The following is a 56783-nucleotide window of genomic DNA, read 5'->3' as shown; positions in this document are numbered from 1 at the left end:
CTTCGGCCATCTGGCTGCCTTGTCCGAGATAGGCACTGATCTCGATTGCCTTGCCGCTCGCTTTCGCGTGAGCGCGCGCGAGAATCCAGCCGCATAGACGCGCGTAGCCTTCGAGTACATCGACATCGAACAATTCGATGTTCGCCGACAGCTTCATGTCACGCAGCTGACGAAAATAGAAGTGACGTCCGGAGGGTCCCGTACCCCAGCCGAGGAAGATATCGCTGGCGGCCTGCGTCACGCGTTGGCCGCGCACCACTCGTTCGCCGGCGTGTTCCAGCGTCTCGGCTTCAAAATGCTGTTCGATGACCGAGCGGCGTGCTTCCTTGATCTGCAGGAACATCGGCTTGCCGAGTTCGTCCATCATCAGCAGCACGAGGCAACGGGTTCCGACACTGCCCACGCCTACTACCTTGAACGCCAGGTCCTGCGCGGTGAAGTGACGCAGCAAGGCGCGGCGATCGTGTGTGAGCGTCTTCAGGTATTGCGGAAACATGCCCTTGATCACCGCTTGCCAGCTGCCGAGTGCGACCCAGTCGTCGTCTGCATCGAACAAGGTGTTCGTGCCGTGGATATGGAACATGCCCGGCGGCATGTCGCGCAGCGTCCAGTTGTCGCCGTCGGATTGCGCGACTTTCTCGAGCATGCTGTCGTGCGTGCGGCTAGCAGCTTTTTCCATGCCCTTGCGCAAGAGGCGCCTGCGTTCCGGGCTGACGGCCGTCTCCAGCATCCGGTCGAACGTGATGCGCTCGTACCAGAGCTCGAGCGCGCTGAAATCCGCGTATTCACGCATTCGGGTCTGATATTGCGAGACCACCGTTTCCACCAGTTTCTCGGCGGTCAGGCGGCTCAGGCGCATGTGGCGTGCCGCGACCATGAAGCTCGCGGCGAGGCGCTTCAGGTCCCATTCCCATGGGCCGAGGGCGACTTCATCGAAATCGTTCAGATCGAAGATGAGCTGGCGCTCGGGCGTGGCGAAACCGCCGAAGTTCATCAGATGCGCGTCGCCGCAAATGGGCATGACCAGGCCCGTGTTGGCGGTCTGGGCAAGGTCGTTTGCCTGCAGGATCGCGCTGCCCCTGAAGAACGAAAATGGCGACGCCATCATGCGGCCGTATCGAAGTGGAACAAGACGGTTCACGCGGCCTTCGCTGCTTCGTTCAAGCAATTCGACAGGGTCGCGATCGATCTTGCCGAGCTTCGCATGCGCGGAGCGGGCCATGTTTTCCCGATACGCCTTGCCCTCGGCAACGCGCGACGCCGTCTTGCTTTCACCCGCCATGGAAGCCCCTCTATTAACGCCCGCTGGCCGTTTATTTGATTGGAGCACCGTCACGTGTCACGAGTACGGCAGTCGCTTCGACAAATTCCGCGCGCACGCTGTCGCCCGTCTTGATGTCTTTCAGCGATACATCGGGACCCACGTGCAGCGTGTCCGTTTTGTACGGACCGCGAATGGTAATGGTCCGGTGCTTCTGATCGACCTTCTGGACCGTGGCGATCACCTGCACGCGCCGGGCCGTTGCGGTCGATCCGTTGGCTTCGGGAACGGCGGCGGTTTCATCGATTCGTTCGCGAATGCCGTTTGATTTCACCTTCGTTGCGCGCACGAGCAACGCGTTTTCGTAGCGAATGTTGACCGTGTCGCCGAGCTTTAGCTTGCCGACATCGGCGACATCCGGATTGACCGCGACGTTCACGATCTTGCCGCTTTCGCCTTGCAGCGCGACGCTGTTCGACGCGGTATCGATACCCACGACCTGCGCTTTTGTCTCCGCGGTTGCCGCCGCGCCGACGCCGTCCGGCCCCACGCTCGATGCCGCCGTTTGCGCCATGACAGGCGCCGCGACCAGCGCCGATATAACGATGACAGTTCGTACAACATGCATGCTGAGTTTCGATGAAGCGCGGTGACGGGTCATGTGCAATTCCTATGCAGAGTGGAAAGGGTTGTGTTGCTTACCGGCGGGACTTCGACAACAGGTGACCGAGGCCGAGATTGGTGGCGATTTGCCAGACATAGACGCGCGAATAACGCACGCCGAACTGCGTTTCGATGATCGAGCGCAGCCGCGCGTTGGTCCACGCGTCGCTGTCGAAACCGTGCGTCCGGGCCGAACCCTGCAACGCCGCCGATATCCATTCGAGCGCGCGCTGATCGAGCACCGAGGTTCGGCCGCCCACGCCCAGTTGCCGCAATGCGTCTAGGCCGCCTGCGTCGACGAGCGCCTTGTAGCGCCTGACCGTCGCGAGCGACAGGTGCAGCTCTTCGGCCACCTGGTCAACCGAGGCGCCGTCGAGCAGCATTTGCCCCGCTGTCATCCGGCGCATGACGCTAGGCAGGTTTTCGGGCTGAGAAAGCATCTGTGCACTTGTCCTTGTCTTCAGGAATGCACGGCAGTCCGTCGCCGCTCGTTTGCCGTCCCGGTTTGCCGCAGCGTCCGGATCTCGTACCGAAACAGTCCAGCCATTCGTTTCGATTTAAAACAAAATCAACGCGAGGGACGCCTCTTGATTTAATAATTCAGAAAATAATTAATAAGCTTTTCCTCAACCATTGAATACGATCCAATGGAAGTCACTGTTTGAACCAATATCCGTTTTTTGCCGATTTGGGGTGATCTCGCTGAATTTTTTTTGCTTGATCTATGGTCGGAAATTGTCTATCGCGCGATACAGGTAAAGGTTGTCTCAGATGTTTGCTAACGTTTATGAAACGCATTGATCGTTTGAATTTGACCTTTGAATCGTTACAAAATAAGTTTGGCAAACCAGAAAACGTTTGCTAGCATCCGCTACAAATGTAAGGCACATAACGCGCCGCTTAAGGCCCGAAACCGCTGGACACATTCACGTCTGTCTTGGCTCTGAGAGGATTCACCATGGCCACTGCCCGCATCAGGCGCATCGCCTGAAATCAACGTGCCGCCCATTGCCGGGCGGCAAAGATTTATCGAAACATTTCTATCCCTCTTTAGAGCCGGAGGGGCTTATTCGTGCGGCAACATCGCAAGCGTTCTCCAATAACGCTACGGCAGAACTGCGCGTTTGAAAAACCGAAACACCGAGAAAATCCATGCGAATTCTTGCGACGCAATTTGTCCGATTATTCTGTGCCAGCTTAATCATTGCGATATTTTCGCGACAAGCACTTGCACAGAGCGCGGCAGATGAGGCCAATAAAAGCAATAACCCGCTGAATTTGGCTGCGTCATTAAATATTCAAAATTACTACACGCCGAGCGTATTTGGCGGGAGTGCGCATACAAACGATTTCCTTCTGCGGCCGACTATTCCCATTGGGCCCAACGGTTTGATCGGCGTGCCGCAGATATTCCGCGCGACACTGCCCATCAGTACCCGGCCGGATCCCACGGGCGGCTACAACACCGGCCTGGGCGATATCAATCTTTTCGACATTTTTCTGCTCTCGCAGGAAGGTATCCAGGTGGGTATTGGACCGTTGCTCACCATGCCGACCGCGACGGACCCGAGCCTTGGCAGCGGCAAATGGCAGGCCGGTCTTGCTGCGGTCGCGGTCAGTGCGACCAAGGCGCGTTTGCTCGGCGCGCTCGTGCAGTGGCAGCACTCTTTTGCGGGGCAGGACAGCCGGCCGACGGTGCAATCGCTGACCGCCCAGCCCTTCGGCATCTTCAACTTGCCGGGCGGATGGTACGTGCGCTCGACCGGCACCTGGACGTTCGACCTTCAGCACGGCACGTATTACATCCCGGTGGGCCTGGGCGGCGGCAAGGCGTGGAAGTCGGGTACGACGATCTATAACGCGTTTATCGAACCGCAATATTCGGTCGCGCACTCGGGGCGCGGCGTTCCGCAATTCACCCTCTTTGCCGGGCTGAACATGACATTTGGAAAGTAGGAATCCGAAACATTGTGATGCTCGTTGCGTCTGGGAAGGCTTGGAGCTTCATTTGCACTCGTCGATTTTTTGAGGTTGTCATGAAAGCATCTTATCTAGCAGCAGTTGCCGCGCTTGCCGTGGCCAGTCATACGGCGCTCGCCCAGAAACCGGCCGTCTATCCGGCGCACGGGCAAAGCGCCACCAAGCAGTCGCAGGACGACGGCGCGTGCTACGCGTGGGCAAAGCAGAACACCGGTATCGATCCAGCCGTGGTCGCGGGAGCGCCGCCACCGCCGCAAGGACCGACCGGGGAACGCGCACGCGGCGCTGCGCGAGGCGCGGCGGCTGGCGCGCTTGTAGGCGACGTGAATCACAACGATGCCGGCCACGGCGCCGCAGTCGGCGCGACCGCAGGCGCGGTGGCAGGAGGCGTACGCAGCCGCCGTCAGCATGCGGCGCAAGCGCAGAACGCACAGGCCAATGAGCAAGCGGAAATGAACACTTACTGGCGTGCCTATTCGGCATGCATGCAGGGGCGTGGCTACACGGTTCAGTAGTCCCGGGAGATGCAGACAGATGCAGGGAGATGCAATCAGGCGAGCACGACAACCCATCATCGAGGAGGCGGTATGGAGACGTCGATCAGGCAGGCACGCGAACGCAGCAGCCTGCGCAAGGACATTACTGCAGTCGTGTGCGCAACCATAAGCTTATGTATTCCCGTGGCAGGCAGGGCGACCGAAGGAGGCATCGGCCGGCCGCTCACTGCTTTGCAGGTCATGCCTTATGCGGGCATTGTGCCGCCCACCTCGGACTGGATCTTTTCCATTACGTCGATTTATTACGAGGGTTCGCTCGGCAAAAGCAGGACCATCCCGGTTGCCGGAACCGTGACCGCAGGCCTGAACTATCACGTCTCGTACAACATGATCAATGCGGTGAAGACGTGGGGAGTGACGCTTGGCGGATGGAACTTCGCCACGCAGTTCGGCGTGCCGTTCCAGTGGACGTCGGCGTCGTCGTTCAATGGCCGCTTGCCCAACGACAAAGCCACGCAATTCGCCGACATCCTGTTCACGCCGGTCGTGGCGGGCTATCACCTGACGAAGACCGACCATGTTGCGTTGAGCGTCCAGATGTACGCGCCCACCGGAGCCTATAGCACCAGCCGGCTCGCCAACGCCGGACAGAACACCTGGACGTTCATTCCAACCGTGGCTTATACGAAGCTTTTGCCGGAGCACAACATCGAGCTCTCGGCGAATTACGGCGTCAACTTCTACACGCCCAACGACAAGACCCACTACCACAACGCGCCGCTCAGCGTGCTCGACCTGCTTGCGCTCAAGCGCTTTACAAGCGGTTGGGGCGTGGGCGTGGTCGGCGGATGGATCCAGCAGATTGGCAGCGACAACGGCGGTGCCGCCGATCTCACCGCCGGCGGGAACGGACATGCGATTGGCATCGGCCCGATTGTCACGTATGCGGGAAAAGTGAGCGGCACGCCGGTATCGGCTTCGCTCAGATGGGTCAATGAATTCGAAGTGCTCAACCGGCCGAAGGGAAACGCCGTCGAGCTCTCCGTCAGCGCTACTTTCCAGTAAGGAGGACGATGTGCCAAGCCGCAAGTTTCACCCCGCGCGCGTTGCGCTTGCCGTTGCGTGCATTACGTGCGGCATGAGCGTGACAAACGCGATCGCGCAATCCAGTCCGGAGCCGGCCAGCGGCACGGCAACGACCGTGCAGCCCGAGCGTCAGCCAAAAGCGCTCGATGCATTGGGCGCGATGTCGCAATATCTGCGCTCGCTGAGCCGCTTCGAAGTTTCGGCATCGACCGCAACCGATGCCGTGCTCGACAGCGGCCAGACCGTCGCATTTCTTCATGAAACCGACGTCAAGGTGCAGCGCCCGAACCGCATGAGGGCGGACATCACGGGAAGCCGAGGAACGAAAGGCCTTGTCTACGACGGCCGCCATTTCACGATCTTCGATACCTCCAATGGCTATTACTCGACCAACCCCGCGCCTCCATCGAACGATGAACTCGTGCGCGAACTGGCGTCGACCTACAACATCGATACCCCGCTCGCCGACTTGTTCTACTGGGGCGACGGCAAGGTCGATGACGCCACGCTGAACTCGGCGTTGTTCATCGGGCTGGAACGGGTCGATACACGCTGGTGCAATCACTACGCGTACCAGCAAAGCGGCGCCGACTGGGAGATCTGGATTCAGAGCGGCTCGCGGCCGTTGCCGTGCCGCATGGCGATCGTCGATACATCGCAGAGTGCGCATCCCCGGCACGTCGTGACTTATCACTGGAAGATCAACCCGGAATTCCCGGCATCGACCTTTACTTTCCGGCCGGCGGCAAACGCGAAGGCTATTGAACTCAAGCCTGCTGTACGCACGCCGTTTGAGGGGAGTGAATGATGTTTCGCACCAGACAAATTGCGGTTGCCGGCATTGCCGGCGTTTTCCTCGCGACATCGATGAGCGTTCACGCCTTCGGCTTCCGTGGCGGCGCGCGCACGAGCATTCATGCGCCGCCGGGCGGTTTCAATGGCGGCGGCGGGTTTCATGGCGGCGGCGCGCCACGGGGCGGGATGCCACAAGGCGGCATGTCCCAGGGCGGACATCCGGGCGGCGCGGGACATGGCCTGGGTGACAGCCACAGCGGCGGTGGTGGCGGTAGCCATAACAACGGCGGTGGCAACAGTGGTGGCGGCGGCCACAACAACGGCGGCGGAGGTGACCACAATAACGGTGGCGGTCACAACAATGGCGGCAACGACGGCCACCACGACGACGGCCACCATGACGACGACCATCATCACGACGACGATCATCACGACGACCATCATCACGACGACGATCACCACGACGACGATCACCACGACGATGACCACCACCATCACGATGATGATCATTACCACGACGGCTGGTATGTCGACCCGGTCGCCGTCGGCGTGGCGGTGGGCGTGACAACGGCGGTCGTCGTCGGCGCAACGGTGGCCACGCTGCCGCCGAGCTGCTCCAGCGTGATCGTCAACGGGCTCGCGTATCAGCATTGCGGACCGAACTGGTATCAGCCGCAGTACTACGGGACGCAAGTCCAGTACGTCGTGGTCACGGCTCCCCGATAACCCGTTTTATCGCACGGCTGGTTTTTGCTTTTTGAAGCCAGCCGGATTTTCCTGCGTCACGCTGCGTCATGTACGCGTGACGATGAACATCGATCAACCGGAGATGGGTATGGACTCGAATCCGCTGGCTCTTGTCATCCGGGCTCTAGAAAGGGCCGCGTTGCAAAGTACGGTATTGCCGTACAAGCGCTTTCATGTGCTGTTTCCACGCACGGTTCCCTTGACGCGTCGCTATGAAGTACTCGATGCCGCCTTGCGTTCTCTCAACGACGCGCCGGACGTCGACTATGGCGTCCTGCTCGCGTGCGATAACGGCTTGCCGGGCCCGGAGTTTTTCCGCCGATACCAAAAGCACAGATGGGACACCTATGTTGCAACCATGGGCGACCCGCGCTTCAAGAGCGCAACGCTCAAGGGCAAGCGCGAGCTGGTGGCGGCAGAACGGCAGCGCGTGCATCAGCATGCGCTGCGGGCGCGTGAGCGTGAGCATGAACGTGAACGTGAGCAGCAGTGCGCGTGAACGCGCTGCCTCGAGGGGCTGCCTGCGTGGGTCGCCCCTTAACTACCGCTTCCCACGAACCATCGATAATACGGATTGTCCGCATCGTCGTGCATGACGCTGCGAATATTCGCTTGCCAGGCGTCGCGATTCCCTCGATACGCGTCAAGCCCTGCATCGTAGAAAGTGTGCAGCGTGCGGTACTGCGCTTGCACTTCATTCGCGATGGCATCATCCGCGCCCTTCAACGGCGGGTCGGCGCGCAGCGCGAGCAAGTGCGTCAGCGTATTGGGAAAATCCGCCGAACGCACCCACGCCGCATATTCGATGGCAGGACGGTCATCGGTAACGGGCGCGACATCGGCGGCGTAGTACTCGAGGCCCGCGCGATCCGTGATCCATGTGGCAAGCAATGCCGCCGGCGAAGCAATGCCGACTTCACGCAATGCGGCTGCAACTGTCGGTTGCTCGAAGCGTAACGTGATGCGCGGGACATCGAGCTCGATAGGTTGCATAGAACCGATCAGCATCATCTCGTGCAGCTCGGTGGTCCAAAGCGTTGCGTACGGAAATACATCCACGAAGCTCTTGATCAGCGCGCGCGTGTCCTCTTCGTTTTGCGTCGGCAACGGCAGCCATTGCGCAACGAGACCGCCATCCTGCAAACGCGATGCCGCGAGCTTATAAAAATCGGACGAGTACAAATTGACCACGCCGGCCGCGGAGGGCGGCGGCGGTTCCAGCGTAATTACGTCGTAGCGCTGCGTGTTGCGCAGGAGTTCGCGGCGGCCATCGTGAAGACGGATATCGATGCGCGGATCCGTGCTCATGCCGTAGTTGCCCTTGAATTGCGGCGCGGCTTTCACAACCGCCGGCAACAGTTCGGCCACGACACGTTGTTCGAGTCTCGGGTAGGGGAGCAATGCACCGCCCGTGATGCCCGTACCTAATCCGATCACCAGCGCCGAACGCGGTTCGCCTCGATGAATGAGCAGCGGCAGCATCGCCTGTAGGCGCATGTAGCGCAGCGACGTCATGGCGTCGCCGGAATTCGATACACCTTGTATGTAGAGGCGTTTGAAGCGGTTATCGGCGGACTTCTGCGTGACGACCGCAACCGTTCCGCCCTTGCTTTCTGCATAGAACGTGAGATCGCCGCCACGCGCTTTGGCGAGCATGGACGCGAGACGGTCGGACGGCGTGAAGAGCGCGGCGCCCAGCGCGGCGACGGCGAGCGCGAGCACGCCCCAGCGGATTTTCGAGCGCGCGCCCGATCCGCATGCCACAGCGATCACCCCGACCACGCTCGCGGCAATGGCGAGCGCGGCGAGCGCGTGAACCAGGCCGACCAAAGGCACGAGCACGAAACCCGCAAGCAAGGTCCCTGCAATGCCACCCGCCGTGTTCATCGCGATGATCATGCCGACGCCGCGACCGACCTTGCGGCTATCGACGGAAAGACGCAACGCGAACGGAAACGCGGCGCCGAGCAGCAACGTTGGGACGAACACGATACAAAAGCCCGCAAGCGCGAAGCGCGCACACATTGCCGCGAGCATGCTGCCGGTCGCACCAAATACGATGCTCGATACACGCGCCTGGCCCTGCAAAAGCCATTCGCCGAGGAACGCGATTTCGAGCATCGCGACAAGGCCTGCCGCGACGATCAACAACGCGAACACGCTCCACGGATCGCGCGCCCGATCGGCATGACGCGACACGATCGCGCTGCCGGCCACAAGTCCGCAAAGATAGGTTGCGAGCACGATGGAAAACGCGAAGCTTCGGGTGCTGATGAACTGGACGATGGCCTGCGACCAGATCACTTCGTAGCCGAGCGCAATGCCGCCGGCGATGGCGTACAAGACGAGCGCGAGCTGGGCGCGGTTTCGATCTTCGCCGGTTTCCGCTATTTTCGCAGGCGTCGAAGCGGGTACGCGCCGGCTAAGCGCCAACGAAAATAACGATGCCACGGCGTTCAGTACAGCAGCAGCAATGGCGCTGCGTTGCACGCCAAGCGCCGGAATAAGGATGAACGGCGCCGCAAGCGTTCCTGCAATGGCGCCCGCAGTGTTTGCGGCATACAAACGTCCGCCTGCACGTCCGACGTTATCGGCCAATGGCGCGACGGCGCGCATCAGTACGGGCAGCGTGCCGCCCATCAAGATCGCAGGAACGCCGACCAACGCGAACGGAAGCGCCCACGCAAGCACGCCGATGTGAGCTTGCATCGTGGCGAACGGGCGCGCGGAATGTGCCAGCGCGAACGTCGCGCCGACAGCCAGAACCATGGCCGATAACTCGATCCACGCGTACAGGCGCAACGGTTTTTCCAGACGATCGGCGAGGCGTCCGAACATCCATCCGCCTAACGCGAGACCCGCGAAAAATGCACTGACGCCCGTTGTCACCGCCTGCACTTCGGCGCCGACAACGAGCGTCAACTGCTTGATCCATAGCACCTGATAAACCAGCGACGCCGCGCCCGATGCAAACAACAACAACGCCGGCCACGCGATATTCAGCGTAGAGCCGGCTGGCCTGATCGCCTCAACGGAGGTTTTTTGACGACGTGGCGTACGCTCGGGTTTATCGCGATGTTGCGCCTTGGCACGCGTGGCAAGCGTCTGTGTCATGAGTGTTCAGCAAATGAGCCGCGTCCACCGGTTTTAAAAAACCGGTGGACGCGGCGGGTTGTGTTGCTCAACGCGTTGCCTGAAGGTTTATTCCAGGCCGCGCTTCTTGAACGACTCGTCGATCTTCTTGTCGACCTGTCTGCGAACGCCGTCGACGCTGAAGCTTGCCGGCCGCTGGCTAGGCGGATAAGCCACGAACGTCTGCAGGAACGTGGACGCCTTCAAAGTTGCAATGCCGGTCAGATAGGCGTTTTTCACGACCCAGTCGTTGTACTGATCCGACGTAACATCCGCGCGCTCGTACGGGTCCATTCGCAGGTTGAAAATCTTCGGCAAACGCAGGCAGACGAGTGGATCCTGCCAGATGTTCAGATTGCCCTTCGCCCGCTGCTCGCAGAACACAGCCTTCCACGCCATGCCCTCCGAGTCCCAGCGCATTGCCACAAGCTGCCCGTCGTCATCGAAGTAATAGAACTCGGTGCGCGCGCCTTTAGGCGACTTTCCAGTGATATAGGGCAACTGGTTGTAGCCATCGAGGTGGTTCTTGAAACTGGCGCCGCCGGACTTCGGAGACCATCCCTTCAGGAGCCGGTCCTTCACACCGCCGTCGCCTGCTGCAGCGAGCAAGGTCGGAAACCAGTCGAGCCCGGAGAACATGTCGTTTGCCACTTCTCCCGGCTTGATGACGCCCGGCCATCGAACCATTGCCGGAACACGGAACGCACCTTCCCAGTTGGAATCTTTCTCGCTACGGAACGGCGTGGTCGCCGCGTCCGGCCAGGAGAACTGGTTCGGCCCGTTGTCCGTTGTATAGATCACGATGGTGTTCTTCGCGATCTTGAGATCGTCCAGCAGCTTGAGCAGTTTGCCGACGTCCTGATCATGCTCCCACATGCCGTCCGCGTACTCGTTTCCGCGCATGCCGCTCTTGCCCTTGAATTCCGGGCGCACATGGGTGAACACGTGCATGCGCGTGAAGTTCATCCACACGAAGAACGGCGTGCCGGCTTTGGCTTGTTTCGTGATGAAGTCGGCAGCTTTCTGGCCGGTTTCATCGTCGATGGTTTCCATCCGCTTTTCGTTGAGCGGACCGGTATCTTCGACCTTTCCGTCAGCCGTGCTGTGAATCACCCCACGGGGAGAAAAGTTTTTTACGTAGGGATCGTTCTTGTCCGTTGGCCAGTAGTCGCGGTCCGGTTCTTCCTCGGCGTTCAAGTGATAAAGATTGCCGTAGAACTCGTCGAAGCCGTGGTTGGTCGGCAAGTATTCGTTCTTGTCGCCAAGATGGTTCTTGCCGAACTGGCCTGTCGCGTAACCCAGCGGCTTGAGCGCCTGCGCGATCGTCATGTCGCCTTTTTGCAGGCCGACGGGCGCGCCCGGTGCGCCGACTTTCGATAAGCCCGTGCGCAATGGACTCTGTCCGGTAATGAACGATGAACGCCCGGCAGTACAACTGTTCTCGGCGTAGTAATCCGTGAACATCATGCCTTCGGCCGCAATCCGGTCAATGTTCGGCGTCTTGTATCCAACCACACCATGCGAGTAAGCGCTGATGTTCGTTTGGCCGACGTCGTCGCCGAAGATCACGAGAATATTTGGTTTGGACGATGAACCCTGGTTAGCCGGTTTGGCTGTGCTCGTTGCAGCGGGCGCGGCGGGCTTGACGGCCCCTTGCGTCTGCGCGGTGAGTTTGGTGGGCGGTACCACCAGCGCGACAATTGCAGCAAGGGCGACAAACGACACCCCCAAGGCATAGCGCCCTTTTCGAAAGAACGGTCTCATCGTGTTGCTCCATGACGTCATTATTGCTATTGCTATGTCTATTGCTTGGTGCCGGGATAAATCGTCTGCCAGTCGTCTTTCATGCTCACCACCGTCCAGCCGTCGGTGACGGCTTCGTCCCAGGCTTTATCGAGCTTGCCTATTTTCGATTGACGGTCGTATGCGAACTCGCGTGTGGCGTCGTCGTGATGCACCAGCAGCGCGAGATGCGGACCGGTGCCTGCCGCCGTGTACTGCAGCATCTGAAGATCGCCGTCCGAATTGCCGAACGCGAGAATCGGCTTGCGCCCGATGTTCCGATAAATCCCGACCGGCTTGCCCGGACCGTCATCCACAAAATCAAGCTTCGGCATGCGCACGAGCGTGGGCTTGCCGTTGAGCAATTCGTACTTCACGACCTGACTCGATCCAATCACCTGTTCCGGCGGAATGCCATAAACCTTCTCGGCCCAGGGACGCATGAACTCGATCGTCCCGCCCGACACAATGAAGGTCTTGAATCCGTTCGCGCGCAGGTAAGCCAGTAGTTCCAGTTGCGGCTGATACACGAGCTCCGTATAGGGGCGCTTGAATTTCGGATGCTGCGCGGTTGCGAGCCAGTCTCGGATGGTCTTGTCGTAGTCATCCACGCTCATGCCGCTGTTCGCAACCGCGATCAGTTGCATCAGCTCTTTTTGTTGACTCGCGAGCGCACCGTAGTCCTTCGCGACCAGCGCCTTGAGCGCAGGATTGTTCTTCCATTCGGGATGACTCGGCGCCGCTGCCTTGACGCGGTCCAGCATGAACACGAACTGGAAGTACAACGGCTGCTCGCTCCACAAGGTGCCGTCGTTATCGAATACAGCGATCCGTTCGTCAGGCGGAACGAAACTCGGCGAACCCTCCTGCGTGACGTCCGCTACGAACTTGCGGATGGTCTGCTTGGCCGCGCCATCTCTCCACGAAGGCAATGAGTCGGTCGTACTCGCAGCCGCTGCGGCGCCCGGCGCAGCGGCGGTGCTCGATGCGCTCGGCCCCGCGCAGCCGGCAAAGCAAAGGGAGACAAGTACTGCGCCGGCGCTTGTCGATAAACGGGTCAGCCATTTGCGTCGGGTGTGAAGCTGCATCAGGTTGTCCATCCGAAATAACACGATTAATTGACCGGGACGTCCGCGCGCGCCAACTGTTGGCGCTTGTGCAGATCGGCCCATGTGCTCTCATCCATGACCAGCCGGAAGCCGAGGTGCGACATGCTGTTGTAGGGGTCGGTGCCACGCCGCGCGCTTGGCCGGTAACTCAGGCAATAGTCTTCGTTGCAGAGGAACGATCCACCGCGCGTCACGCGCTTGGGCGCTTCAACGGGAACGCCTGCATCGGCGGGATCCCAGGAATTCGACGGACCCACGGGGTTCTCGATAACGCTCGCGGTTGTCGCCTCGCGCCTGAACTGATCCGCCCGATACCAATCGGCAACCCATTGCCAGGCGTTGCCGGTCATGTCGGAGAGGCCATAACCGTTGGCCGGGAAAGTGCCTACCGGACTGGTTCCCACGGCGCCGCCGGCCTTGGGATTGACGACCGGGAACGACTGCGGCTGCTGCCCTTGCCACACGTTGGCCATTTGCTTGCCGCTGGGCGCGAACTGATTGCCCCAGGCGTAGGTGGCCTGTTCGAGACCGCCCCGCGCGGCGAACTCCCATTCCGCTTCGGTGGGTAGCCGTTTGCCGGCCCACGTTGCGTAGGCCTGGGCGTCTTCATACGAGACCTGCACGACCGGGTGATCGTCTTTCCCTGCGATGCTGCTGTCCGGTCCCGTCGGATGACGCCAGTCCGCACCGGGCACATAGCGCCACCAGCGCGAATAATCTTCCAGCGGGACGGGCTGACCCGTGCCGACAAACACCATTGCGCCTGCCACCATCGCGCTGTCGGGCGGTCGCGGTGTACCCGGCGGAAGCTGGACTTTCAACGATTCCCAGTCGGGCTTTTTTTCTGCTGTCGTGACGTAACCGGTCGCTTTCACGAACGCCGCGAACTGGGCATTGGTCACGTGATGACGATCCATCCAGAAGCCGTGCACGCGTACTTTGTGCGCCGGCCGTTCATTCGGCTGTGCCTGCTTCGAGTCGCTTCCCATCTCGAACTGGCCGCCCGGAACCCACGCCATTTCTTGCGGCCCGCGCGATCCATCGCCGAAAACGATTTGCGGATGGGGTGTCTCGTGCGACTTCACGGCCAGACTGACGGCTGCGCCCACGACCGCCGGCGCCAGGACAAGCAAGAGGCCCCAAAGCACCAGCTTGCGGTACGACTTTGCAACGCGGGCCGATTCCTTGGCGCCGCTTGCAGTCGCTGATCCTGATTTCGCCGATACCGGTTTGCGTACGCTCATGATTTTTTCTCTCACGCAGTTCCGACGTGTCGAGCCGACAGACACACGACTTCCGCAGAATTCCGAAGGTTTGCACAGACGAAATATCTGTTTCGCATCGTGATTGATTAAATTAGTATTTCTAACCGTCAGAATTTATATTGACGAAATTCATAAACGATTCTTGGCTGGAGTTACCCGCGGCCAGGTTTCTTCCAAAAAATAAAAGCGGCACGACCAGGGTGAGCGCGAGCTTCATCACACACGCTTGAAGGGCCGCTCCAAGCGATGCCAATGCCATTTTTAACCTACTGACGTCACCGTCATCTGTAGCCACCAATCTCATATTTGCTAGAAGCAGGCAACAACTTTTCCGCGGCATTTAGCGGATTTTTTAGCGGTCGCTGAATCTTTGACGAACCGGGCCGCGTGCATTAACTTCCGTGAAGACAAGCGGTATTCGGCCCGGTATCCGGGATTGAAACGGTCAGGGGATTCAGAGCCATGCGTGAAACGATCCTTCGCTTCGAAGCGAGTGTCTGCGAGGCGATAGTCGGCCAGGAAGCGGTGGTCCGTCAGGTCTTGATCGCGCTCCTGGCCGATGGTCATGTCCTGCTCGAAAGCCTTCCCGGTCTCGCGAAGACCCGCACGGTCAAGGCAATTGCAACGCGGCTCGCGGCGAGCATGAGCCGCATCCAGTTCACGCCCGACTTGTTGCCATCCGACATCACCGGTGCGGAGACCTTGCTGCAATCCGGCACCGAACGAACCTTGCGCTTCCAGCCCGGCCCCATATTCGGCAACCTGATTCTCGCCGATGAAATCAATCGCGCGCCCGCCAAGGTCCAGTCCGCGCTGCTCGAAGCAATGGAGGAGCGGCAGATATCGGTCGCGGGACAAACGCACGCAATGCCCGACCTGTTCCTCGTCATGGCAACGCAGAATCCGATCGAACAGGAGGGGACGTATCCGCTGCCCGAAGCGCAGATGGACCGGTTCCTTTTCAAGGTGCTGATCACGTATCCATCGCCGGAAAGCGAGCGTGAGATGTTGCGGATGCTTCGGCGCGAGAGCAACGACGCGCCCAAGGTCACCGAGACGCTCGCGCAGGATGTCATCTTCGAGGTGCGCCGGGCCGTTCGGCAAATCGCGGTAGCACCGGCTATCGATGAATACATTGTCTCGCTCGTGAACGCGACGCGGCATGGAAGCGAACTCGATTCCGATCTTGGCAAATGGATCGAGATCGGCGCAAGTCCACGCGGCGCGATCGGGCTTGATCGTGCGAGCCGCGTGCATGCGTGGCTCGAAGATCGCACTTACGTCACGCCCGACGACGTACGCGCGGTCATTCATCCCGTGCTGCGCCACAGGCTAATTCTTTCCTACGATGCCAACGCCGACAACATCAGCGCCGACAGCGTGATCGATCGTCTAATCGAAAAAGTTGCCGTGCCGGCGTAAGGCGCGGGAGGACCATCATGGTCGTGCCATCAGGGTCTGATATTGGCCGCGTGTATGTGGACGCGGCGCATCTCGCCAAGCTCGAGTTCCATGCGCGTGGCTTGAGTTTCATCGCGCCCCCGCCGGTATCGAGCATCTTGTCGGGCAGCCATGCATCGCGTTTGCGCGGACGCGGTTTGAACTTCGAGGAGATCCGCGCTTATCTTCCCGGCGACGATATTCGTCACATCGACTGGAAGGTGTCGTTGCGTCTGGGCAAGCCGCAAATTCGCGCCTATACCGAGGAGCGCGACCGGCCGCTGCTGGTTGTGGTCGATCAGCGCATGAGCATGTTTTTTGGATCAAGCCGCGCGTTCAAATCGGTCGTGGCCGCAGAGGTCGCGGCGCTTGCCGTTTGGATGGGATTTAAATCGGGCGATCGCGTAGGCGGCGTGATCTTCGATGACAGCAACGTCGTTCGCATCCGTCCATTGCGCAGCCGCAGCCGCATCAAGGTTTTATTCGGCGCCATCGCGCGGATGAATCAGGCGCTGCATGCCGAAAGCGCCGCGAGAACTAACTACGATCAACTCGATGCCGCACTTCAAGGCGTGTTGCAACTTACGGGACACGATTATCTGATTTGCATCGTGAGTGATTTTGCGGGCGCAACAGAAACTACGCGCAAGCTCTTGCGCCAGCTTTCCAGACATAACGATGTCATCGCCGCAATGGTCTTTGATCCGCTTTGGCAGCGTATGCCGGAGCATCGCGCGCTGGTTGTCAGTGAAGGGCGGCTGCAGGTGGAATTGCGTATCGAACAGGAGAAAGTACGCGCGCCACTTGCCGAGTTGTTCACGGATCGCACCGCCGAAGTTGCCGCGTTGTTGCGGTCGAGCGGGGTGCCGCTAATGGCGTTATCGACGGATGAACCCGCAGTGGATCAGGTGCGCCGTCTGTTCGGCGAACGCGTACGGCCAGCACTTGCGAGCGGCCTATGAGCGACCCGAAAAACGCTTCCCTAAGTCCCGCCGATACACCGTCCGCGCTCACCGCATTGCAGGAATTGCCGCTGCCCGAAGCGGTCTCGTGGTCGCCGCAAACGGTTGGTTGGCTGGCGGTCGCAGCGGCGTTGCTATTGGCGGCGCTCTGGGCTGCTTGGGCGGGATGGCGCCGTCACAAGAGGGCGCTTTATCGAAAGCTTGCATTGGCGGAACTTCGCCGAATTGAAACGGCCTTGCACGACGCATCGCAACGGTCGATTGCCCTTGCCGCCATCCCTGCGCTCATCAAGCGGACGTCCCTTGCGGCACATCCGAAAGAACACGTCGCCGCACTTAGCGGCGACGAATGGCTCGCGTTTCTCAAACGCACGAATGGTCACTTCGATGAACGCAGCGGCGCACTCCTGACTCTGATCAGTTACGCGCCCGCCGAACACATTGCGGCACTTCCAAAGAACGAGGTCGACACATTGCTCGGCGCCACACGCGACTGGATCCAGCACCATCATGTGGAAATTTGACTTCCCGTGGATGTTCTTGTTGCTGCCCGTGCCGTTGCTCGTATGGTGGTTCGTGCCGGCGTGGCGCACGACGACATCGGCCATACGCATGCCGTTTTTTCACGAGATGGCGCAGGCGGCGGGAGAGGAACCCGCGCCCGGCGGCGTGCGTTTGCGACGCAACATCCTGCAGCGTTTGATGACGCCGCTGCTCTGGGCGCTCGTCGTCACCGCAGCCGCGAAGCCTGTATTCGTAGAGCCGCCTGTTACCCACGACGAACCCGCGCGGGACCTGATGCTCGCAATCGACCTGTCCCAATCGATGAGCACGCGCGATTTCATCGATCCGGCGACGGGCGAACGCATGGACCGGCTGACGGCGGTCAAGGGCGTCGTGAAGGATTTCGTGGCGAAGCGCAAGGGGGATCGTATTGGCGTGGTGGTGTTCGGCGAGGCGGCTTATCCACAAGCACCTTTGACGCTCGATCACGACAGCGTGCTGTTGCTGCTCGACCAGATGCAGATCGGCATGGCGGGTCCGCGCACAGCGATAGGCGATGCCATCGGCCTGACGGTCAAGCTGATGGACAAGTCGCAGGCGCAGGAGAAAGTGCTGATCCTGCTCACCGATGGCAACGATACAAGCAGCGCCATCCCTCCCGAACGTGCGGCCGATATCGCGAAGAATCACAAGCTGGTCATTCATACCATCGGCATTGGCGACCCGAGCGCAACGGGCGAAGACAAAGTCGATCTTGATGCGTTGAAGCAGATCTCGACCATCACGGGAGGCGAGTCTTTTCACGCGCTGGGAAATCCGCAAGAACTCGCGGACGTGTACACCACGCTCGACAAGATGACGCCCGAGAAAGTGACGCGCGAGACGTATCGGCCGCAGCGCGATTTCTTCTGGATACCGCTTGCACTCGGGCTTTTGATTCTCACGCTGTATCACTCGCTGGCGTTGCTGATTGCCGTACTTCGTGCGCCGGGCCAAGAACAAGTCAAAGGTGCGGCGCATGGAAATTGATCTCACCGCATTTCATTTTTTGCGGCCTTACTGGTTATGGCTGCTTGTTCCCGCCGTGCTGTTGCCGGTCGCATGGCATCGGAGAAACAGCGTGCATGCGCGCTGGCGCGCCATCATTTCCCCTTTATTGCTTAAACATCTGATTGTTGGCGACGCAACGCATAGAAGGATCAAACCGGTTCATACGTTGGGTATGTTTATCGGCGTGGCTGCTATAGCGGTTGCCGGTCCGACGTGGCAGCAAGAACGTCCGCCGTTCAATCAGGACAAGGCTCCGTTGGTAATCGTGCTTGAACTCGCACATTCAATGGACGCAACCGATATTGCGCCGACGCGTCTTGAGCGCGCGAAGCAAAAAGTGCTCGACCTGGCGAGCGCGCGCAAAGGCGCACGTACGGGACTGGTGGTGTTCGCATCGACTGCGCATCTCGTCATGCCGCCCACCGAAGACCCGGCCATGCTGGAGTTGTATTTGCCGGCGCTCACGCCGGCCATCATGCCTCGCGATGGCAAGAACGCTACTGCGGGACTCGACATCGCTGAGCAGCTTTTGGCAAAGGACCCGGTGGCAGGAACGATCGTCTTTATCAGCGATGGTTTCGATTCCGATCACGCCGATGCGTTTGTCGCGAAGGCCAAACAATCGCATCATCAGCTTCTGTGGCTCGCGGTCGGGACGCAGGATGGCGGTGCCATTCGCGGCCCGAACGGCGCGCTTACCCTGGGTGCCGACGGCCTTCCGATCATGGGCACGTTCGATGCCGAGGGCATCCGCAAAGTGGCGCATGATGCCGGCATTCCACTCGCAAGCGTGCGTGCCGACGGCGATGATGTCGCGTGGGTAGAACGTCGCGCGCAGACGTGGCTGGCCGAAGTCGATGAATCGAAGCGCACGCCGCGCTGGAAAGAGTCGGGATATTGGCTCGTGCTGCCATTACTGCTGCTTGGGGCTTTGGGTTTTCGCCGCGGCTGGACGGTCAAATGGCTGCCAGTCGTGTTGCTCGCGTTGGCTTTCAGCGCAACGCCGCGCGATGCACAAGCGGCATCGTGGAACTGGGTGGACTTGTTCGCCACGCACGATCAGCAAGGCCGCTGGTATTTTGAACACGCGGATTTTAAAGCGGCCGCGCAACATTTCGATGACCCGTTGTGGAAGGGACGCTCTTCATATCTCGCGGGCGACTACACCGGTGCGCTCGAGTCTTTTTCGAGACTGAAAACCGCGCAGTCGTATTTCTATATCGGCAATACGCTCGCGCATCTGGACGACTATCCGTCCGCAATCAAGGCCTTCGATAAAGCATTGACGCTTAAACCCGACATGCGCCAAGCAGCGTTCAATCGTGACTTGTTGAAGAAGCTTTTGGAGAAGCCCAAACAGGACCCGCAGAAAGACGAAGAGGACGAAGAATCCGACGATATAAAAATAGAAAAGAAGAAGGGCAAGGTCGAGCAGAGCACACTCATCGCCGTTCCCTCCGAGGACGTTTGGATGCGCAACCTGAATACATCGCCGGCGGCATTCTTGCATCGAAGATTCGAGCAGGAATCCGATGCCACCCGAACGAGCGCGCCATGATTTCGCAATGGATCTTGCGGATAAGCCTGGTCATGACGCTGCTGGTTTCTGCATCGGCCTTCGCGCAAGATACGCCTCAGCTCAAGGTCCGCGTCCATCTGGAACCATCGGGGACGGTGGTCGCGGGGTCCGAGGTCAAGCTGGTTGTCGATTGCCTGACTACGACATTCTTTACCGAGGCACCCGACTGGCCGGTCTTCAACGTGCCGGGCGCGTTCGTCGTTCTCCCCGATGAACAAGCGGAGAACCTTCACGAGACCATCGATGGTCTCGCCTGGTACGGGGTCAGCCGCGCTTACCGGATCGTGCCTCAGGCGGCCGGCGTGCTCAGCATCCCCGCGTTTTCGATACCCGTTCATCCCGGTGGCGTGACTAGGCCCGCCATATTGACGACGCCTGCATTGAAGCTCGTCGCGTCGGTCCCCGCAGGCGCCGAAGGCATGCGCGTGTTTTTCCCAACGAAAAACCTGAGCGCGACGCAAACCATCACGCCGTCGTTGCATGATCTGAAGGCCGGCGGATCGGTGACTCGAAGCGTTACACAAGTCGCCGCCGGAACCGAATCGATGCTGATCCCACCGGTCAATTTCAGCGAAGTAGAAGGACTCAAGCGATATGCAAGACCTTCGTCGACCAAGAACGTTATTCAGGATCGTGCAGGGCTGGTCGCAGGTGAGCGCACAGATTCCGTAACCTATGTCATCGATCACAGCGGCAGATTCAAGCTGCCGCCGGTAACTATCGAATGGTGGAATACCGCGACGCAAAAAAAGGAATCGATTGTGTTGCCGGCGGTCACTTTCTCGGCGTCGGCCGCCAGGGAACGGCCGCTTTTCGACATCCCCGCCGACGCATTATCTAAAGGCGGCGCGCATCGAATTCTTGTCATCGATCGTTGGCAAGCTGTCTTGGCGGCTACGCTTGTGCTATTGGCGCTGGGTTTGATCTGGGCGTATCCAAGGCTTGCGGCTAAATTCAAGCGTTTAATACAGGCACTGCGTGATGCACAAAAACGCTATGCAAACGGTGACGCGCGGGCTTGGCGCGCCTTGCGTCTTGCCTCACGCAAGGGACCTTTGGCGTCCACGATTCCCTTGCTTTATCGATGGATGGATCGAAGCCCCGATGTAAAGCACCCAGCGCGAGTAGACGAATTGAACTTACAAGGCGAATCACAGCTTAAGGAATTGGTTAGCGCTGTACATGGACTTTATTCCGGTCAGCCTCAAGCCAGGACCCACTGGCGCGAATCAACAAAAGCACTTAGCCGGGCTGTTAAGCACGCGCGTAAATTACGCAAGGCTAAATCGCCGCTTCCGCCGCTCAATCAATACTAAGGCTTAAGAAAAATGCTTAAGCGTCGAAACACGGAAATTTTCGCTGAGCTATACTTCCCGTCGTGAAAATCCTGCGTACATTGTTCGTCTTGTGGCTTTGCGCGGTGCTGCCCTTAACCGGGCTGGCAGCCAGCGGCTCGGCCGGACCGTGTCCCATGCAGAGCATGACAATGGATTCTTCAAGCGCCATGAATGAGTCCATGCCGGGTTGTGATTCCATGGCTTCGATGTCGGATTCTTCATCCGGGCACGACAGCAAATCCAAAAGTCCGCTGTGCAAGATGGACGTGCAATGCCAGATCGGCTGCATGACTATTCCGGCCTCTGCGCCAAGCATTGCGCGGACCCTGCGGGCTTATCGGCCGGTATTCTTCCATCCCAAGCAATCGCTGTTTGTCCGCGAGCCTGACGGCTTGTGGAAACCTCCCCGTTCGCTCTAATTCCCTTCGCTAAACGTTCGCCGTTTTTTCGGTGAGGTCGTCCTGCATTCAGGACGTGAATCCCTATGGGATTCGACCGTCGGGGTTGAGACATGTATTCATCTATTACCGTGCCGGTATTCCGGCATGGGCGAAAGCGCGCGCTCGCTTTTACTTTATTACTCGGCGGCGTTAATGCCGTCGCTCAGGAAACGCCTTTAACACTAGACGCGGCGCTGCAGTCGGCGACCGATCGGTCCGCTTCCATGCAGGCCGCACAGTCATCGGTGCGTGCAAGTTCGCAAGGCGTCATTCGAGCAGGCCAGTTGCCTGATCCGACGCTGAAGGCCGGTATCGACAATCTGCCGGTCAATGGTCCGCAGGGCTTCACCATCGGACAGGACTTCATGACGATGCGGCGCGTCGGCATCGAACAGGAATGGGTGTCGCCTGAGAAAAGGCGCTTGCGTACGGCGCTCGCCAGTCAGGAAGTTGATCGCGAACGTTCCGGCTATCTCGCGCAACTGGTGAACGTGCGGGAGCAGACCGCGACCGCTTGGCTCAACGCGGCTTATGCAAAGAAGGCGTTGTCTTTGCAGCAGGAAGTTGTCGATCACATGGTTCACGAGTTGGCCGCGACTCAGGCGTCGTATCGGGGCGCTAAAGCGAGCGCTGCCGATGTCACTCAAGCGCAGGTCATGCTCGCGCAAACGCGCGATCAATTGCTGAAGGCGCAGCAAGTGTTGCAGACGGCGCTGATCAGTTTGTCGCGATGGACGGCTGCGCCCGTCACCGACATTGCCGGCGATCCACCCGCGCCGCAGTCCGTGGTGGCGGCGCTGCCGCCCGAAGAGTTGAAGCGTGTCGAGCCTGCGTTGATCGGCGCGTCCTCGGAGATTGCCGTGGCCGACGCGGAAACGGCGGTTGCGCAAAGCAATCGCAACCCGAACTGGACGTGGGGAGTTGCATACCAGCAGCGCGGCGGGCAGTACTCGAACATGGTGTCGGTTGGCGTCAGCATTCCGATTCCGCTGAACCGGCGCGATCGGCAGGACCGCGATACCGCTGAAAAATCCGAGCTCGGCACCAAGGCGCGTCTGATGTATGAAGACGCGCAACGGCAAGTCGATGCCGATATCCGCAACCTCTCCGCCACGCTCGCGAGCGGACGCGAGCGCATGACCAACCTGAGTACATCCCTGCTGCCGGCCGCGGATCAGCGGCTGCAGTTATCGACGGCAGCATATCGCGCCGGAACCGGATCGCTTGCCGATACCTTCGCCGCGAAGCGCGCCGTCCTCGATGCACGCCTGCAAGTGCTCGATCTCCAACGCGATGTATCGCTTACCTGGGCGCAGCTCGAGTATCGGATCGTGCCGCCATCGATGACCTACGGACAGTGAGACCACGATGAACAATAAACACATCACGCGTGCTGTCCTCGCCGTGTTCGCGGCGGCCGCGTTGCTTGCGGCGGGATATGTTGCCGGCACGCATCGCGCGAAAGCCGACGAACCTGCATCGGCGGCGGCGAGCGGACGCAAGGTGCTCTATTGGCATGACCCGATGTCGCCCAACCAGCACTTCGACAAACCCGGCAAATCGCCCTTCATGGACATGCAGCTCGAACCTGTTTTCGCAGACGAAGGCAACGCTTCGACGGGTATCAGGATCGACTCGACGCTTCAGCAGAACCTCGGCATTCGATACGCCACGGCCCGGCGCGTCAACGTGGCGACGAGCTTCGATGCGGTAGGGACAACACAGTTCGATGAATCTCTCGCCGATGTCGTTCAATCGCGCGTGACGGGTTACATCGACCGGTTGTATGCGAACGCGCCGATGCAGCGCATCAAGAAGGGCGCGCCGGTTGCTTCGCTGTTCGTGCCGGACTGGCTCGCGCCGCAAGAGGAATATCTCGCGCTCAAACGCAGCGGCATGGACGACGCCATGCTCGCGGCATCGCGTGCTCGGATGAGGGCGTTATCGATTCCCGAAGGCGTCGTCTCCGCCCTCGATCGCACGGGCGAGGCGCAGACGCATGTCACGTTGACGGCGCCATCGAATGGCGTGGTGAGCGAACTCAACGTGCGGGATGGCGCGATGGTCGCGCCCGGCCAGACGCTTGCCAAGATCGCGGGTCTGAATCCGCTGTGGCTCGTGGTCGAAGTGCCCGAGGCAATGGCGCTGCAAGTCAAACCCGGCATGAGCGTGGATGCGGTGTTTGCAGGCGATTCAACGCAGCATTTCACTGGCCATATCCGCGAAGTTCTTCCCGGGATAACTACGGGCAGCCGCACGTTGCAAGCGCGTCTTTCCATCGATAACAAAGACCTCAAGCTCACGCCCGGCATGTTGATGCGCGCGCACATTGGTGGCGCGACGTCAGCGTCACGGCTGGTCGTGCCTTCAGAAGCGGTGATTACTACGGGCAAGCGTTCGGTCGTGATCGTCAAGCAATCCGATGGCCGGCTGCAACCCGTCGCGATCACAACAGGCATCGATACAGGCGGCGATACCGAAGTGCTCAGCGGCTTGAACGATGGAGAAGAAGTTGTCGCTTCCGGCCAATTCCTGATCGATTCGGAAGCGAGCCTGAAGTCGGTTTTGCCAAGGCTTGCACCCGCGGTTCAAACCTACGAGACCACCGGTAAGGTCGACGCCGTGAGCGCGCACGACATCACGTTTTCGCATCAACCTGTCGCCGCATTGGGATGGGGCGCGATGACCATGTCCTTCGGAAAACCGTCGGCCACCGCGTTCGCCGACGTCAAACCCGGCGAGACCGTGCACTTTGCGTTCAAGCAATCCGACGATGGCTACGAACTCACGAAGGTCGATCGCATGGAGGCCGCCAAATGATCGAACGACTGATTCGATGGTCGATCACCAACCGTTTTCTGGTCTTGCTGGCGACGCTTTTGATCACGGGCTGGGGCGTGTTTTCGGTCACGCAAACGCCGCTCGATGCGTTGCCCGATCTCTCCGACACCCAGGTGATCATCAAGGCGTCGTATCCGGGCAAGGCGCCGCAAGTGGTTGAGGACCAGGTGACGTATCCGCTCACCACCACGCTTCTCGGCGTGCCCGGCGCAAAGACGATTCGCGCGTATTCATCGTTTGGTGATGCGTTCGTGTACGTCCTCTTCGACGACAAGACGGATCAGTATTGGGCCCGTTCACGCGTGCTCGAATATCTGAATCAGGTTCAAAGCCGGCTTCCGCAAGGCGCAACGGTTTCGTTAGGACCCGACGCAACGGGCGTGGGCTGGGTCTACGAATACGCCCTCGTCGATAAAACCGGCAAGCACGATCTCGGTCAGCTTCGCGCGCTCAACGACTGGTTCCTCAAGTTCGAACTGAAGGCGGTGCCCGACGTGTCGGAAGTTGCGTCCATCGGCGGGATGGTGCGTCAGTATCAAGTCGTACTCGATCCCGACAAACTTCGCGCGTATGGCATCACGCAAGAGACCGTGACGGATGCGCTGAAAAAAGCCAATCAGGAATCGGGCGGTTCCGTGATCGAGCTGGCCGAATCCGATTACATGGTGCGTTCGTCAGGCTATCTTCATTCGCTCGATGACTTTCGCAACGTCGTTCTTCGCACCAACGATTTGGGCACGCCCGTATTACTCGGCGATGTTGCGCGTATCCAGATCGGACCGGAAATGCGCCGCGGCATCGCGGAGTTGAACGGCGTAGGCGAGGTCGCGGGCGGCGTGATCGTGATGCGTTCCGGCAAGAATGCATTGACGACCATCGAAGCGGTCAAGGCGAAACTCGACACGCTGAAAAAGTCGTTGCCCGCAGGCGTGGAAGTGGTCACGACCTACGACAGATCGAAGCTGATCGAACGCGCCGTCGATAATCTGCGCGACAAGCTGATCGAAGAATTCGTGATCGTCGGACTGGTTTGCGCGCTTTTCCTGTTCCATCTGCGCAGCGCGTTTGTCGCGATTCTTTCGTTGCCGCTGGGCGTGCTTGCCGCGTTTATCGTGATGCGTTATCAGGGTGTCAATGCAAACCTGATGTCGCTGGGCGGCATTGCGATCGCGATCGGCGCGATGATCGATGCGGCTATCGTGATGATCGAAAACGCGCACAAGCATTTGGAGGCGCATGAACACGCGCATCCGGATCAACCCATTACCGCGCCGCAGCGATGGGAGTTGATCGCGGCATCGGCGGCGGAAGTCGGGCCTGCGTTGTTCTTCTCGCTGCTCATCATCACGATGTCGTTCATTCCCGTGTTCTCGCTCGAAGGCCAGGAGGGGAAGCTGTTTTCGCCACTTGCGTTTACGAAGACGTACACCATCGCGGCGGCGGCGTTGTTGTCGGTCACGCTGGTTCCGGTGCTGATGGGATATCTCGTACGCGGCCGCATTCCGCACGAGAACGCGAATCCGATCAATCGTGTGCTGGTCCGGTTGTATCGTCCGTTGCTTGAGGCAACGTTGCGCCGTCCGTGGGCCGCGATTGCAATTGCGGTCGTGGCGCTTGGGCTGACGGCAATTCCAATCTCGCGATTGGGCGGCGAGTTTTTGCCGCCGCTCGACGAAGGCGATCTGCTTTACATGCCGACGGCTTTGCCGGGGATATCGGCGGAGAAAGCTTCCGAGTTGTTGCAGCAGACGGATCGTCTGATCAAGACCGTGCCCGAGGTCGCAACAGTGTTCGGCAAGTCGGGCCGCGCCGATACCGCCACCGATCCCGCACCGCTCGAAATGTTCGAGACCACGATCCAGTTCAAGCCGCGCGATCAATGGCGCGCGGGCATGACGCCGCAAAAGCTCGTCGATGAACTCGACAGGACGGTGAAGGTGCCGGGTTTATCGAACGTATGGGTGCCGCCGATTCGCAATCGCCTGGACATGTTGTCGACAGGGATCAAGACGCCGGTCGGCGTGAAGATATCGGGCAGTGATCTCGGCGTGATCGACCAGATCGCAACGCAAGTCGAAGCAACCGTGAAGACGGTGCCGGGCGTTTCGTCCGCGCTCGCCGAGCGTTTGAACGGCGGGCGGTATATCGATGTCGATATCGACCGCCTGAGGGCTGCGCGATACGGTCTCGCGATCGCGGATATCCAGTCGGTGGTTTCATCGGCGGTGGGCGGGGAGAACGTGGGCGAGGTGATCGACGGGCGGCAGCGCTTTCCCATCAACGTCCGCTATCCGCGCGAGGTTCGCGACTCGCTGGAGAACTTGCGACAGCTTCCCATAGTCACGGAGCGCGGCGCGCAGATCATGCTCGGCGATGTCGCCACGCTGAAGATTGCCGACGGACCGCCCATGATCCGCAGCGAGAATGCGCGGCTTGCGGGCTACGTGTATGTGGATATCCGCGATACCGATCTGCAATCGGCCGTGACGGCAATGCAGCGCGCGGTCGCCGCGAAGGTCGTGTTGCCGCCGGGCTATTCGATCGCGTGGTCGGGGCAGTTCGAATATCTTGAGCGTGCGTCGGCCAAACTTCGCACCGTGATTCCCGTCACGCTGGTGATCATCTTCGTGCTGCTGTTCCTGACCTTTAGCTCCGCCGCCGATGCCTTGCTGCTGATGTCGACCGTGCCGTTCGCGCTCGTCGGCGGCTTTTGGCTGATCTGGATTCTGGGTCACGCGGTATCGGTTGCGACGGCCGTTGGCTTTATTGCGCTCGCAGGAGTCGCCGCGGAATTCGGCGTAGTGATGCTGTTGTACCTCAAGCGCGCGCTCGAGCATCGGCTCCAAGGCGGCCACGCGATGACCGAGGCGCTTCTGATCGATGCCATCCGCGAAGGCGCCGTGTTGCGCGTACGTCCCAAGGCAATGACGGTCGCCGTGGTCCTCGCCGGCCTGATCCCCATCATGCTCGGCCACGGCGCAGGCTCGGAAGTCATGCAGCGCATTGCTGCGCCCATGGTCGGCGGCATGGTCACCGCGCCGCTTTTATCGATGTTCGTTATTCCCGCAGCATGGTTGCTCGTGAAACGCCGACAGTTGCGGCGTTCCTTTAGCACGTTGGTGCCTTCTACTTACTCTGGAGAAATCAAATGAAGAAGCTTATTTGTGTATCGATGGCCTTCGGTGCCGCGTTTGCCGTTTCACAATCGGCCGTGGCCGACGATATGGCCGGCATGAAGATGAACGGAACAATGACGACGAGTTCCGCGTCATCGTCCAAAACCGCGTTGACCGACGCGGAAGTCAAAAAAATCGATACTGCGTCCGGCATGGTGACACTCAAGCACGGCGCGCTGCAAAACGTAGGCATGCCGGCCATGACGATGGCGTTCAAAGCGAAAGACGCCGCAATGCTGAAGCAGGCGCATGAAGGCGATAAAGTAAAAGTGCGCGTTGAAGACGTGGCCGGCACGATGACGATCGTGACGATGCAAAAGCAGTAAAGCGCAGGTGGACAATAGATCGCGGTTTCTGGCGCGATCTATTTTTCACGTTCTCGGTGCCTCTTAAACCAAATCCAAAACTGGCTCGAATGTCCTCTTTGCATCCAGCGTCTTGCAAGCCACGTATATAGCTCTGACGCGGCGCAATTTCGCACTCGCGCCTTAAGGAGAACATCCATGAAAAAGGCAATGCTGAAAGTTGTGGTGGCGGGCGTTTCGGTTGCTTCGCTGTGTGCGTCGGCTGTTGTTTTTGCGCAAGGCGGCGGCAACGGGCAGGGCGGCACCGGTGGCGGAAATGCGCATAGCGCAGCGACTTCAGGTATGACGCATTGGGGCGATCCGGTATCGGGTTCGAATAGCGTCACGTCCAGCACCACCCAAAATCCGGGCATGGACAAAACCACGAGCATGGATGCCATGGCGCCCAATACCGCAATGAGCGCGTCCAAGACAGTGCAGTGATAAAAAAGCCACTTGGTAATCGTCAATAGCAGGCTGGCATCGTAATCCAAGGACACAATTGCGCTTGAACTAAGCAACGCTATTCGGTTCCTACTTAAGAAGCACGGGAGACGATCAAATGCTCAAGTCAATTGTATTAGCGTTAAGTCTGGCTTTGCTGGGCGGATGCGTAGCCGTGCCAGGGTACGGCTATGGGTATGGCCAGCCTTATGACCCTGGTTACGCAGCGCCGGGTTACTACGGTTATGCGCCTGCGTACAGCAGCGTTTATATCGGCGGTGGCTGGGGCGGCGGCGGCCGATACTACGATCATGGTCGCGGCGGGTACTGGAATGGCCACGGGCAAGGCGGTGGATATGGCCATGGTGGCGGTCACGGCGGCCAGTGGTCCGGTGGCGGACATGGCGGCGGTGGCGGTGGCCATGGCGGCGGCGGACATCGTTAGGAATGTGAGTTAGCTTGAGCGGCGTTCAGATATTGACGAGGCCGCCGCTCCGGTGCGCGCGAGAAACGCTGTCAAGGCATTAAACCGCCAGTAAGTCTGCAGAACCATTAGCGGACGTCTTAGCAACCGCATTGCCAGTTTTTATGGCCGATGATTTCCGCACAATCTTCTTGGCCGTTGCACGCTTGGCTTTAGCGTTCTTAGCGCCTGCATTGACAGATTTCAAAGAAGAGGTTTTGCGCGACGCATTCGTTGTGATGTCGGTTGCGGCGCTGCCATCGATCAGAAATTTCGAGCGATCTTTGACGCCCTTGATCCAGAGTGGCGGGCGGGCCCATCCGCTCCACGTAGCGCCCGTCTTCGGATCACGATACTTTGCAGGCAGCTTGCCGTTGCTCGCCGTTTTCGCTTTAACCGGCTGTCCAGCTTTGGATTTCGCCAACGATCCTGCAGGACGTCCGCGGCGTTTTGCAGGCGTTGAGCCATGCGCTTCTATATCAGCGGTCGTCAAACCGTGCGTTGCCATCAGCTTGCGAATCTGGTTGAGAATCGATTGATTGCGCTTCGCAATCAGAAGCTCTTCCTGCGCCTGAAGCTTCTTTAGCTTCGCCTGAATTTGTTCGAGTGTCGGCATTTTGGGTTCCTTAAGAAGTAATTTTCCGCACTATGCCACGCACTAGGTCATTGCGGAAGCCACCCAAACTGTCTTAATAATAAATGCCGTTTTATCCGCTTATTTGTTTCAATTATTTGCAGATGCAGGATGCTTTGCATAGGCGTATCGACCGCCCAGGAGCTGCTGAAACCGGGGGAATATATCTCTGGATTCGAAGATGGCGAGACGGCAGCGACCCTCTGCGCGAGGACCGCTGCAAACTGCTTAATACCGATGTGCCGGCGGGCGATGACGCGGCGGTGGCCGATGATGGTGATGTCGCGGCGGCGGAATCGGGCGGCAACGCCGCACATAATGACCATGAACCCAAACGCGGCGGCATTCCTGGCGAGGCCGTGCGCTGGCCTCGGTCGGCACGATCGCGCTTGCAGCCGCGACCAATAAAATTGCAGTTAAAACCCTACGCATGATTGCTCCAAAAGCTCGCTGAAATTTGCCGATAAACATCCCGGCTTAAGTGTTGTTGTTTATTTCTTGGGCGCTTTGGACGCGACCTTCGCTGGCTTGGACGCCGTTTTCGATGCCGTGTCGGAGGACTTTGCATCAGCATCGGCTTTGGTTTTCGCCGCGCTTTTCTTTGCCGGTTTAGCCGGCGTTTCAGCTAACGCTTTCGGCTTCTTTTCTGCCGTACCTGCAGCCTTGGGCTTGGCTGCTTTCTTGGCGGCCGGTTTGCTTGCTGCCTTAGGTTTGGCCTTCGGAGCCTCTGCCTCGACCGCGCTGGCTGGCGCTGCTTTCGATTTGGATCGCGTGGTCTTTTTGGCTGGCGCTTTGCTGGAACTACCCGCAGATGTCTCGCGTTCCACAAGCTCAAGGGCTTTTTGCCAATATTCGTCGGAGCGTCCGTGCGGACGGCCATCTGCTTCCCACAGATGATAAGCGTGCAGACGAAGCCGTTCTTCCAAAGATTTGTTTTCCATTCAATTAACCGTGACGGGTTATTCGTGCGTTTATGTTACAGGAGCGGCATTTCGCTTGCGTGATGTTTCTCTTGAGCAAAGGCCATTCCATGCAAAGACATTTTTGCTGGATATCGGCGCAGCACGGTTTATTTAATGTCAGAGTTACCGCGTGGCGGTTGTCGGATCGATACACAACGCTTGCTACGCTCAACAGCCGTAGAATCCGACAAAAGCGCGGGGTCCGGAGACGTAGATGGAGCATGCCTATTTCAAGTTGCTGCATGTCCTTGCCGGCCATCCGGGCTGGGCGCTGACTGTTGTCGTGCTTGCATCGTTTTTTGAATCCATAGCGTTCATTGGAACCTTCATACCCGGTAGCACGGCAATGTTCGTTGCCGGTGCGCTGGTCGGCACGGGCGTGCTCAACCTGGGCTGGGTTTTCGCGTGTGCCATCGCGGGCGCGGTCGCGGGCGACGCTGCCAGCTACTGGTTCGGATGCCGCTATAAGGACAGCATCGCGCAGTTGCGGCCGTTTCGAACGCACCCGGGCATGCTTGCGGCCGGCCAGCGATACTTCGAAAAACACGGCGCAAAAAGCGTGATCTTCGCGAGGTTCATCGCGCCATTGCGAGCGGTCGTGCCCGTGGTTGCCGGGATGCTCGGCATGCCGTCAACACGCTTTCTCGCGATCAACATTCTCTCGGCGCTGATCTGGGCACCTTTGCATATTCTGCCGGGCGTTGTCTTTGGGGCATCAATAGAACTCGCCGGCGCCGTGTCGTTCCGGCTCGTCGTCTTGCTCGCGATCGCAGTCGCGGTGACGTGGCTCACCCTCAAGCTCACCACGCTGCTCGTGTTTCACGCGCGCGCCTGGACGGACGCGTCGCGCCGGAACGTGCTGGACTGGGCGCGTCGGCATGACCGTGGTTTCGCAGGGCGCGTGGTCCTCGGCGTGCTGGATCCGAAGCATCAGGCGGCAGCGCTTATTGCTGTGATTTCCGTGTTGTTGCTGGTGTCGGCGAGCGTGTTTTTTTCGACGTTGCATGACGTATCGCACGGCGATCCGCTGGTCCAGGTCGATGTATCGGTGTACCGGTTTTTGCAGGCATTCCGGTCTTCATGGGGCGACGCCGTGCTTGCCGTGTTCGCAACACTGGGCAGCGTCCCGACGCTCGGCGCGCTTACCGTCCTGGTAGTCGTGTGGATGGCGATCGAACACCGGTGGCGCACGGTGGCGTACTGGCTGACCGCCGTCGCGTTCTCACAGTTGCTGATCCTCGCCATTCAGATCACGACCGCGCGCCCGCTGCCAGGCGAAGTCGCGTCCGGGTTGCGCGCGTTTCCGAGTAATCACGTTGCGGCGAGCGTGGTCATCTATGGATTCCTTGCGTTCCTGATCGCGCGTCGCGTCGGGATGGTGGCCAGAATCCTGACCGCGATGACAACGCTCGCGATCCTGTTTTCGGTTGCGTTCGCCGGCGTGTATTTCGGCCACTTCACGTTTTCCGATGCGGTGGGCGGTGCCGCGCTCGCCGCGACGTGGGTCTTCCTGATCGCGCTGACCGCCGTCTGGCGATACCCCGCGAAACCTCCCGCTCGCCCGGCGATGCCAATCGTTGTCCTGGCGCTGGTCGGCGCGAGCGTCGTGCTGCAATCCGGTGCAAGCATTCAGGCAACAGCGCACGAATCCAGTCCTGCGCCTACGGTGGTCACCTCGCTGCAATGGACCGATACCGTGTGGCGGACCTTTTCTTGCTATCGATCCAGCATGGATGGCGACCGTCGTGAACCGATCACCATTCAATGGAGCGCAACGGCCGCGCAGATCAGCGCGCAATTGAAAGGTCGCGGGTGGACGGAAGGCACGCATTTATCGGCGCGAAGTGTGTTGTCGCTGGTGTCTCCAAACGCAACGGCCACCGAGTTGCCCGTACTGCCGCGCTTGAACAACGGCGAACCGTCGGCGCTCGTCTTCACGCGTGCGCACATGAGTGCCGACGAACGCGATGTCCTGCGTTTCTGGCCGACGAACTTTGTGGTCGAGCATCGCGGAGGACAGGCGCCCACGCCGATCTGGCTCGGTGCGCTGGTTCACGAGCGGCTCGTGCGTCCGACCTGGCCGTTCAACGTTTTGCGGCCAGACAAGGGGCTTGCATCGATGATCTCAACGCACGGCGACGGATCTCCTTGGCAGGACCTCGAAGTCGCGAGAAGCGCCGGTTGCGGGGGCATTCCGGTGACGCTGGTTGCATCGGAAGGACAATGAACGCGCCGTTGACGGGCGCGCCGTGTAATGAAGGGATTGGGAGGCGGCCACTTGATTCAGATTCCACCGTCGGCAATAACCACCTGGGGCAGTGCGGTCGTCTTCGTCAACGTGCTCGTGACGCGACTAGGCGTGCCCCTGCCGATCATCCCTGTGCTGCTGTTCGCGGGCTCGGCGATCGCGGCCGGCCTCCTGGCGTTCTCGCATGTGTTGTTCGCGGCCGTGGTGGCAGCGCTGATCGGCGACTTTGCGTGGTTCTCTGCGGGGCGAATCTATGGCGCGCGCCTCACGGACTTTTTCTCGCGACGCTCGCTTTCCGCCGATGCCAGCATTCGCACGACGCGCAATCTGTTCGAACGCTTCGGCATTGGTATCGTAGCCGTGGCGAAGTTCGTTCCGGGCCTCGCGCTCATCACGCCGCCGTTGATGGGCACCACGATGATTTCGCCGGTCAAGTTCGTTGCCTGGGACGCGGCCGGTACGGTCGCGTGGGCGTCGTTCTGGCTGCTGGGCGGCGCGCTCTTCGAGCAGCAACTGGCCATGCTGTTGATGATTTTGCGGCCATACGGGGCGTCCATTCTGGACGTGCTGGCGGCGGCTGCTCTTGTCTACCTGATCTATCGATACCTGTTGCGCTGGCGCATCAGACGATGGCTGCGCCGCCGGGTCGTCACGGCGCGCAAGCTCAACGTCATGATGAGATCGGGCTCGCCGCCGTTGATTATCGATGCACGCAAGCACGCCGATCGCGACGAGCAAGGCGTGCGGATTCCAGGCGCTAAATTGCTCGATCCTGATTCGCCGGGAAGTATCGATACTTCGCTTCGGTCGAGCGTGATCGTGGTTTATTGCTCCCGTTCCAACGATGCCACCGCGCGAAGGGTGTGCCGCCGGCTGCGAGGGAAAGGCTTCGTGAACGTCCGGGCGCTGTACGGCGGCCTCGACGAGTGGGTCCGACGCGGCTATGCCGTCGAACCCTTGCCACCCGATTTCGACGCGATGGATCTGTCGATGGTGCGGCCTTGATCACTCGCGTGGCTCGGGAAACGGTAGCTCGGTTTGTCCCTCCGCGCGCATGTTGAAGGTGTTCAACGTCATTGCGACCAGCGCGTAGTAGCCGAGCAAGCCGACCAGATTGATCACTGTTACGTGCCCGAAGCGCGCCACCGCTTGATTGAAGGTTGCGTCGGTGATGCGCTTAGTCTCGTAAAGCTGCGTGGCGAAATCGAAGATCAGGGCGTCGTCGGGGCCATCGAAAACGGGTGGTCGATTATCGTGGATGGCGTCCGCGATTGCGGCGGGAAGACCCGCTTCGAGCGCGATCGGATAATGGATGAACCACTCCGCCTGCGATTGCCAGCGTGCCGCGGTAACCAGGATGGCAAGTTCGGAAAGCCGAAGCGGCAAGCCTGTCTTGTATCGGCAGAAGGCGCCGAGGCGTTGGGCGTGCTGCGCCAGTTCCGGACTATGAATCCAGCCTGGAAACGGGCCGTTGAGATTGCCGCGCGGGCCTGAGAGGATTTCATCGAGCACGGCTTTTTGTTCGCCGGTCGCGGTGGCGGCATCGAACTCGGGAAGTCGGATAGTCATGAGTGGATCTCGGTGAGAAAACAAAACGCAGCGCCCTCGACCACCGCCATCCCTATCCATACATATGTGGGGATGCGTCGAAAGCTCTCCCATGGCTAAATACCCTCAACGATGCCACGGGGACAAACCGACCTCAGCTCGGTAAAGCGTCGGAGTATCGGGGAGCAGCAAGTCCGAGGGGAGAGGTGGCGTGTGCCGGCGGCTGGACGTGGCGAGACGTCCGGTCGTCGGCGGCGCTGCAAGCATATTCAATCTCGTGATGGCGCTTCCTCAATAAGTCATGGAAATCAACTGCCGCTCGCGCCCGGTTCCCAGTACACATTCAAGCCCATCAATTCGGTCAGCGTCTGCGCTGCGGCTTTCATCCGTTCCCCGACCTCGTTCATGGCGGGCACGGGCGCGTTATCGATGCGTTCTATAAACGGCGTCGTCAACGTGGCAATCGCGTGGCCGGTGCGTCCGAACACCGGATAAGCGAGATTCTTCACGCCCCTGACCTGGCGGCTCGGCATGCGCGCATGGCCACGTTCGCGGATTCGCGCGAGATCGGCGGCGAGCTGCTTTGCATCGACGGGAAGTTCGCCATCTACCGGAACGTGGAGCTTCAACATGCGCTTGCGTTCGAGTTCTTCCTGGAACGCCATCAACACCTGACCTGACGCGGTATCGGTCATGCCGATCAACGTGCCCACCTTCAACGAAAATCCAAAACGCTCCGGGCTCTCCACGCCCGCGACAATCAACACGCGGCCGTCCTGATACACGCACAAATGAAACGACTGCCGCACGTCGTTGGCAAGTTGCGTCATCAAGGGCAGCGCCGTGGTCACCAGCGATCGAACCGGCTGATGCCTGTGCGCAAGTTGAAAGAGCAATAACGACAAGACGTATCGATCGCCTATCGCGAGAAGATATCCGCGTGCTTCCAGCGTCACGACCATGCGGAAGATTTCCGCCGTCGTGCGCCCAAGTGTCTTGCCGAGATCGGCGAGCGACAAACCCTCCGGATGACCCGCCAGCAATTCGATGATGTCCAGCCCCTTCTCGAGCGCCGGTGCCGAATATCGCGTGTTATCCAAGATTCCTCCAGTGTTTTGCTTACTAGCGTGGCGTGATTGTAGACCTCCCGAAGCGGCATCTTCGGCTGGAAAAGCGCGCATTCGATCCTCGGGAAAACACCAACGTAAATTCATATATGAAAGGCCGTTTTATCTTTAAAATGATTTGCATCGGTGGAAAACGGTCCGCGAGATGCGCGGGATGTGCCTATCCCGATCCACAAACGAGGTAACGCTGATGGCTGAAGTGGCATTCAAGCAGGTGCAGAAATCGTTCGGCGCCGTGCAGGTGTTGAAGCAGATCGACCTGACCGTTGCGGACGGCGAATTCCTCGTGCTCGTGGGACCGAGCGGATGCGGCAAGTCGACGTTGTTGCGCGCGCTTGCCGGACTGGAAGGCGTGACGCAGGGCCGGATCTTGATCGACGGACGCGTGGTCAATGACCTGCCGCCCAAGGATCGCGACATCGCGATGGTGTTTCAGAACTACGCGCTCTATCCGCACATGAGCGTGCTGGAGAACCTGACGTTCGCGCTGAAGTTGCGTGACCTGAAGCCCGATGAAATCGCGGCGCGTGCCAATCAGGCCGCGACCATTCTCGGGCTTCAGGATTTACTTGGACGTTATCCGCGGCATTTGTCAGGCGGTCAGCGGCAACGCGTGGCAATGGGACGTGCGATCGTGCGCGACCCGAAGGTATTTCTCTTCGATGAACCCCTGTCCAATCTCGACGCCAAGCTGCGCGTGCAGATGCGCGCCGAGATCAAGGCGCTGCACCAACGTCTTCGCGCAACGACGGTGTACGTGACGCACGACCAGATTGAAGCCATGACGATGGCGGATCGCATCGTCGTGCTGAATGGCGGCGCGATCGAGCAGATCGGCGCGCCGCTCGAACTCTACGACGACCCGGACAACTTGTTCGTGGCGAGTTTTATCGGCTCGCCTTCCATGAATTTCTTCAAAGGCAAATACGAATTGCAAGGCGATGGAGCGCGCGTGCGTATCGGCGATTTCGCCTTGCAAGTGCCGGTTGTCAACGCTCGCGAAGGACAGGACGTCACGGTCGGCGTGCGTCCCGAACATCTTCTGGTCGCCCAGAGCGGCGGCCTTCCGTTCAACGTTGACGTTGTGGAACCGACGGGTGCATCGACTGAACTATTCGGCACGGTCGCGGGGCAGCGTTGCTGCGTGATCGTGAACGGACGCTTGCCGCTTCAGCCCGCACAAAACGTCCGGCTCGCCGCGGAACTCGACAACACCCTGATCTTCGATACCGACACCAGCCGCAGGCTGTGTTGAGACCAAGCGAAGACATATAACAAAGGAGATGCATCATGCGCCACGATTCGATAAAAACCGCAGTGAAGGTCGCGGTATCCATGCTTGCCCTGGCAGGTTTGGTCGCGACAACCGGAGCACGCGCCGATAACGAATACAAAGGCTACACGTTGCGCGTGAAGCTGATTGGCGGCGTGCAATACGAAGCGCTTTATACGCGCATTCCGCTTTGGGAAAAAGAGACTGGCGCCAAGGTGGAGATCATCTCGCGCAAGAGTCACTTCGAGCTGGATCGTGAGCTTAAGCAGGACATTGCTTCGCAGCATATCGACTATTGCGTGTCGTCGAATCATACGAATTTTTCCGCGCAATATCCGATCTTCCGTGACCTCAAGGGTTTGTTCCCGGCGACATATCTTTCGGCATTCGCGCCTGCGTTGCTGAAGCAATCGGAGGTCAAAGGCCAGCTCGTGCAGATTCCGCGATCGACGGATATTGAAGCGCTCTATTACAACAAGACCGCCTACGCCGATCCCGCGAATCGCGATGCCTATAAGAAGAAGTTTGGTCAGGATCTCGCGCCGCCGAAAAACTTCGCCGAGTTCACGCAGCAGGCCACGTTCTTTACCAAGGCGCCAAATTTTTATGGCACGCAATTCCCTGGCAAGGACGAAGCGCTGACGGGCACGTTCTATTCGCTGCTGGTGGCAAACGGCGGCCAGTTACTCGATGCAAAAATGAAGCCGACGTTCAACTCGCCGGCCGGCGTGAAGACGCTCGACTGGTTCGTGAATCTCTACAAAACAGGCGTGGTTCCGAAGGGCGTTCCGAGCTACGTCTGGGACGATCTCGGCAACAACTTCGCGTCGGGCAAGGTCGCGCTAGATCTAGACTGGCCGGGGTTTGCATCGTTTTATAACGACCCTAAGACATCGAAGCTTGCCGGAAACGTAGGCGTGGTTCGCGCACCGCTCGGCGCTGCAAACAAGCGTCCGGGCTGGTCGGGATCGCATAGCTTCTCGATCACCAAGGTGTGCGCGCGTCCTGAAGTTGCCGCGAGCTTCATCCAGTTCCTGACGAGCAAGGATTCTCAGCTCGTCGAAGCGCGGCTCGGCTCCATTCCTTCGCGCGTGGACGCACAGCAGGCCATCGTGCAGGAGTTCAAGACCAAGGACGATCACTTCATGGCGGACGCCGTTGCAACGTTCAGTCAGGCCGCGAAGGAGGATTCGTTCACGCCGCCGCGCATCGCCCAATGGAACGAAATCTCCAATGCGTTGTGGCCGGAACTGCAGAAGGCGATCATTGGTGACGAAACCTCGCAGCAGGCGCTCGACAAGGCCGCGAAGAAAGTCGCAGACATCATGCAGGACGCAGCCGACCAGTAACGCTCGACCAAACATCATCAGGCTTTCGATGCAATCCAACACGCCTTATTCGATCGGCGGCGAGCCCGCTCTCGCAACACCGCGCTGGCGTATCCCGCTGCCGATCAAACTGCTCTTGCCCGCGTTCCTCGCGGTTGGTCTGGTGGTCGTGTTGCCGCTGTTATTCTCGTTTTACACGAGCTTCACGGCTTATCGTTTGACCGATCCCGACACGCTTTCGCACTGGATCGGCTGGCGCAACTACGAACGCGCGTTTGCGAACGGAGACTTCTGGGCCGCGTTCGGCCGCACCATTCTGTTCCTCACGGTCGCGCTGAATCTCGAACTGTTGCTCGGGCTTGGCGTTGCGTTGTTGCTCAACCAGGTAACAAAAGGGCAACGCGCGTTGCGCACGGTGATGATGTTTCCGATGATGTTCTCGCCCGTCCTTGTCGGCTTTCAGTTCAAGTTCATGCTCAACGACAGCACGGGCATTGTGAACAACCTGATGCAGACGTTGTTCGGCGCGAAGTCCGCGTTCCCGTTTCTTGTCGATGCAAACTCGGCGCTTGCGTCGCTGATCGCAGCGGAGGTCTGGAACTCCACGCCGATCTTCGCGGTGATTCTGCTCGCCGGGTTGATGGCCTTGCCGAAAGATCCAATAGAAGCATCGAAGGTAGACGGCTGCACGTCATGGCAGACCTTTCGCTACGTCACGCTGCCGTACCTGATGCCGTTCATTTATATATCGATGACGATTCGTTCACTCGATGTCGGGCGCGCCTATGACATCGTGCGCATCATGACGAACGGCGGACCGGGCGGACGCACTGAATTGCTCTGGACGATGGTCGGCCGCATCGCGTACGACGATTCACGCATGGGTTATGCAAATGCGATTGCGTATGTCTCGGTGCTCGTGTCGATCCTCTTCACGCTGTACTTCTTCCGCAAGCTGAGCGGCGCACGCAAACACATGGGACCTGCCTGACATCATGAGCGATATGGCAATCAAGGGCGCATTCATGCGCAAGTCGGCGATGTGGTTCGGCGTGTTCATCGTCATGGCGATCATTTGCCTGCCGGGGCTTTGGGTCGTGCTCAACGCGTTCAGGTCGAACGTCGCGATCCTCTCGAATCAATCGCCGCTGGTGGGTTCGAGCTACACGCTCGATAACTTCAAAAGCATGTTCGGCTATGGGCAAATGGCTTCTTTGCCAATCAGCCAGTACTTCGTCAATTCCGTGATCATCTCGTGCGTCAGCACGGTCGCCGCGCTCGCCGTCGGCGTGCTTGGCGGCTACGCGTTCGCGCGTTTCGACTTCAAGCACAAGAAGGTCATGTTCGTCACGCTGATGCTGACGCGCGCCATTCCGGGCATTGCGTTGTCGTTGCCCATCTTCATGCTCTGGGCGTGGACCGGTCTGCTCGATACACGTATTGGCGTGATCCTGGTTTATCTGGCAATGAACGTGCCGTTCACCGTCTGGTTGATCGATGGCTTCTTCCGCGAAGTGCCGATCGAATTGTCGCAAGCCGCGCAAATCGATGGATGCAACCGCTGGCAAGCTTTTTGGCGCATCGAGTTGCCGCTCGCGAAAAGCGGGATTGCATCGGCGGGCATCTTCGCGTTTTTGACAAGCTGGAACGAATTCGCGCTCGCCACGCAATTGTGCCGAAGCCCCGATACAAAAACGCTGCCGGTCGGCCTGATGGATTTCACCGCGCAGTTTTCCGTCGACTGGGCCGGCATGTGCGCGATGGCCGTGATCATCATCATTCCCGCGATCGTGCTGACGTTCATCGTGCAGAAACACTTGATCGCGGGCCTGACGCTCGGCGGCGTGAAGGGCTGAACGAATCGGTTGAATCAAGCTTTAAAGGAAACAGGAAATGGCAACTATCGATACCGTCGACATCCGTCAGGTCGATCTTCAACCCAAGGTCAAACGCACGGACGCGATCCAGTCGTTTGTCGTGCAAGAGACGGTGCTCGTCACGATTCATTGCAGCGATGGCAGCACGGGCACGGGTTACACGTACACCATCGGCACGGGCGGCTCGTCGATTGTCGCGTTGCTGAACGATCATCTCGCGCCGCGTTTGATTGGCCGCAATCCAGCCGAGTACGAAGCCATTTGGCGCGACCTGTTTTTCCACACGCACGCAACGGCCGTTGGCGCGATCACGAGCCTGGCGCTCGCCGCAATCGACACCGCTTTGTGGGACCGCAACACGCGCGTGGCGAACCTGCCGCTGTGGATTGCCGCGGGCGGCGCGAAACCGCGCACGCGCACGTATTCCACCGAGGGCGGCTGGCTGCATTTATCGGCGAAAGAACTCGTCGATCAAACCATCCAGGCGCGCGATGCCGGTTTTCACGGCGCCAAGATCAAGGTCGGCCGGCCGCATCTGGCGGAAGACATGCGCCGGCTCACGGCCGTGCGCGAAGCCATGGGCGACGATTTCGAGATCATGGTCGATGCCAACCAGGGCTTCACCTTGTCCGAAGCCATCCGTCGTGCAAACGCATATGAACCGCTGCGGCTCGCGTGGCTTGAAGAACCCATGCCCGCCGAGAACATCGCCGCGCATCGGCGTCTCAACGCGGCAAGTTCGACGCCCATCGCGGTCGGCGAATCGATGTATCACCCGGGGCAGTTCGGCGACTATCTGAAAGCCGATGCGTGTTCGATCGTGCAGGCGGACGTAGCGCGTATTGGTGGCATTACGCCGTGGCTCAAGGTTGCGCATCTCGCGGAAACCATGAATGTCTCCATCTGCCCGCACTTTTTGATGGAGCTGCACGTGAGTCTGTGCGCGGCCGTTCCGAACGCGACGTGGCTCGAATACATTCCGCAACTCGACACGTTGACCGGCAAGCAGGTTCAGATCGAACAAGGCTACGCCGTTGCGCCGATGGAACCAGGCATTGGTATCGACTGGGATTGGGACGCGATCCAGGGAACGCAGCGCACGCACGTTCGTGTGGATGCGCGCGCGGCGGCTTGAAAATGAACGCTCATATTGCGCGCCATTGTCTGATGCTCGATCTGCGCGATGACCCCTCGGTCATTGAGCAATACGATGCTTATCACGAAGCCGTCTGGCCTGAAGTGCTGGAAGCGTTGAGGGCATCGGGCATTATCGACATGACGATCTGGCGGCGCGAAACGCGGCTTGTGATGCTGATTGAAACGAAGCCTGATTTCAGCTTCGACAAACTCGTCGCCGGTCCTGACGCGCATCCACGCGTAACGGAGTGGAACGCGGTGATGGCAAGTTTTCAGCAGCCGCTGCCGAACGCTTCAACCAAAGAATGGCAACCGGCGAAACTGGCGTTCAACATGCAGGCGCAGCTGAAGAGCGCCTGACGTTCAAGCGATGTGCAGGATCAACGAGAATACTGCGACCGCGAGTCCGACGCCGCCAATCAGACAACCCGCAACCACGCACAATCGCCAGAGCGTTTTCATTTTTTGCGGACTCAAAAAAGAAGGCCGCTAGGCGGCCTAAGAGGGGTAATACAGGGGGGTCAAGACTCCACCATAAGTCGCGATCCTTAAGGCAACATTAAGCCGCGACTATTGGGCGTGCCGATTCCTTACCCAGTCTTTTCGCACAATAAAAAAGCCGATGCCGGATGAACGGGTAGTTCATCCGGCATCGGCTGTACCGCTTCCTACGTTTTGCGTGAGTCGCGGATGTGGGTCAGTCTGACGATCGCGAACTGACGCAAATCATCGAACTTAGTTATGCGAGTACAGGGACTGCGTGGTGTTCGCACGGACGCGGCTGCCAGATTGCGATTGCGTGTCTTGCACGCCGCCGTAGGACTTTGCATCGCTTTGAGCTTGTGCGTTTTCAGCGGCAACAGTTTGCGCGCTTTGGCCGCGCTGCGAAGCCGGTGCGCCGACTGCCGGGTTGTACGACGGTGCCGGGCCGTAACCGCTGCTTGCGAATGCGGGAGCAGCCAAGGCTGCGGAAGTGGCGATCAACAACGTGGCGATAAGGTTCTTTTTCATGATGCGCTCCGATATTCAGTTGTAAGGGGCGCAGTGGCTGATGTGTTCTGCTCACTGCGTCGATGAAATGCAGTGTATACCCTTACTATCGGTTTATTGTATTCGATAGGCGCAAATGTGTTTTCGGGATAGACGAATAATGAGATGTGCATCGGAACGGCAAAACTAGCCGTGAAGCGTCTCGATAATCGCCGCCGTAATCCCGCTTCTTCCATACGAAGCTCTCTCGATCATCCCGACCGTCCGCAAAATCGGTGGCTGGGCGATCGAAATCAACCGCAGCGACGGATCAGCCTGCCACCCCGCGCGATGCAACTCTGGCAACACCGTCACGCCCACGTTCTTCCTGACCAGCGCCACGATCGTTTCGATGGAATTCAGCTCCAGATACTCCTTCACCTCCAGGCCGAGCGCCGTCAGCGCCTGATCCACGACCACGCCGGTGCGCACGCGCCGGTCAAACCGCAAGAATCCGTTCGACGCCAATACGCGATGCGCATCGTTATCCGTGATTTCGCGGCTCACGACCAGCATCAGCGGCTCTGTATAGAGCGGCGTCCATTTCAGCGTATCGGGCAGCGTCTGATCAGGCCGCGCGACGACCGCCGCGATATCCACTTCTCCTTGCTCGACCATTGCGGTGAGTTCGTCCGAACGCGCCGATAACAACCTCACGTCCAGCCCCGGATGCGCGGTTTTCAACTGGGCCACGCCCAATGACAAGGCCCCGATCACCGATACCACCGCGCCAATCACGACCGGCCCATGCATGGAATCGGCGGGCGTGGCTTCGAGTTCATCGAGTAAATCAAGAATCTGCTCGACCTTCGACCTGATCTCGTGCCCCTGGCGGCTCAGCACGACCTGCCTCGCGCTGCGATCGAAAAGCTGACGGCCAAGCGCTTGCTCCAGGCCGCGCATCTGCAAGCTCACGGCCGCTTGCGTGAGCGCGACCTTGTCGGCGGCGGCAGCAAAAGAACCCGTCCGCGCGACGGCGCGAAACGTCTTCAGCATCCGGATGGTTGGCATCGGCGTTACTCAAGAAAAATTTAAGTGTCAAAAAGAAAGTTTAATATTTCCTGATGCATTGCGCCGGACATAATGACTGTGAAAGATTCATGTCTGTGCTTCACGTTTTGTTACGCAGCGGAGTGTTGAAATTTGTCGACGTCGAATAAGCCGCTTCAGGATCAGCCCACGAAAACTCCCGTACTCGAAGTTAGCGGTTTCTCGCTGAAATTCTCGCGCGCCGCGAATGTGCCGAATCTCGTTGAAGACGTGTCGTTTTCGGTGAATGCGGGCGAGACGCTGTGCATCGTGGGGGAATCGGGTTGCGGGAAAAGCGTGACGTCGCTCGCAATGATGGGTTTGCTGCCGAGCCCGCCGGCGAATATCGTCGCGGGAAAAGCGCTGTTCGACGGCCGCGATCTCTTCAAGCTCAGCGAGCGCGAACTCGCCGATATCCGCGGCAACCGCATGTCGATGATCTTCCAGGAGCCGATGACATCGCTTAATCCGGCGTTCACCATCGGCCATCAGATTGCGGAATGCGTGCAGCGGCATCGTGGCTTGAAGGGCGCGGCCGCGAGGAAGGAAGCGCTGGAAATGCTGCGCCTCGTGCGCATCCCCGCACCGGAAAAACGGCTCGACGCGTATCCGCATGAACTCTCGGGCGGCATGCGCCAGCGCGTGATGATCGCGATGGCGCTCGCCAATCGCCCGCAGTTGCTTATCGCCGATGAACCCACGACCGCGCTCGACGTCACCATCCAGGCGCAGGTTCTCTTGCTCGTGCGCAATCTGCAGGCCGAAACCGGCACGGCGATGGTCCTGATCACGCACGACCTCGGCGTGGTCGCGGAGGTCGCGGACCACGTCGCCGTGATGTACGCGGGGCGAATTGTGGAATATGGATCGGTGGATGAAATCTTCGATGACCCGCAGCATCCGTACACCATCGGCTTGATGGGCGCGATTCCCTCGGTGGGAAAACGCGAAGGCGCGTTGGCGACGATTCGCGGGTCGGTGCCATCGCCGGAACAGATGCCGAAGGGGTGCCGGTTTGCGCCGCGTTGCCCGTTTGTGGAGCAGCGGTGTATCGACCAGGCGCCGCCCGACAAGATGATCGATGGCTCGCATCGGGTTGCGTGCTGGGTCGCGCCGGTCGAGACCGTGGCCTTGTATAACGAGGCGGCCGCATGAACCCGCCAATCATCGAAGCGCAGGAACTCACCAAACACTTTGGCGGCACGCGCAGCATGTTCACGCGCGCGCCGACCGTCTATGCCGTGAACGGCGTGTCGTTCTCCGTGCAGCAGGGCGAGACGTTTGCCATTGTCGGGGAATCGGGCTGCGGGAAGTCGACGCTCGGGCGCCTGTTGCTGCGCTTGATCGATAGCACCGATGGCCGCGTGATGTATCAGGGCAAGGACATCACGCATCTCGGCACCGAGCCAATGCGCCGTCTTCGCCGCGAGATGCAGATCATCTTTCAGGACCCGTTTGCGTCGCTGAATCCGGGGATGACGGTGGGGCAGATCATCGGCGAGCCGATTGCGTTGCATGGGCTCGCGAAGGGCACGGCGCTGCAGGAACGCGTCGCCGATCTGCTGCGCACGGTCGGCTTGCAACCGGGTTATGCCGAGCGTTATCCGCACGAGTTTTCGGGCGGCCAGCGGCAACGGATTGGCATCGCGCGCGCGTTGGCGGGCGAGCCGAAGATGATTGTCGGCGATGAACCCGTGTCCGCGCTCGATGTTTCCGTGCAGGCGCAAGTCATCAACCTGCTTGAATCGCTGAAACAGAAACTCGGCCTCACGCTGATCATGATCGCGCACGATCTCGCGGTGATCCGCCATATGAGCGATCGCGTGGCGGTGATGTACCTCGGCGAAATCGTGGAGATGGCCGACGTAGACGATCTCTTCGATCAACCCTTGCACCCGTACACGCAAGCGCTGTTGCAGGCGATTCCGGCGAGCAGTCCGCGTCAGCGGCGCAGCAAGGCGTCGCTGACCGGCGACTTGCCGAGCCCGACATCGCCGCCTTCGGGATGCCGTTTTCATCCGCGATGCCCGCATGCAAAAGCGCGTTGCGCCGATGAACAGCCGGTCAACGAAACCTTGCCGAACGGACATCGCGTGGCCTGCCATTTCTGGCGCGAGATTCAGAACGCGGGTGGCGGCGCGCCGCTTGTTTCCATCGTGAGCCCGAAGTTGACCGAGCGGCTCGCGGTGTATCGGCAGCGTCAGACGGCGATCGACGGCGCGCTCAAAGAACATTCGAATACACGATAAAACGGGGAAATTCCAGATGCGAAAAATTCTTTTGGCGGCAGCACTCGCCGCCAGCACGAGCGCTGCGATGGCTCAAACGAGTTCCACGATTCGTATCGGCTTGCAGGACGATATCGGCACGCTCGACCCGGCGCGCAGCAGTCAGGTTGTCGACCGGATCGTGTTCAGTTCGCTGTGCAATTCGCTGGTGGATATCGGCCCGGATTTGAAGATCGTGCCAATGCTGGCGACGTCCTGGAGCATGAGCGCCGACAACAAGACGCTGACGTTCAAGCTGCGTCAGGGCGTCAAATTCCAAAACGACGAACCGTTCGATGCCGCCGCCGTGAAAGCCAACCTCGACCGTTCGCGCTCCATGCCGGCGAGCAATCGCAAGAGCGAACTGGCATCGATCGATCATGTGGACGTGGTTGATCCGAGCACCGTCGCCATCGTTTTGAAAGCGCCGGATGCCGCGCTGCTCGCCACGCTCACCGATCGCGCCGGCATGATGCTCGCGCCGAAAACGCTCACCGACGACGCCGGCGTTTCGACGCATCCTGTTTGCTCGGGTCCGTACAAATTCGTGCAGCGCGTGCAGAACGACCGCGTCGTGCTCGAGAAATTCGCGAGCTATTGGGACGCCGATAAATACCCGATCCAGAAGGTCATCTTCCAGCCGATCCCGGACAGCACCGTGCGCCTCGCGAACCTGCGTTCGGGTTCGCTCGACATGCTGGAACGCCTCGCGCCTTCCGACGTGGCATCGGTGAAAAGCGACAAGAACCTCAACTTCATTTCGATGAGCGGTTTAGGTTTCTATGACCTCACGTTCAACGTATCGAACGGCGCGCGCGCGCCAAAAGCCTTCAAGGACAAGCGCGTGCGCGAAGCGTTCGAACTGGCAATCGACCGCGATGCGATCAATCAGGTCATTGGCGGCGGCATCTTCGCGCCGATCAACCAGGCGATCCCGAAGAACAGCCCGTACTTCGATGCATCCCTGAAAACCACCAAGCGCGACATTCCGAAGGCTAAAGCGTTACTCAAGGCGGCGGGTTTCGAGAAGCTCGATATTGAATTGACGTTCGGCAATAACACCGTATCGAACCAGATGGCGCAGATGCTGCAAGCCATGTTGTCCGAGGCCGGCATCAACCTGAAATTGCGTCCGACCGATTACGCCGCGGCGCTCAATGCCTCGACCAAAGGCGACTTCGAACTGCTCTATCTCGGCTGGTCGGGCCGCACGGATCCGGATGGCAACCTGCATCAGTTCGTGACGTGCAAGGGCAATCTGAACTACGGGCGTTATTGCAATCCTGACGTGGACAAATTGCTTGACGATGCCCGCGTGAAATCGTCGGTCGCCGATCGCAAGACGGCCTACGATGCCGCACAAAAAATCCTCGCCGACGAAGACCCGATCATCTATCTCTACGCGCAGCCGTGGCCGTACGCCATGTCGAAGAAAGTGCAGGGTTTCACGCCTTATCCCGACGGCTTGATTCGTCTGCGCGGCGTGAGCATCAAGGGATAAACGTTCATGTTGCGAATCATCGCCAACCGCGCGCTCGTCGCGATCCCGACACTGATCCTCGTGTCGATGATGATCTTCGGCCTGCAAAAAATGCTCCCCGGCGATCCGGTCCTGGCGATGGCCGGTGAAGATCAGAATCCGCAAGTCATTGCAACGTTGCGTCTGAAGTATCACCTCGATGAACCCGTGCCCGTGCAATACGCGCTGTGGGTTCGCGACATTTTTCATGGTGACCTGGGCGCGTCGTTGCGTACCGACGTACCCGTAACCAAGCTCATTGCGCAGAAGTTGCCGGTGACGCTTCAGCTTGCCGTGATGGCGATGATCATCGCCGTGGGGATTGGCATTCCGCTCGGGGTTTTATCGGCGGCGAACAAGGGGAAAGCGCTCGACTACGGCGCGAATATTCTCGCGCTCACCGGCATGTCGATACCGAATTTCTGGCTCGGGATCATTTTGATCTTTGTGGTGTCGGTGAAATGGCAGTTGTTGCCATCGTCGGGATATGTGTCGCCAGCGGAGGATTTCTGGCTGAGCATCAAGACGATGTTGATGCCCGCGTTCGTGCTGGGCGCGGCGCTCGGCGCGCAATTGATGCGGCATACACGCAGCGCGATGCTGAGCGTTTTGCGCAGCGATTACATTCGGACGGCGCGTGCCAAGGGCCTGTTGAAAGGCACGGTTGTCGTTAAACACGGCTTTCGCAATGCGCTGATTCCCATCGTCACGGTGCTTGCCTTGCTGTTCGGCGAATTGCTCGCGGGCGCCGTGCTGACCGAGCAAGTCTTCACTATTCCAGGCTTCGGCAAACTGGTTGTCGACGCCGTTTTCAATCGCGATTACGCCGTGGTTCAAGGCGTGGTGCTGGTGACGGCGGTTGGGTTTATCGTGGTGAATCTGTTTGCGGATGTTCTGTACATTCTTCTCAACCCGCGCTTGAGGAGAAGCTGATGGCGACTATCGTGGAAACTGCCTTGCCGCGAAAGCGCAACCGCGCGCTGGGCCGCTTCATGCGCAATCGCGCGGCGGTTGCGGGCGCGGCGATCGTATTGCTCGTGATTCTGGTAGCGGTGTTCGCGCCGTGGCTTTCACCCTACGATCCCGTTCAGGCGAGCTTCATGACGGTCCGAAAGGCGCCGTCGGCGAGCCACTGGTTCGGAACCGATGAACTCGGCCGCGACGTCCTCACGCGCTTGCTCTGGGGCGCGCGAGCTTCGTTGCTGGCGGGCGTTGTGTCGGTGGGAATTGCCGTGGTGATCGGCGTGCCGCTTGGTTTGCTCGCAGGCTACTTCGGCCGGTTCGTCGATGGCGTCATCTCCCGTTTCACCGATGCCCTGCTCTCCATCCCGTTCCTGATTCTCGCCATCGCGCTCGCGGCGTTTCTCGGCCCGAGCCTCACGAACGCGATGATCGCCATCGGCGTCTCGGCCATGCCGCGCTTCGTGCGCCTCACGCGTGGCCAGGCGATCAGCGTCAAAGCGGAGGACTATGTGGAGGGCGCGCGTGCGATCGGGCTCGGCCATTTCCGCATCATCGTCAGGTACATCCTGCCGAACGTCCTCCCGCCGATCATCGTTCAGGCGAGTCTGACGGTCGCCATGGCGATCATCGCGGAGGCCAGCTTGTCGTTCCTCGGGCTCGGGCAATTGCCGCCGGCGCCATCGTGGGGATCGATGTTGAACACCGCCAAGGACTTCGTGAGCCAGGCGCCGTGGATGTCCGTGTTTCCGGGCATCGCGATTTTTCTTGCGGTCCTCGGCTTCAATCTTCTAGGCGATGGACTGCGCGACGCGCTCGATCCGCGCGAACTTTGAACTCCGCTGAACCGCAACATTTTCACTAATCATAGAGACGAGTTTTCCATGACCCGCTTTAACTGGCAGAACCCTTATCCGACGCCGCGCTTGCCGGTGTTCGCGCGAAATATCGTGTCGACCTCGCATCCGCTTGCAGCGCAAGCCGGCCTGCGCATGTTGTGGAAGGGCGGCAATGCGGTCGATGCCGCCATCGCCGCCGCCGCTGCAATCACGCTGGTCGAGCCGGTATCGTGCGGGCTTGGTGGCGACGCGTTCGCGCTCGTCTGGGATGGCAAGAAGCTGCACGGGCTGAACGCGTCGGGTGTTTCGCCGGCGGCGTGGAACGTCGATTACTTCAAGAACAAATACGGCGAGCAAAACGGCCTTGCCAACAACCCGAAGCGCGGTTGGGACGCAGCGACGGTGCCCGGCGTGATCGCGGGATGGGAAGCGCTGCACGCGAAATTCGGCACGTTGCCGTTCGCCGACCTGATGGAACCGGCTATTGAAATCGCCGAGCGCGGTCACGCGGTGGCGAGCATCGTTGCTTATAAATGGGCTGCCGCCGTTCCTGAGTTGAAGGACTATCCCGGTTTCGCCGAGACCTTCATGCCGCGCGGGCGTGCGCCGGAAATCAGCGAACTGATGCGTTACCCGGGTCACGCGAAGACGCTGCGCACCATCGCTGAAAAAGGTCCGCGCGCATTTTACGAAGGCGAGATCGCCGACAAGATCGCGGCGTTCGCGAAGCAGGGTGGCGGCGCGATGACCGCCGACGATCTGCGCAATTACAAGGCGGATTGGGTCGAGCCGATATCGAAGGATTATCGCGGTTATACCGTGCACGAGATTCCGCCGAACGGGCAGGGCATCGCGGCGCTGATCGCGCTCGGCATCCTGGACAAGTTCGATGTAAAGGCGCTGACCGTCGATAAAATCGAGTCGCAGCATTTGCAGATCGAAGCCATGAAACTCGCTTTCGCCGATGTCTACCAGTACGTCGGCGATCCGCGTTCCATGGATGTCACGCCCGAGCAAATGCTCGATGACGCGTATCTCACCGAGCGCGCCAAGCTCATCGATCCGAACAAGGCGAAGCACTTCGACTTCGGCATGCCGCCGGCGGGTGGGACTATTTATATGTCCGTGGCCGACGAGCGCGGCATGATGGTGAGTTTCATCCAGTCGAACTACATGGGCTTTGGTTCGGGCGTGGTCGTGCCGGATACGGGCATCGCTATGCAGAACCGTGGCTTCGGTTTCTCGATGGACCCAAAATCCGCGAACGTGGTGGAAGGTGGCAAGCGCCCATTCCACACGATCATTCCGGCGTTCCTCACGCAGAAGGTCAACGGCACGGAGGAGGCGGTGATGAGCTTTGGCGTGATGGGCGGCGACATGCAGCCCCAAGGTCATTTGCAATCCATCGTGCGCATGCTCGATTACGGCCAGCAACCGCAAGCCGCTTGCGATGCCCCGCGCTGGAAGGTCAATCGCGATTTCACGGTGGACGTTGAAGCGACGCTCGATATCGAAACTGTGAAGGCGCTGCAAGGCTACGGCCACACGATCAAATCCGTCGATGATCCTTATATGGACTTCGGTTCAGGGCAGTACATCTGGAAGCTGGATCGCAATGATCCTGAACGCGGATATGTGGCAGCGAGCGATAGCCGCAGGGATGGGTTGGCAGCCGGCTTCTAATTTCAAGATACGCTCGGTTACTTTTATCGCAATCCGGTAGCACCTGTATCAACACGTCGCTCCTACACTTGCTTGCGTAAACAAGAGCACGACAAGTGCGCGGAGAGACTAGATGAACAAGAAGATACTGGGTGCGGTACTGGGGCTGGGCGTTTTAATGGCATCGGCGGCAGCTTCGGCGCATGTCAACGTGGATGTGGGCATCGGCGTACCGGGGTACTACGCGCCGCAAGCGCCGGTATACGTTGCTCCGCCGCCGCCCGTTGTGGTGGGATATGGCGGTTACGGCGGTTATCGTGACGATGGCTGGCGTGAACGCGAATGGCGTCGCCGTGAATGGCGGCACCATGAGTGGCGCGAGCATCACTGGCGCGAACGTCATGGGTATGGGTACTGATCTCCATGAACGAAGGGCCGCTCTTTAGAGAGCAGCCCTTTTTGTTGTGACGCTACAGAGCCGGCGTCAGCGCGTATCGACGGCAATGTTCCAGATAACCCGCCTCGTGGCTGCTTACCAGCGCCACGATGCTGTTCCAAAGCCATGAAGGGGCATCGAGCGATTTGCTACGCGCCCGGCGTAACTCCGATAACCACGCGCGCCGCGCCGACTTGTCCATCTGTCGCGCATGGGCTTTGCCGACGACCATCGCGAGAAAACGCGCGGCTTTCATGGCTTCCTCCTGCGTCAGTTGCTCGACCGTCAGCTTCATGTCTTGCGGCAACAATTCACGAATCACCACCGAACGATCATTCAGCCGCGCCGAGCGCATGCGGTCCCCGAGCGCCGGCGTCAAATGCCTGGCGCCCTCCACAATACGTTCGCCGTTGTCGCGCGGCATGTCCTGATTCGGGTAGCGCGGCGCGGCGGCCTTCAGGCCTTCCTTGATATCGATAAGACAAAGATCGTCGCCTTCCACCGCGCCACCATCCACGTCCAGCAATACCGCATAGCGCAAACGTCCTAGCGAACTGCAGCCTTTGACCCAATAGGCGGCATCGATGACGGAGACGTTTTCCTCGTCGGCGTTCTTGCGTAGCGCCGTGGCTATGTCAGCAATTTCGCGACGCTCGAACAGCGCCTTGATCTCGGCGCGCTCATTTTTATCGAGTGGCCAAAACCGCTTGCCGAGTGGAATGCTCGGTTCGATATCGTCGATGCGTTCCACCGCCAGTTGCTTCCACGTGCGCTGAACGGCTTCCTTCATCATCACGCGCACCGCTTCGGGCTTCGTATTCTTGATCGGACGATCCTTGGCGGTGGCATCGAACGCGTGTTCGTAGCCTTCCGCGAGCGCTTCGATCATGCGCGCAGTCGTGACGCCGGGCAGGTCGGAACCGCGCGCAGCAGTAGCCAGCGACAACCCCAGCCGCACGATGTCATGCGCCGGATTGCCGATCACGGTCTGATCAAGGTCGCGGATCTGGATTTCGACTTCGCCGTCGGTATTGGCGACCGGGCCGAGGTTGCCGGTGTGGCAGTCGCCGCAGATCCAGATCGCCGGGCCTTCGGGAAGCTTGTGACCTTCTATGCCGTCGAGCCATTCATAGAATTTGCCTGTATTGCCGCGCACGTACGCGTGCGCGGATTCGGCCATCTTCATGTTGCGACGCGCGATGAGCAACGCCTGACGATCATCGGTGCCGGGAAGGGCGGGGGATTTTTTCTTGGGCATGGGACCGTCCTGTTAGTACTTGCTTCAAGCAAGCCGCATGCCGTTGATTCGTAATGGTTTTGTATGGTTGGATCAACCGAGGTCTTCGAGATCGGTGCTTGCTTCGCGCTCCTCGGGCGGTTTCTTGATCCATTGTCGATGCAACGCTTTTTCCACTCTCCGTCCGATCACCAGCAACGCGATCAGCAGCACCGTCGCAATAACCGCGACGCTCCATACGCCCAGTCCACAGACGATTCCAACTGCCGCCGTTACCCAGATCGATGCCGCCGTGGTCAGGCCGCGAATTCGGTATCGCCCAGGCGTCTGCACGATCACGCCCGCACCCAGAAAGCCGATGCCCGTCACGATGCCCTGAATCGCCCGCGAGACATCCGTGCTCATGGTCGCGCTTTGCGTGGCAAAGCCCATCGCGGCCATGGTCGTCAGGCACGCGCCGAGCGATACCAGCCCGAGCGTCTTCATGCCCGTAGGTTTGCCGTGCAGATCGCGATCCACGCCGATGATGCAGCCTATCGCGAGCGCCCAGAACATGCGGATGACGACATCGATGAGAACGGGGAGGGGAAGCATCAAGAGCCTTCAAATAAATGGTCACGCCTGCATTGTGACGCGTGTTGCGAAGCCATCGGATTTTTGATCCGTTACGGTAACGAACTGTGCTTTTTCAAGGAGACACAATGACATTACCCACTTTCACGATGGTCGATGCCGCCCCCACGCCGGTCGCGCCTTTTTCCCACGCGGCCGAAGCCGATGGCTGGGTGTTCCTCACCGGCCAGATGCCAACCGATCCCGACGACGATTCCAAGCCCTTGCCCGAAGGCGTTCAGGCGCAGACGCGCCGGGTGATGGATAACCTGAATCTGGTGCTGGAGGGCGTGGGTTTATCGCTGGATAACGTGGTCAGCGTGCGGATTTTCCTGACCGAATTCAAACGCGATTACCCCGCCATGAACGAGGTCTACAAAAGCTACTTCGAGCCGAAGCCGTTGCCGGCGAGGACGTGCATCGGCGTGACGGGTCTGGCGCGCGACGCACTGGTGGAGATTGATTTCGTGGCGAAGCGCTAGCTTACTTGCGCGGGTTTGCCGTCGCGCCGACGTAGCGGAAGGTGAGATTGATGCGTTCGCCGCGCGCCTCGGGTTCCTTCGGCACACGATGCGCCCAGTCCAGTTGCGTGCGCCCGCGCATCACCAGCAAGCTGCCGTGCGTAAGTTGCAGCGGATGGATCTGGCGCGTCTTCGTGTGACGGAACTCGAAGGTTCGCGTGGTGCCAAGACTCACCGATGCAATCACCGGTTCCAGCCCGAGTTCGCGTTCTTTGTCGGCGTGCCAGCCCATGCTGTCCTGACCGGTCCGGTAGCGGTTGATCAGCACGCTGTTGAACGCGGTTTTCGCGGCGGTTTCGGCTTTCGTTTTCAACGATAAAACCGTCGGTGTCCAAGGCTTCGGCACGTTCCGAATGCCAGAGTAGACATAGATCGCGCCAGGATCCCCCTGCCACGCGGTGAGACGCGGAAACGGCACCTTTCCGCCGGGCGTGTTCATGATGTCCTGCTGCCAGGTGACTTCATCGATCAATGCGGCCATGGTGTCCCATGCGGTCGCCGCGTCCAGCCAGTCAGGCAGCCAGTCGATGTCCGGCTTGGGAATGTCGTCGAAAAGGTCGAACATGGCGGTGCTTTCGGCTTTGAAATGCAGGGTCGTTTCGATAACTTAGCAGATTATGCAATACCGTTTTGAACCTGCTCTGCAACCTGCGGCGGGTGCACTCGCCATCGCTCTAAAGACGCAACGCAACCGGCTCCAACACGAGCGATCGGAAAACGCGTTATTTCGCCCTTAAAGAATGCCGCTACAAATCTTGACGATTCCTCTCTAGATAAATACGTTAGATATCCTTGATACTTGATAAAGAGGTTTAGACGAGTTACCAATTCGATCTGCGCCCAAGCTTTTTCATCCACACTACGAGAACGCGCAAATTCAGATGAAAACAAGAATTCTTATTGCAGCGTGCACGCTGTTTACTCCTGTTCTCGCCAACGCTGCATGCGAGAAATTTCTCGAAAGTTGGACGCAGAAACTCCACCCCAATCGCACATTAGACAGTGAATACGCCACCTGCAAACCATGGCCGGCAAATCCTGCGCTAACACTTGCTGTATTGCCTTTGCCAGTCAAGGGCTCGGATCCCGAAACAGGCACTTACGATCTCGAAGTCCTGGTCGCGGACAGTGATTCCGGTTCGATCGTTGCGCATTCCTACCAACCGTCCGCGATTACCTACGATGCGATGCGTTTGTCTGGAATCTCGCTCGACACTGCGCGCTATCAGTTGATGCCCGAGAATCGGGCCTTTGGTGTTCGTATCAGCCATTCTGGATCGTCGCGTGTCAACCCATACAACACAACATCGCTGAGCTTGTACGTCATTGACGGGCAGAGGCTCAGGCCGGTGCTTGGCCGCCTGATGGTCGAGAAAAGCAGCGGCGAGTGGGATGGTCGGTGCTCCGGCGAATTCAACAGCACGAGCCGCGCGATTGACGTCGGCGCTGCAGGCGCGGACGGCTACGCGGCACTCAAAATCCTTGAGAAGTCGAAGAAAAGCACCAATGTTTTCAAGAACGGCAACTGCACAAGCAAAGACTCACCAGGCCGCGGAACGAGCGTCGTGCTTCAGCATCGCGACGGACGGTATGTCGTTCCAAAAAGTATGCAGTCCGATTAAATAAAGCGGCCGTGTTCCGGCCTTGGTTTTAAACGAGGAAATAATGAATTTAACGCACGGATCGACACGCGAGAACAGGCGCAGGCGTGGTTAAAGCTCGCAGGATACAAGCCATCGGAAATGAAAATCGGCGCGTTCAAGCGGCTTGGTGGCCGCATGTTCAAGGCAAACGTTGCCTTCGACGATCACCCCTCCGAATTGCGTTATTCCGACCGGATTCAGACGGTAACGGTCGAGTCGATCATGCAATTCCTGTCGCAACGTGACGAGGGCTGGAAGATTTTGCAGATCCCATCGCAGGATCGATAACTCAACGATTGCGGGAGCGTTAAAACTGGCTCGGTGTCCACGGACGGGGTGACAGCGAATCGGTCGAAAAACTCATGCAGCTATATGCAAGGGATGTGGAAACATCCCTGGAATCACCGCAACCCTCTCAATGCGCAAGCTTCGTCACCGCCACGCGTTTCTTCAGCACCCTTGCCTGTAGCACGATGACCAGCAGCAGGAACACGCCGCGAATCACCGATTGCCAATACGCCGACAAGCTAATAAAGCCCAACCCATTCTCGAAGTTCAGCAGATTGAACACGAGCCCGAGCAAGGCCACGCCAGCGATGGTCATCGCGATCGATCCCTGTCCGCCGGTAAGCAAGGTCCCGCCCAGCACCACCGCCGATATCGCGAACAATTCCCAGCCGATGCCTTCATTCGGCTGCCCCGCACCGAATTGCGCGGCCAAAATCGCGCCGGCCAGTCCCGCGAGCAATCCGCTCAGCGCATAGACCGCGACCAGCGTCCGGTCGACGTTCAAGCCCATCAACCGCGAAGCTTCTTCGCTGCCGCCAATCGCCAATGCGTGTCGTCCGAAGCGCGTGCTTCGCAGCGCGAGCCAACCTAAAACCGCGGCCACGGCAGCCACAATCCCCGGAATCGGCAAGCCGAACAAATCGCCTTGGCCGAAGTTGGCGAAACTGGAATCGGCGGCCGCAGCAATCGATACCGCATCGTTATGCCCAAGCAACAGCGCCATGCCATGCGCGCCGAGGCTCGTCGCAAGCGTCACGATAAACGGCAAGATCCGCATATGCGTAATCACGAGGCCGTTCAACACGCCGACCGCCAGCCCCGCGCCCGCGCCGGCCAGCACGGCAACCACGCCGCCGTGCGAACTCGCCAGCGCCGCGACCACGCTCGCCAGCGCGGCCACTGCGCCCACCGACAAATCGATGCCCCCCGTGATGATCACGAACGCCATGCCCACGGATATCAACGCGAACATCGAGTTGTATCGCCAGAAGGAGGTGATGTTGTACGCGGATGCAAAGTGGTCGTATCGCGTCACGCCGAAGACCAGAAGCGCCGCGAGTGCCAACAGGATGGGAAGGTTCTTTTTCATATCGATCGATGCCTCTTAGCGCTGGCGCCGCTGCACATAAACCGCCGCGATGATGATGCCCGCCTTCACGACCAGCGCGGCCGCGTCGGGGATGCCGTGGGCGAGCAGGGTGTATCTGAGCAACTGGATGATCAGCGCGCCAATCAGCGTCCCGACGATATACGCCTTCCCGCCCGTCAGCGCCGTGCCGCCGACGGCGACCGCGGCGATGGCATCGAGTTCGGAACCGAGGCCGATCACGTTCGCATCGGACGATGAATTCACCGAGATCGAGATCAAACCCGCAAGGCCGGCCAGCGCCGCGCACAACGTATAGGCGATCATCTTCACGCGCGTCGTGGGAATGCCGCTCAGATACGCGGCCTGTTCGTTGCCGCCGGTCACGAGCAAGTATTGGCCGAACAAGGTCTTGCGCACGATCCACGCGAAGATCGCGACGAGCAAAAGCATCAGGAACACTTGGGCGGGCACGCCGGCAACGCGGCCCAACGCGATCCATTGGAACGCGGGATTGTTGAAGGCTTGCAGGCTGCCATCGGTGAAAACCTGCGCAATGCCGCGCCCCGCGATAAACAGCACCAGCGTCGCGACAATCGGCTGCACGGAGAGCCTCGTCACGA

Annotated in this window: 56 protein-coding genes (2 of these 56 cut by a window edge); 37 read left to right on the top strand and 19 right to left on the bottom strand. The window is 59.5% G+C overall.

Annotated features, from left to right (window positions below):
* The 3 genes in view from HB633_RS26645 to HB633_RS26635 are tightly spaced (at most 37 nt apart) and all read right to left on the bottom strand, a layout consistent with a single transcriptional unit that may run on beyond the window.
* A protein-coding gene (locus tag HB633_RS26645; protein ID WP_213781157.1) for a DUF2252 domain-containing protein crosses the window boundary here: on the bottom strand, positions 1-1282 show its 5' portion. The gene continues 131 nt to the left of window position 1, outside the view; only the first 1282 of its 1413 coding nucleotides appear in the window; it begins with the start codon at positions 1280-1282; its stop codon lies beyond the left edge, outside the window.
* Between the two features lie 31 nt (positions 1283-1313).
* Complete coding sequence (locus HB633_RS26640) at positions 1314-1922, bottom strand: copper-binding protein (protein WP_255581183.1); 609 nt, start codon at positions 1920-1922, stop codon at positions 1314-1316.
* Between the two features lie 37 nt (positions 1923-1959).
* Positions 1960-2364 carry a helix-turn-helix domain-containing protein gene (locus tag HB633_RS26635; protein ID WP_255581182.1) on the bottom strand — a complete coding sequence of 135 codons (405 nt, stop codon included), beginning with the start codon at positions 2362-2364 and terminating at the stop codon, positions 1960-1962.
* Positions 2365-3322: 958 nt separating this feature from the next.
* On the opposite strand from HB633_RS26635, the gene HB633_RS26630 reads away from it, so the two are divergent.
* The 6 genes from HB633_RS26630 (at position 3323) to HB633_RS26605 (ending at position 7528) form a co-directional block, all read left to right on the top strand.
* Positions 3323-3880 carry a hypothetical protein gene (locus HB633_RS26630; RefSeq protein ID WP_255581180.1) on the top strand — a complete coding sequence of 186 codons (558 nt, stop codon included), beginning with the start codon at positions 3323-3325 and terminating at the stop codon, positions 3878-3880.
* 80 nt (positions 3881-3960) lie between these two features.
* On the top strand, positions 3961-4419 hold the full coding sequence (locus tag HB633_RS26625) for a glycine zipper domain-containing protein (protein WP_213781156.1): 459 nt from the start codon (positions 3961-3963) through the stop codon (positions 4417-4419).
* Between the two features lie 72 nt (positions 4420-4491).
* Positions 4492-5466, top strand: coding sequence for a transporter (locus tag HB633_RS26620; RefSeq protein ID WP_255581178.1), 975 nt, complete (start codon positions 4492-4494; stop codon positions 5464-5466).
* Positions 5467-5476: 10 nt separating this feature from the next.
* A complete protein-coding gene (locus HB633_RS26615; RefSeq protein ID WP_213781154.1) occupies positions 5477-6295 on the top strand; it encodes a DUF2092 domain-containing protein in 819 nt (272 codons plus the stop codon).
* A complete protein-coding gene (locus HB633_RS26610; RefSeq protein ID WP_213781153.1) occupies positions 6295-7008 on the top strand; it encodes a hypothetical protein in 714 nt (237 codons plus the stop codon). Before HB633_RS26615 ends, HB633_RS26610 begins: the two co-directional genes overlap by 1 nt.
* An 82-nt stretch (positions 7009-7090) precedes the next feature.
* Positions 7091-7528, top strand: coding sequence for a hypothetical protein (locus HB633_RS26605; protein ID WP_255581176.1), 438 nt, complete (start codon positions 7091-7093; stop codon positions 7526-7528).
* Between the two features lie 38 nt (positions 7529-7566).
* Here the strand turns inward: HB633_RS26605 and HB633_RS26600 are convergent, their stop codons facing one another.
* The 4 genes from HB633_RS26600 to HB633_RS26585 form a co-directional block, all read right to left on the bottom strand.
* A complete protein-coding gene (locus HB633_RS26600) occupies positions 7567-10143 on the bottom strand; it encodes a fused MFS/spermidine synthase (protein ID WP_213781152.1) in 2577 nt (858 codons plus the stop codon).
* An 87-nt stretch (positions 10144-10230) separates the two neighbouring features.
* Positions 10231-11925, bottom strand: coding sequence for an arylsulfatase (locus HB633_RS26595; protein WP_213781151.1), 1695 nt, complete (start codon positions 11923-11925; stop codon positions 10231-10233).
* A gap of 38 nt (positions 11926-11963) precedes the next feature.
* A complete protein-coding gene (locus HB633_RS26590; protein ID WP_213781150.1) occupies positions 11964-13031 on the bottom strand; it encodes an HAD family hydrolase in 1068 nt (355 codons plus the stop codon).
* 26 nt (positions 13032-13057) lie between these two features.
* The gene (locus HB633_RS26585; protein WP_213781149.1) at positions 13058-14296 is read right to left on the bottom strand and encodes a formylglycine-generating enzyme family protein; all 1239 of its coding nucleotides are present in this window, start codon (positions 14294-14296) and stop codon (positions 13058-13060) included.
* Between the two features lie 483 nt (positions 14297-14779).
* On the opposite strand from HB633_RS26585, the gene HB633_RS26580 reads away from it, so the two are divergent.
* From HB633_RS26580 to HB633_RS26555, 6 genes are read left to right on the top strand one after another with little or no spacing between them, the layout of a single operon-like run.
* The gene (locus HB633_RS26580; RefSeq protein ID WP_213781148.1) at positions 14780-15739 is read left to right on the top strand and encodes a MoxR family ATPase; all 960 of its coding nucleotides are present in this window, start codon (positions 14780-14782) and stop codon (positions 15737-15739) included.
* Positions 15740-15756: 17 nt separating this feature from the next.
* The gene (locus HB633_RS26575) at positions 15757-16719 is read left to right on the top strand and encodes a DUF58 domain-containing protein (RefSeq protein WP_213781147.1); all 963 of its coding nucleotides are present in this window, start codon (positions 15757-15759) and stop codon (positions 16717-16719) included.
* Entirely contained in the window at positions 16716-17243 is a 528-nt protein-coding gene (locus HB633_RS26570) for a DUF4381 domain-containing protein (RefSeq protein WP_213781146.1), read from the top strand. The genes HB633_RS26575 and HB633_RS26570 overlap by 4 nt, the downstream gene beginning before the upstream one ends.
* Complete coding sequence (locus tag HB633_RS26565; RefSeq protein ID WP_255581175.1) at positions 17230-18252, top strand: VWA domain-containing protein; 1023 nt, start codon at positions 17230-17232, stop codon at positions 18250-18252. The genes HB633_RS26570 and HB633_RS26565 overlap by 14 nt, the downstream gene beginning before the upstream one ends.
* A complete protein-coding gene (locus tag HB633_RS26560; protein ID WP_213781145.1) occupies positions 18242-19831 on the top strand; it encodes a VWA domain-containing protein in 1590 nt (529 codons plus the stop codon). Before HB633_RS26565 ends, HB633_RS26560 begins: the two co-directional genes overlap by 11 nt.
* Entirely contained in the window at positions 19828-21168 is a 1341-nt protein-coding gene (locus HB633_RS26555; RefSeq protein WP_213781144.1) for a BatD family protein, read from the top strand. The genes HB633_RS26560 and HB633_RS26555 overlap by 4 nt, the downstream gene beginning before the upstream one ends.
* A gap of 16 nt (positions 21169-21184) precedes the next feature.
* Here the strand turns inward: HB633_RS26555 and HB633_RS26550 are convergent, their stop codons facing one another.
* Positions 21185-21478: a hypothetical protein gene (locus tag HB633_RS26550; RefSeq protein ID WP_213781143.1), complete on the bottom strand. Its 294-nt coding sequence runs from the start codon at positions 21476-21478 to the stop codon at positions 21185-21187.
* Positions 21479-21700: 222 nt separating this feature from the next.
* On the opposite strand from HB633_RS26550, the gene HB633_RS26545 reads away from it, so the two are divergent.
* The 6 genes from HB633_RS26545 to HB633_RS26520 all read left to right on the top strand — a co-directional run bounded on the left by HB633_RS26545 (position 21701) and on the right by HB633_RS26520 (position 28879).
* The gene (locus HB633_RS26545; RefSeq protein WP_213781142.1) at positions 21701-22990 is read left to right on the top strand and encodes a TolC family protein; all 1290 of its coding nucleotides are present in this window, start codon (positions 21701-21703) and stop codon (positions 22988-22990) included.
* Between the two features lie 7 nt (positions 22991-22997).
* Complete coding sequence (locus tag HB633_RS26540) at positions 22998-24449, top strand: efflux RND transporter periplasmic adaptor subunit (RefSeq protein ID WP_213781141.1); 1452 nt, start codon at positions 22998-23000, stop codon at positions 24447-24449.
* Positions 24446-27622, top strand: coding sequence for an efflux RND transporter permease subunit (locus tag HB633_RS26535; protein WP_213781140.1), 3177 nt, complete (start codon positions 24446-24448; stop codon positions 27620-27622). Before HB633_RS26540 ends, HB633_RS26535 begins: the two co-directional genes overlap by 4 nt.
* Entirely contained in the window at positions 27619-27972 is a 354-nt protein-coding gene (locus HB633_RS26530) for a copper-binding protein (RefSeq protein WP_213781139.1), read from the top strand. Before HB633_RS26535 ends, HB633_RS26530 begins: the two co-directional genes overlap by 4 nt.
* 177 nt (positions 27973-28149) lie before the next feature.
* On the top strand, positions 28150-28434 hold the full coding sequence (locus tag HB633_RS26525; protein WP_213781138.1) for a hypothetical protein: 285 nt from the start codon (positions 28150-28152) through the stop codon (positions 28432-28434).
* A gap of 118 nt (positions 28435-28552) precedes the next feature.
* A complete protein-coding gene (locus tag HB633_RS26520) occupies positions 28553-28879 on the top strand; it encodes a hypothetical protein (protein ID WP_213781137.1) in 327 nt (108 codons plus the stop codon).
* A gap of 79 nt (positions 28880-28958) precedes the next feature.
* On the opposite strand, the gene HB633_RS26515 is transcribed toward HB633_RS26520, so the two are convergent.
* The gene (locus HB633_RS26515; protein ID WP_213781136.1) at positions 28959-29513 is read right to left on the bottom strand and encodes an H-NS histone family protein; all 555 of its coding nucleotides are present in this window, start codon (positions 29511-29513) and stop codon (positions 28959-28961) included.
* Positions 29514-29596: 83 nt separating this feature from the next.
* Here HB633_RS26515 and HB633_RS26510 point away from each other — a divergent pair, with 83 nt between their 5' ends.
* Entirely contained in the window at positions 29597-29965 is a 369-nt protein-coding gene (locus HB633_RS26510) for a hypothetical protein (protein WP_213781135.1), read from the top strand.
* A 57-nt stretch (positions 29966-30022) separates the two neighbouring features.
* Here the strand turns inward: HB633_RS26510 and HB633_RS26505 are convergent, their stop codons facing one another.
* On the bottom strand, positions 30023-30472 hold the full coding sequence (locus HB633_RS26505) for a DUF2934 domain-containing protein (RefSeq protein WP_213781134.1): 450 nt from the start codon (positions 30470-30472) through the stop codon (positions 30023-30025).
* Positions 30473-30707: 235 nt separating this feature from the next.
* Between HB633_RS26505 and HB633_RS26500 the strand changes: the two genes are divergently transcribed.
* Positions 30708-32720: a bifunctional DedA family/phosphatase PAP2 family protein gene (locus tag HB633_RS26500; RefSeq protein ID WP_213781133.1), complete on the top strand. Its 2013-nt coding sequence runs from the start codon at positions 30708-30710 to the stop codon at positions 32718-32720.
* A 51-nt stretch (positions 32721-32771) separates the two neighbouring features.
* The gene (locus HB633_RS26495) at positions 32772-33746 is read left to right on the top strand and encodes a VTT domain-containing protein (RefSeq protein WP_213781132.1); all 975 of its coding nucleotides are present in this window, start codon (positions 32772-32774) and stop codon (positions 33744-33746) included.
* Here the strand turns inward: HB633_RS26495 and HB633_RS26490 are convergent, their stop codons facing one another.
* Positions 33747-34310 carry a carboxymuconolactone decarboxylase family protein gene (locus HB633_RS26490; RefSeq protein WP_213781131.1) on the bottom strand — a complete coding sequence of 188 codons (564 nt, stop codon included), beginning with the start codon at positions 34308-34310 and terminating at the stop codon, positions 33747-33749.
* Positions 34311-34597: 287 nt separating this feature from the next.
* Positions 34598-35389: an IclR family transcriptional regulator gene (locus HB633_RS26485; RefSeq protein WP_062170285.1), complete on the bottom strand. Its 792-nt coding sequence runs from the start codon at positions 35387-35389 to the stop codon at positions 34598-34600.
* A gap of 217 nt (positions 35390-35606) precedes the next feature.
* Here HB633_RS26485 and ugpC point away from each other — a divergent pair, with 217 nt between their 5' ends.
* From ugpC to HB633_RS26455, 6 genes are read left to right on the top strand one after another with little or no spacing between them, the layout of a single operon-like run.
* Entirely contained in the window at positions 35607-36671 is a 1065-nt protein-coding gene (ugpC, locus tag HB633_RS26480; protein WP_213781130.1) for a sn-glycerol-3-phosphate ABC transporter ATP-binding protein UgpC, read from the top strand.
* Positions 36672-36706: 35 nt separating this feature from the next.
* On the top strand, positions 36707-38038 hold the full coding sequence (locus HB633_RS26475; RefSeq protein ID WP_213781129.1) for a sugar ABC transporter substrate-binding protein: 1332 nt from the start codon (positions 36707-36709) through the stop codon (positions 38036-38038).
* A 28-nt stretch (positions 38039-38066) separates the two neighbouring features.
* Positions 38067-39008, top strand: coding sequence for a sugar ABC transporter permease (locus HB633_RS26470; protein WP_174362290.1), 942 nt, complete (start codon positions 38067-38069; stop codon positions 39006-39008).
* Between the two features lie 34 nt (positions 39009-39042).
* Positions 39043-39873: a carbohydrate ABC transporter permease gene (locus HB633_RS26465; protein ID WP_213781238.1), complete on the top strand. Its 831-nt coding sequence runs from the start codon at positions 39043-39045 to the stop codon at positions 39871-39873.
* A 37-nt stretch (positions 39874-39910) separates the two neighbouring features.
* A complete protein-coding gene (locus HB633_RS26460) occupies positions 39911-41029 on the top strand; it encodes a mandelate racemase/muconate lactonizing enzyme family protein (protein WP_213781128.1) in 1119 nt (372 codons plus the stop codon).
* Positions 41030-41031: 2 nt separating this feature from the next.
* Positions 41032-41391, top strand: a complete 360-nt coding sequence (locus tag HB633_RS26455; RefSeq protein WP_213781127.1) for an L-rhamnose mutarotase — start codon at positions 41032-41034, stop codon at positions 41389-41391.
* A 375-nt stretch (positions 41392-41766) separates the two neighbouring features.
* On the opposite strand, the gene HB633_RS26450 is transcribed toward HB633_RS26455, so the two are convergent.
* Complete coding sequence (locus tag HB633_RS26450) at positions 41767-42042, bottom strand: hypothetical protein (RefSeq protein ID WP_213781126.1); 276 nt, start codon at positions 42040-42042, stop codon at positions 41767-41769.
* Positions 42043-42207: 165 nt separating this feature from the next.
* Positions 42208-43071, bottom strand: coding sequence for a LysR substrate-binding domain-containing protein (locus HB633_RS26445; RefSeq protein ID WP_213781125.1), 864 nt, complete (start codon positions 43069-43071; stop codon positions 42208-42210).
* A gap of 132 nt (positions 43072-43203) precedes the next feature.
* On the opposite strand from HB633_RS26445, the gene HB633_RS26440 reads away from it, so the two are divergent.
* From HB633_RS26440 to HB633_RS26410, 7 genes are all read left to right on the top strand, one after another.
* The gene (locus HB633_RS26440) at positions 43204-44244 is read left to right on the top strand and encodes an ABC transporter ATP-binding protein (protein WP_213781124.1); all 1041 of its coding nucleotides are present in this window, start codon (positions 43204-43206) and stop codon (positions 44242-44244) included.
* Positions 44241-45338, top strand: a complete 1098-nt coding sequence (locus HB633_RS26435) for an oligopeptide/dipeptide ABC transporter ATP-binding protein (RefSeq protein WP_213781123.1) — start codon at positions 44241-44243, stop codon at positions 45336-45338. Before HB633_RS26440 ends, HB633_RS26435 begins: the two co-directional genes overlap by 4 nt.
* Before the next feature lie 16 nt (positions 45339-45354).
* Positions 45355-46857: an ABC transporter substrate-binding protein gene (locus tag HB633_RS26430; protein ID WP_213781122.1), complete on the top strand. Its 1503-nt coding sequence runs from the start codon at positions 45355-45357 to the stop codon at positions 46855-46857.
* A 6-nt stretch (positions 46858-46863) separates the two neighbouring features.
* Positions 46864-47808, top strand: coding sequence for an ABC transporter permease (locus HB633_RS26425; protein WP_056364466.1), 945 nt, complete (start codon positions 46864-46866; stop codon positions 47806-47808).
* Positions 47808-48671, top strand: coding sequence for an ABC transporter permease (locus HB633_RS26420; protein WP_213781121.1), 864 nt, complete (start codon positions 47808-47810; stop codon positions 48669-48671). Before HB633_RS26425 ends, HB633_RS26420 begins: the two co-directional genes overlap by 1 nt.
* A gap of 48 nt (positions 48672-48719) precedes the next feature.
* Positions 48720-50357 (top strand): gamma-glutamyltransferase, encoded by a 1638-nt coding sequence (gene ggt, locus HB633_RS26415; protein ID WP_213781120.1) that lies wholly within the window; start codon positions 48720-48722, stop codon positions 50355-50357.
* 112 nt (positions 50358-50469) lie between these two features.
* On the top strand, positions 50470-50754 hold the full coding sequence (locus HB633_RS26410) for a hypothetical protein (RefSeq protein WP_213781119.1): 285 nt from the start codon (positions 50470-50472) through the stop codon (positions 50752-50754).
* 52 nt (positions 50755-50806) lie between these two features.
* Here the strand turns inward: HB633_RS26410 and HB633_RS26405 are convergent, their stop codons facing one another.
* On the bottom strand, positions 50807-52030 hold the full coding sequence (locus HB633_RS26405) for a DUF2252 domain-containing protein (protein WP_213781118.1): 1224 nt from the start codon (positions 52028-52030) through the stop codon (positions 50807-50809).
* A gap of 72 nt (positions 52031-52102) precedes the next feature.
* Positions 52103-52603: an MgtC/SapB family protein gene (locus tag HB633_RS26400; RefSeq protein WP_213781117.1), complete on the bottom strand. Its 501-nt coding sequence runs from the start codon at positions 52601-52603 to the stop codon at positions 52103-52105.
* A 107-nt stretch (positions 52604-52710) separates the two neighbouring features.
* Here HB633_RS26400 and HB633_RS26395 point away from each other — a divergent pair, with 107 nt between their 5' ends.
* Positions 52711-53103 (top strand): RidA family protein, encoded by a 393-nt coding sequence (locus HB633_RS26395; protein ID WP_213781116.1) that lies wholly within the window; start codon positions 52711-52713, stop codon positions 53101-53103.
* Between the two features lies 1 nt (position 53104).
* On the opposite strand, the gene HB633_RS26390 is transcribed toward HB633_RS26395, so the two are convergent.
* On the bottom strand, positions 53105-53707 hold the full coding sequence (locus tag HB633_RS26390) for an alpha-ketoglutarate-dependent dioxygenase AlkB (RefSeq protein WP_213781115.1): 603 nt from the start codon (positions 53705-53707) through the stop codon (positions 53105-53107).
* A gap of 316 nt (positions 53708-54023) precedes the next feature.
* On the opposite strand from HB633_RS26390, the gene HB633_RS26385 reads away from it, so the two are divergent.
* Both HB633_RS26385 and HB633_RS26380 read left to right on the top strand, forming a co-directional pair.
* On the top strand, positions 54024-54764 hold the full coding sequence (locus HB633_RS26385) for a hypothetical protein (RefSeq protein WP_213781114.1): 741 nt from the start codon (positions 54024-54026) through the stop codon (positions 54762-54764).
* Positions 54765-55073, top strand: a complete 309-nt coding sequence (locus HB633_RS26380; RefSeq protein ID WP_213781237.1) for a DUF2145 domain-containing protein — start codon at positions 54765-54767, stop codon at positions 55071-55073. It abuts the gene before it with no gap.
* A 127-nt stretch (positions 55074-55200) separates the two neighbouring features.
* Here the strand turns inward: HB633_RS26380 and HB633_RS26375 are convergent, their stop codons facing one another.
* Together HB633_RS26375 and HB633_RS26370 are read right to left on the bottom strand one after the other, a co-directional pair.
* Positions 55201-56163, bottom strand: coding sequence for an ABC transporter permease (locus tag HB633_RS26375; protein WP_213781113.1), 963 nt, complete (start codon positions 56161-56163; stop codon positions 55201-55203).
* A gap of 15 nt (positions 56164-56178) precedes the next feature.
* Positions 56179-56783, bottom strand: the 3' portion of a protein-coding gene (locus HB633_RS26370) for an ABC transporter permease (protein ID WP_213781112.1). Its footprint extends 394 nt past the window's final position; 605 of the gene's 999 nt are visible here — the last part of the coding sequence; its start codon lies off the right edge, out of view; its stop codon occupies positions 56179-56181.

The organism is Caballeronia sp. dw_276 (assembly GCF_018449635.1).
Classification (GTDB): Bacteria; Pseudomonadota; Gammaproteobacteria; order Burkholderiales; family Burkholderiaceae; genus Caballeronia.
Note: the sequence above shows the minus strand (reverse complement) of the source record. Positions and strands in the feature narration are given on the sequence as shown.

Excerpts from the sequence above, each read along its gene's own strand:
- HB633_RS26470 (WP_174362290.1), top strand. The coding sequence starts at position 38,067 with ATGCAATCCAACACGCCTTATTCGATCGGCGGCGAGCCCGCTCTCGCA.
- HB633_RS26450 (WP_213781126.1), bottom strand. The coding sequence starts at position 42,042 with ATGAAAAAGAACCTTATCGCCACGTTGTTGATCGCCACTTCCGCAGCC.
- HB633_RS26595 (WP_213781151.1), bottom strand. The coding sequence starts at position 11,925 with ATGAGACCGTTCTTTCGAAAAGGGCGCTATGCCTTGGGGGTGTCGTTT.
- HB633_RS26610 (WP_213781153.1), top strand. The coding sequence starts at position 6,295 with ATGTTTCGCACCAGACAAATTGCGGTTGCCGGCATTGCCGGCGTTTTC.
- HB633_RS26640 (WP_255581183.1), bottom strand. The coding sequence starts at position 1,922 with ATGACCCGTCACCGCGCTTCATCGAAACTCAGCATGCATGTTGTACGA.
- HB633_RS26570 (WP_213781146.1), top strand. The coding sequence starts at position 16,716 with ATGAGCGACCCGAAAAACGCTTCCCTAAGTCCCGCCGATACACCGTCC.
- HB633_RS26510 (WP_213781135.1), top strand. The coding sequence starts at position 29,597 with ATGCCGTTTTATCCGCTTATTTGTTTCAATTATTTGCAGATGCAGGAT.
- HB633_RS26555 (WP_213781144.1), top strand. The coding sequence starts at position 19,828 with ATGATTTCGCAATGGATCTTGCGGATAAGCCTGGTCATGACGCTGCTG.
- HB633_RS26580 (WP_213781148.1), top strand. The coding sequence starts at position 14,780 with ATGCGTGAAACGATCCTTCGCTTCGAAGCGAGTGTCTGCGAGGCGATA.
- HB633_RS26430 (WP_213781122.1), top strand. The coding sequence starts at position 45,355 with ATGCGAAAAATTCTTTTGGCGGCAGCACTCGCCGCCAGCACGAGCGCT.
- HB633_RS26525 (WP_213781138.1), top strand. The coding sequence starts at position 28,150 with ATGAAAAAGGCAATGCTGAAAGTTGTGGTGGCGGGCGTTTCGGTTGCT.
- HB633_RS26390 (WP_213781115.1), bottom strand. The coding sequence starts at position 53,707 with ATGTTCGACCTTTTCGACGACATTCCCAAGCCGGACATCGACTGGCTG.
- HB633_RS26550 (WP_213781143.1), bottom strand. The coding sequence starts at position 21,478 with ATGCAGCCGATCTGGCATTGCACGTCCATCTTGCACAGCGGACTTTTG.
- HB633_RS26435 (WP_213781123.1), top strand. The coding sequence starts at position 44,241 with ATGAACCCGCCAATCATCGAAGCGCAGGAACTCACCAAACACTTTGGC.
- HB633_RS26540 (WP_213781141.1), top strand. The coding sequence starts at position 22,998 with ATGAACAATAAACACATCACGCGTGCTGTCCTCGCCGTGTTCGCGGCG.
- HB633_RS26560 (WP_213781145.1), top strand. The coding sequence starts at position 18,242 with ATGGAAATTGATCTCACCGCATTTCATTTTTTGCGGCCTTACTGGTTA.
- HB633_RS26535 (WP_213781140.1), top strand. The coding sequence starts at position 24,446 with ATGATCGAACGACTGATTCGATGGTCGATCACCAACCGTTTTCTGGTC.
- HB633_RS26475 (WP_213781129.1), top strand. The coding sequence starts at position 36,707 with ATGCGCCACGATTCGATAAAAACCGCAGTGAAGGTCGCGGTATCCATG.
- HB633_RS26590 (WP_213781150.1), bottom strand. The coding sequence starts at position 13,031 with ATGCAGCTTCACACCCGACGCAAATGGCTGACCCGTTTATCGACAAGC.
- HB633_RS26385 (WP_213781114.1), top strand. The coding sequence starts at position 54,024 with ATGAAAACAAGAATTCTTATTGCAGCGTGCACGCTGTTTACTCCTGTT.
- HB633_RS26530 (WP_213781139.1), top strand. The coding sequence starts at position 27,619 with ATGAAGAAGCTTATTTGTGTATCGATGGCCTTCGGTGCCGCGTTTGCC.
- HB633_RS26635 (WP_255581182.1), bottom strand. The coding sequence starts at position 2,364 with ATGCTTTCTCAGCCCGAAAACCTGCCTAGCGTCATGCGCCGGATGACA.
- HB633_RS26465 (WP_213781238.1), top strand. The coding sequence starts at position 39,043 with ATGCGCAAGTCGGCGATGTGGTTCGGCGTGTTCATCGTCATGGCGATC.
- HB633_RS26565 (WP_255581175.1), top strand. The coding sequence starts at position 17,230 with ATGTGGAAATTTGACTTCCCGTGGATGTTCTTGTTGCTGCCCGTGCCG.
- ggt (WP_213781120.1), top strand. The coding sequence starts at position 48,720 with ATGACCCGCTTTAACTGGCAGAACCCTTATCCGACGCCGCGCTTGCCG.
- HB633_RS26620 (WP_255581178.1), top strand. The coding sequence starts at position 4,492 with ATGGAGACGTCGATCAGGCAGGCACGCGAACGCAGCAGCCTGCGCAAG.
- HB633_RS26410 (WP_213781119.1), top strand. The coding sequence starts at position 50,470 with ATGAACAAGAAGATACTGGGTGCGGTACTGGGGCTGGGCGTTTTAATG.
- HB633_RS26405 (WP_213781118.1), bottom strand. The coding sequence starts at position 52,030 with ATGCCCAAGAAAAAATCCCCCGCCCTTCCCGGCACCGATGATCGTCAG.
- HB633_RS26425 (WP_056364466.1), top strand. The coding sequence starts at position 46,864 with ATGTTGCGAATCATCGCCAACCGCGCGCTCGTCGCGATCCCGACACTG.
- HB633_RS26515 (WP_213781136.1), bottom strand. The coding sequence starts at position 29,513 with ATGCCGACACTCGAACAAATTCAGGCGAAGCTAAAGAAGCTTCAGGCG.
- HB633_RS26400 (WP_213781117.1), bottom strand. The coding sequence starts at position 52,603 with ATGCTTCCCCTCCCCGTTCTCATCGATGTCGTCATCCGCATGTTCTGG.
- HB633_RS26420 (WP_213781121.1), top strand. The coding sequence starts at position 47,808 with ATGGCGACTATCGTGGAAACTGCCTTGCCGCGAAAGCGCAACCGCGCG.
- HB633_RS26585 (WP_213781149.1), bottom strand. The coding sequence starts at position 14,296 with ATGAGCGTACGCAAACCGGTATCGGCGAAATCAGGATCAGCGACTGCA.
- HB633_RS26545 (WP_213781142.1), top strand. The coding sequence starts at position 21,701 with ATGTATTCATCTATTACCGTGCCGGTATTCCGGCATGGGCGAAAGCGC.
- HB633_RS26520 (WP_213781137.1), top strand. The coding sequence starts at position 28,553 with ATGCTCAAGTCAATTGTATTAGCGTTAAGTCTGGCTTTGCTGGGCGGA.
- ugpC (WP_213781130.1), top strand. The coding sequence starts at position 35,607 with ATGGCTGAAGTGGCATTCAAGCAGGTGCAGAAATCGTTCGGCGCCGTG.
- HB633_RS26460 (WP_213781128.1), top strand. The coding sequence starts at position 39,911 with ATGGCAACTATCGATACCGTCGACATCCGTCAGGTCGATCTTCAACCC.
- HB633_RS26625 (WP_213781156.1), top strand. The coding sequence starts at position 3,961 with ATGAAAGCATCTTATCTAGCAGCAGTTGCCGCGCTTGCCGTGGCCAGT.
- HB633_RS26605 (WP_255581176.1), top strand. The coding sequence starts at position 7,091 with ATGAACATCGATCAACCGGAGATGGGTATGGACTCGAATCCGCTGGCT.
- HB633_RS26505 (WP_213781134.1), bottom strand. The coding sequence starts at position 30,472 with ATGGAAAACAAATCTTTGGAAGAACGGCTTCGTCTGCACGCTTATCAT.
- HB633_RS26575 (WP_213781147.1), top strand. The coding sequence starts at position 15,757 with ATGGTCGTGCCATCAGGGTCTGATATTGGCCGCGTGTATGTGGACGCG.
- HB633_RS26600 (WP_213781152.1), bottom strand. The coding sequence starts at position 10,143 with ATGACACAGACGCTTGCCACGCGTGCCAAGGCGCAACATCGCGATAAA.
- HB633_RS26445 (WP_213781125.1), bottom strand. The coding sequence starts at position 43,071 with ATGCCAACCATCCGGATGCTGAAGACGTTTCGCGCCGTCGCGCGGACG.
- HB633_RS26395 (WP_213781116.1), top strand. The coding sequence starts at position 52,711 with ATGACATTACCCACTTTCACGATGGTCGATGCCGCCCCCACGCCGGTC.
- HB633_RS26500 (WP_213781133.1), top strand. The coding sequence starts at position 30,708 with ATGGAGCATGCCTATTTCAAGTTGCTGCATGTCCTTGCCGGCCATCCG.
- HB633_RS26490 (WP_213781131.1), bottom strand. The coding sequence starts at position 34,310 with ATGACTATCCGACTTCCCGAGTTCGATGCCGCCACCGCGACCGGCGAA.
- HB633_RS26375 (WP_213781113.1), bottom strand. The coding sequence starts at position 56,163 with ATGAAAAAGAACCTTCCCATCCTGTTGGCACTCGCGGCGCTTCTGGTC.
- HB633_RS26455 (WP_213781127.1), top strand. The coding sequence starts at position 41,032 with ATGAACGCTCATATTGCGCGCCATTGTCTGATGCTCGATCTGCGCGAT.